Here is a 56,351-nt window from a genome sequence, read left to right as displayed (position 1 = left end):
TGCGGACCTCGGAGCGCATTTCGAGGATCTTGTCGCGTGAAGGGCGCTGTGGTTTGGGCGCGGCGGGTTTGGCGGCCCCTTTGGAGCGCGGCTTTTCCGGCTTGAGCAGCAGCGCGCGATAGGCGTCGAGATCGTCCTCATAGGGTTTCACCGTGCCATCCGAGACCAGCCAGAGCCGGTCCGCGACCATCGACAGAAGATGCATGTCGTGGCTCACGAGGATAACCGCGCCGGAATATTCCGTCAGCGCCTCGACGAGGGCCTCGCGGCTTTCGATGTCGAGGTGGTTGGTCGGTTCGTCGAGGATCAGCAGATGCGGCGCGTCGAGCGTGGCCAAGAGCAGCGAAAGGCGCGCCTTCTGCCCGCCCGAGAGGCGGCCCACCTCGGTTTCGGCCTGGGCGGCCTGAAGCCCGAAACCCGCAAGAAGCGCGCGCAGTTTCGACGGCGGCGTGTCGGGGCGTTCGCGTTGCAGGTGCTGGAGCGGGGTTTCGTCGAGATGCAGCTCGTCGACCTGATGCTGCGCGAAATAGCCGATGCGCAGCTTGGACGACCGGCTCACATGGCCCTCCATGAGCGGCAGGCGGTCCGAGAGCAGCTTGGAGAGCGTGGATTTGCCCTGACCGTTGCGGCCCAGAAGCGCGATGCGGTCGTCCTGATCGATGCGCAGGTCGAGATGGTGCAGAACGCGGGTCTCGCCATAGCCGGTCACACCGCCTTCCATCGAGATGATCGGCGGGGAGAGCGCGTCGGGCTGGGGGAAGGTGAACTTGCGGCGCGCGGCCTCTTCGGGCGCGGCCACCATGTCCATGCGTTCGATCATCTTGAGACGGGCCTGCGCCTGCTTGGCCTTGGAGGCCTTGGCGCGGAACCGGTCGACAAAGCTTTGCAGATGGTCGCGGCGGGCCTGTTGCTTCTTGGCGATGGCCGTGGCCTGCGCGCGGCGTTCGGCGCGCTGGCGGGCGAACTGGTCGTAAGGGCCCTGGTAATAGGTCAGCTTGCGGTCTTCGAGGTGCAGGATGCCGCCCACGGCGCGGTTGAGAAGACCGCGGTCGTGGCTGATGATGACCACCGTGTGGGGATATTTCGCCAGATAGCTTTCCAGCCAGAGCGCGCCTTCGAGGTCGAGATAGTTGGTCGGCTCGTCGAGCAGCAGCAGGTCTGGCTGGGCAAACAGCACGCCCGCCAGCGCGACACGCATGCGCCAGCCCCCGGAATAGGCCGAGCAGGGCTTTTGCTGATCCGCGTCGTCAAAGCCCAGACCCTTGAGGATGGAGGCCGCGCGCGCCTCGGCGGACCAGGCGTCGATATCGGCGAGCCGGGTCTGGATCTCGGCGATGCGGGTGGGGTCGGCCGCGCTCTCCGCTTCGGCCATCAGGCTGGCGCGTTCGGTATCCGCGGCGAGCACGGTGTCGATGAGCGACACCTCGGTGGAGGGCGCTTCCTGAGCCACGCCGCCGACCTTGGCGCGCGACGGCAGCTCGATCTCGCCATTATCGAGGGTCAATTCGCCCCGGATCAGGCGAAAGAGCGTGGTCTTGCCCGCGCCATTGGGCCCGACGAGGCCGACCTTGTGGCCGTCGGGAATGGTGGCGGAGGCGTCCTCGAAAAGCGGGCGGCCTTCGACGGAATAGGCGATGCGGTCAATCTTTAACATGGGCGCGCTCTAGCAGAGGGGAACGGGCCATGCTAGCGCAACTGCACCATGACCCGCACTCCGCCACATCTTGTCACGCTGATCCTGCTGACTGCCCTTACGGTGATCAGTCTGAACATGTTTCTGCCCGCGCTTCCGGCGATGCGGGCGGCGTTTGGCGTGAGCGAGGCGGTGATGGGGATCGCGATCTCGGGCTACATGGTCTGCGCGGCGGTGTTGCAGCTTGTGGTGGGCCCGCTGTCGGACCGGGTCGGGCGGCGTCCGGTGCTGCTCGGGGCCTTGGGGCTCTACGTGGCGGCGTCGCTGGTCTGCGTGGTCACGCAGGACATCACGGTGTTTCTGGCCGCGCGCATGGTGCAGGCGATTGCGGTGGGCGGCGGCGTGCTGGCCAGCGCGGTGGTGCGCGACCTCTATGACGGGCCGGACGCGGCGGCCAAGCTGAGCACCATCGCGGCGGCGATGGCGGTTGCGCCCATGCTGGCCCCGGCCTTGGGCGGGATCGTGGATGCCACGCTTGGCTGGCGCGCGGTATTTGCCGTTTACGCGGGTTTGGGCGGCGTGCTTCTGGCGCTCGTTTTCTGGGACCTGGGCGAGACGCGGGCACGGGCGCCTGCGGGCGGGCTTGCCCCTTATGTCGCGTTGCTGCGCGGGCGGATCTTCTGGGCGCATGCGGCGACGATGACCTTTTCGGTCGGCGCGTTTTACATCTTTCTGACCGGCGCGCCCTTTGTGGCCGAGGCGCAGTTCGGCTTGCGATCCGACCAGATTGGATTCGGGCTGGGCTCGATCACGGCGGGCTTCATGATGGGGGCGACCATCTCGGCGCGCGGCGTGGCGCGCCTTGGGCAGGTGCGGTTGATCTTTGCCGGACGGGCGTTGGCGATGACGGGCCTGACGGCGGGGCTTGTGGTCTTTGCCTCCGGCGCGGGCAGCGTGTGGCTCTTTTTCGGCGCCACGATCTGCGTTGGCATCGGCAACGGGCTGACGATCTCCAACGCCTATGCCGGGGCGCTGGCGCAGCGGCCCGATCTGGCAGGCACGGCGGCGGGCGTGGCCGGGGCGTTGATGCTGATCGGCGGGGCGGGCCTGACGGCGCTGGCGCTGGCGGTGCTGGCCCGGGTGCCCTCGCCGCTGGCGCTGCTGATGCTGATGATCGGCAGCGTCCTGCTGTCGGTGATCGCGGCGCTGGCGGCATGGGGCTGGACCCGCGCGCAAGGGCCTGAAATGGCTCTTTCCAACGCCCCAGACCCATGATAGGCGGGCCGCAAAATTTGACCCGGCCAGAGCGTTGTCTTTGGCCCATCCACAGGAGTGAGACCCATGGCCCTTGAGCGCACGTTCTCGATCATCAAGCCCGACGCCACGAAGCGCAACCTGACTGGCAAGATCAACGCCAAGTTCGAGGAGGCCGGGCTGCGCATCGTCGCACAAAAGCGCATCCACCTGACCAAGGCGCAGGCAGGCGAGTTCTACAAGGTGCACGCAGAGCGCCCGTTCTATGACGAGCTGTGCGAATTCATGGCGTCCGCGCCGGTTGTCGTGCAGGTGCTTGAAGGCGAAGGCGCCATCGCGAAGAACCGCGAAGTCATGGGCGCAACCAACCCGGCCGACGCGGCTCCGGGCACGATCCGCGCAGAGTTCGCCGAGTCCGTTGGCGAAAACTCCGTGCATGGCTCCGACGCGCCGGAGACCGCAGCAGAAGAGATCGCATATTTCTTTTCCGGTCTGGAACTGGTCGGCTAAGCCGCAAAAGCGGTGCAGACGTGAGAAAGGCGCCCCGATGAGGGCGCCTTTTTTTCGTTCAGTTCTGGTGCTGTGTCATACCCTATGCTGCGTCATACGCGAAAGCGCGCGTGTGCGGTGCTGCTCACTCCGCCGGGGCGGCGGAGAATGCGTGCGGGCGCGGCGGCAAGCGCGGGTCGGGCCGTCCTTCGAGATGGGTGCGCAGCAAGACCGCGTTGCGCAGGTTTGCCTTGTAGCCGACGTCGAACACGTCGCCGAGCAACGGGATCAAACCAATCACCCAGTCCACCCCGATGTTGAAGCCCATTCGGCCCAGTAGCCGCTTCGGAGCGCCCGCATCATGGGCGAGCTTGACGATATACAGCGAGGGCGCCACGGCGAGCGTGTCGCCGACCCCCGGCACGAGGCCGAGGATGGTATCGAAGCCGAAGGTGATGCGCGTTCCGGGGATACGGAACGCATTGTCCATGCGCTGCGCGATCCAGTCGGCGCGATCGGCGATCCGCGCGTCGTCATCGGTCAGCGGTTTGGCTGGCGGTGGCGCGGTTCGAGCGGGGCGTCGGGTGCGGGGCATGGCTGTGCTCCTTCTTTCCGGATGGGGCGGCGTTGGGTGACGGGTTACGCGGTGCGCGGCCCGGTCCGGGCGATGATCCAGACGGCATGCACGATGCCGGGGATATAGCCGAGGATGGTCAGCAGGATGTTGATCCAGAAATGTTTGCCGATGCCCACCTGCAGGAAGACGCCGAGCGGGGGAAGAATGATGCTGAGGATGATGCGGATCAGGTCCATGGTGATCTCCTTCGTGGGTTGGTTGACTTGGACAGACAACAGCCGACATCGCGAGGAGTTCCGTGAAATATGCCGGTCGTGAGGCGGCGCCCTTGTTTATTTCGAAGCCAATGGTTTGGAGTCGCTTGAGAAATTACGGTTTCAAAGAAATCTTTACGGCGCTCCGGGAAGGCCTGGATATCAGCGCTTGCGCGGGGTGATCCCGGTGTCCCGCAGAAAGCGCGCAAGCTCACCAGGCAGTCCGTCGCCACCGGTCGAAGGGGCTGCCGCGCGGGTTTTCAGCGCATCGAAGGTCTTGCGCAGAGCCTCTTTCTCGGCGCCCTTGCAATCGTTCCAGGGTCTGCCCTGCAGTGCCATGACGAGCGCGTAATAGCCGATGAAATGCGGTCTTGCGCCATTTTCGAGCAGGCGGGCATAGGCCGCGTCCGCACCGAGCGCGCGCAGGCTCGGCGCGTCCGGGATGCCCGCCGCGGCAAAGGCGTTTTCCATGGCGGGGCCAAGACCGCGGATGCTCGATACCGGTTCCGGCTTTTCGTGCGGTTGGTCGTCCGGGCGATGCGGTGGGCTTTCGGTCATGGCTGTCAGGCAGCGCAGGCGTGCCGGGCGGCAAAGGCGCAGAGCGTGTCGATCGCGTCGGAGAGCCGCGAATCCTCGACCGTGAGGGCCACGCGCAGATGACCGGCGGCGGAGGTGCCGAAGCTTTCCCCCGGCATGACGGCGATGTGATGGGCATCGAGCAGCGCCTCGGCAAAGGCGCGTCCGGAGAGCCCTGTCGCGCGGATGTCGAGCATCAGATACATCGCGCCCTGAGCGGGAATGGCCGTCACGATGCTCTGGCGGGAGAGGCGGTCGAGCACGAGGTCGCGCCGCCGCCGGAACGGCGCCGCGACACGGGTTTCGAGCGCGGTGTCGTCGGTCAGGGCAAAAAGCGCCGCATCCTGGATGTAGCCGGGCACGCCGTAGGTGGTTGCGGTGGCAAGGTCGATCAGCGCTGCGATGGCCGGTTCGGGCGCAACGATCCAGCCGATGCGGGACCCGGTCATGGCGTGGCTCTTGGACATGGATCCGATGACCATGGTGCGCGCGGCCATGCCGGGCAGGGCGCGTGGGCTGAGATGGGTGCCGCTCCAGACCTGTGTGTCATAGACCTCGTCCGAGATCAGCCACAGGTCATGCTCGACGCAGACGGATGCAAGCCCGCGCAAGGTCTCTTCGGGATAGACCGCGCCCGTGGGGTTGTTGGGGGTGTTGATGAGCAGGCTCTTTGCGCCGGTTTCGCGGGCGAGGCGGGCCACCGTCGCCGGGTCGGGCAGGAAGCCGGTGGCGGCGCGGGTCGAGACCGGACGGGCGATGGCGGAGGCGGCGCGGATGGTGCCGGGGTAGGTGGCGTAGAACGGGTCGATGAACAGCGCGGTGTCGCCCGGTGCGCAGGCCGCCATATGGGCGGAAAAGAGCGCCGACTGCCCGCCCGGTGTCACGAGCACGTTGTCGCGACCGGTGGCGACGCCGGTGCGGTCCTGGACGCGCGCGGCGATGGCGTCGCGCAGCGCATCGACGCCCGGCACCATGGCATACCCGGTATGGCCGCCGCGCGCGGCGGCATCGAGCGCGTCGAGGATACGCGCATCGGTGCTGATGTCATGCTCGCCGATGGTCAGCTCGGTCACGGGTTGGCCGGAAGCGACCAAGGCGCGGGCGCGGTAGAACACCTCCCACCCGTCGGAGCCGCCGTCATTCATGCCTGTGAGGCGGGAAGAGAGACCGGGCATCGCGTTGATTCCCCTCAGAATGTGCCAAGTACCCCGGCAGGACGCCGGTCGGACTGTCTTGCCAGAGCCCGCCGCGTGCGGCAAGCGCAACGCGCGGTCGGGGTAAGCAATCGTTAGGATTTACTAAGGGTTTCAGATGCTTGCGCGCGGAGCCCCCTTTGACTGAAAGACGCCAGGTGGGTATTTTCTGACGTGCTGGACGAACTGGGCTTTTGACGTGACGGGAACAGGCAACCTTCCTCGATCGTCGATTTCGTTCGCTGTCTCGGAGGGGTGAAGACCAACGAGGCAAGAAAGGTATCGAGCAATGACCACTGCCCACTGCCCAGACACATGAAGACACGGTTCTGATCACGGCGAAGACCGAGGCGGACCGCATGACGCAAAACCGCGAGGAAATCGCGGAAGAGCTTGCTTATCTGCGACGGTTTCTCGTGGATTTGCGCGAACGGCTCGAGACAGGGGAGACCGACACGCCAGCCGGAGGGGGCAAATTGGCCGCGGAGATCCGCTATTGGATCAAGGCGGCGCGCGATGCGGAGAAAGACCTTGATGAGCTCAGACGCCAGGACTGCGGGATCAGCGATCTCTACGGATTGGACCTCGACGCGGCACGCCATGCGATCGGGTGCCGCATGGCTCGCCTCCGCCCCTGTTGCGGTGCAGGAGAGCTTTCTGAATGACCTGTCCAACGGGGAGCGCCTTGCGCTCCCCTACCTTTTTGAATTCTGGGCCCATGACCACCAGCTTCCGCCCGAAGGCGACTGGCGCTCATGGGTCATCCTCGGGGGACGCGGCGCGGGCAAGACGCGCGCGGGCTCCGAATGGGTGCGAAGCATGGTCGAAGGGGCGCGGCCGCTCGATCCGGGACCGTGCAAGCGGCTCGCGCTGATCGGCGAAACCTTTGACCAGGTGCGCGAGGTGATGATCTATGGCGACAGCGGCATCCTGGCCTGTTCGCCGCCCGACCGCCGCCCGAAATGGAACCAGTCACGGCGTTGTCTGATCTGGCCCAACGGCGCGGAGGCGATGGCGTTTTCCGCCCATGACCCCGAAAGCCTGCGTGGCCCGCAATTCGATGCGGCATGGGTCGACGAGCTGGCAAAGTGGCCGAAGGCGCGCGCGACCTGGGACATGCTGCAATTTGGCTTGCGTCTGGGCGACCATCCGCGGGTCTGTGTCACAACCACCCCCAAGAATATCGATGTGCTCAAGGAATTGCTCGAGCTGCCCTCGACGGTGGTCACCCGCGCGGCGACGGAGGCGAATGCCGCCTATCTCGCGGCCAATTTCCTCACGGAGGTGCGGGCGCGCTATGCCGGCACCAAGCTCGGGATGCAGGAGCTTGACGGTATCCTGCTAGAGGATGTGGATGGCGCGCTCTGGACGCGCGACATGCTGGACGGGTGCCGGGCGGGCCGGGTGCCGGACCTGACGCGGATCGTGGTGGCGGTGGACCCGCCGGCGGGCGGCAAGTCGAGCTCGGACGAATGCGGGATCGTGGTCGTGGGTGTGGTGCAGAACGGCCCGCCGCAGGAATGGCGCGCCATCGTGCTGGAAGACGCCACGGTGCAAGGCGTGTCGCCCACCGGTTGGGCGGAAGCGGCGGCGGATGCCTATCACCGCTGGGAGGCGGACCGGGTCGTGGCGGAGGTGAACCAGGGCGGCGACATGGTGGAGAGCGTTCTGCGCCAGGTCGATCCGCTTTTGCCGGTGCGCAAGGTCCATGCAACGCGCGGGAAGGCCGCGCGGGCCGAGCCGGTTGCGGCGCTTTACGAGCAGGGGCGGGTTTCGCACAGCGCAGGGCTTGACGCGCTCGAAGCGCAGATGTGCCTGATGACGCAGGGCGGCTTTGCGGGTGCGGACAGCCCCGACCGCGTCGACGCGCTTGTCTGGGCGCTGACCGATTCCATGCTCGAACCGATGAGCGGCTGGCAGTTGCCTAAACTGCGAACGCTGGTGTGAAGCGACGTTAATACCTCAATTATAGATTGTTTTCACGGATGAGGGGCAGCCCCTCACAATCCTGAACACAGACAGATCCCGGACGGGCCGGCGAAGCGGCAACACCGGACGGGCAGATAGGAGCATGCGCGATGGTTTTCGATTTTCTGCGGCGGACCGAGACGGAAGGCGCGAGCGCTCCCGAGGCCAAGGCGTCGGCCACGGGACCGGTGATCGCGCATATGTCCGCAGGCCGCGTGGCGTGGTCTCCGCGCGATACGGTGACGCTGACCAAGCAGGCATTTACCGGCAATCCGGTGGGGTTTCGGGCGGTCAAGCTGATTGCCGAATCCGCGGCGGCGCTGCCGATCGTGCTTCAGGACAGCACCACGCGCTACAGCGAGCATCCGCTGCTGTCGCTGCTCACCGCGCCCAACCCGGGCCAGGGCCGGGCGGAGCTTTTCGAGGCGCTGATCGGGCAGATGCTTCTGTCCGGGGACGGCTATCTTGAAGCGGTTGCGGGCGAGGCCGGTGTGCCTTTCGAGCTGCATGTTTTGCGGTCGGACCGCATGCGGGTTGTGCCCGGCGCGGATGGCTGGCCGGTGGCGTATGAATACGCGGTGGGTGGCAAGAAGCACCGCTTTGCCGTGACGGGCCCGGTGTCTCCGATCTGTCACATCCGCGCGTTTCATCCGCAGGACGACCATTACGGGCTGTCGCCCTTGCAGGCGGCCGCGCAGGCGGTGGACGTGCATAACAGCGCCTCGCATTGGTCCAAGGGGTTGCTCGACAATGCGGCGCGCCCGTCAGGCTCGATCGTCTGGAAAGGGGTCGAGGGGCAGGGCAATCTGAGCCCGGAGCAATATGACCGCCTCGTCGCGGAAATGGCGTCGCAGCACCAGGGCGCGCGCAATGCGGGCCGGCCGATGTTGCTCGAAGGCGGGCTCGACTGGAAGCCGATGGGCTTCTCGCCCTCGGACATGGAGTTCCAGCAGACCAAGGAAGCGGCGGCGCGGGAGATCGCGGTGGCCTTCGGGGTGCCGCCGATGCTGCTCGGGATCACGGGCGAGGCGACCTATGCCAATTATGCCGAGGCGCACCGGGCGTTTTACCGGCTCACGGTTTTGCCCCTGGCCAGCAAGGTCTGTGCAGCGGTTGGGCGGTGGCTTGCGGGCTATACCGGCGAGACCGTCGCATTGTCGCCGGATCTCGACAAGATCCCGGCCCTCGCCTCCGAGCGTGACCAGCAATGGGCCCGGGTTGCGGGCGCGGATTTCCTCACGCAGGCCGAAAAGCGGCAGATGCTGGGCCTGCCCGCCCTGGAGGTGCAGGACGGTGAATAGTCCACGCCGATTGACGGAGGCCTTTGCCTGTGCGCCCGCGCTGAAGCTGGAAGCACATGAGCGGGTCAGCAAGCTTCAGATCGAGGCGCTTCACGAGCGTTTCGAGCGGCTGGAAATGCTGGTGGAACGGCTCGAGCGGCGGTTGTGGCTGACGCTTTACGGGGTGGCGGGCGTCATCCTTGCGCAGGCCTTCCAGAGCATCATGGGCGCGGTGCCCTTGCCTTGAGCCGGTCGCCGGGACGGCGGCGCGGCGGGTGAATGGACGGGCGCGGCATCGCGCGCGGCCGGGAAAGATCAACACGAAGGAAGAGGCCATGGACCTGGAACACAAATTTTGCCGGTTCGACAGCGACGTGACGGTTGTCGAGGGCACGCGGATCGAAGGCTATGCCAGCCTTTTCGGCGCCTGCGATCAGGGTGGCGACGTGGTGGCACCGGGCGCCTATGCGCGCTCGCTCAAGGCGCTGATCGCCGATGGTCGTGCGGTCAAGATGCTCTGGCAGCACGACCCGGCCCAACCGATCGGCATCTGGGACGAGGTGCGCGAGGATGAGCGTGGCCTCTATGTGAAGGGCCGGCTTCTCGAAAGCGTGGCGCGGGGCCGCGAGGCCGCTGCCCTGATCGAGGCGGGCGCGATCGATGGGCTTTCCATCGGTTACCGGACGGTGAAGGCCACGAAGAATGACAAGGGCCAGCGGCTCTTGGCGGAACTGGAGCTTTGGGAGGTGTCGCTTGTGACCTTCCCGATGCTTCCCAGTGCACGGGTGTCGGCGAAGGGTGAAGAGCCTGCGGCCGATCCTCTGTGCGAGTTGGCGCAAGTCCTTGAGGACGCGCGTCATAACCTGGCGGGCGGCTGACGCGCGCCACTCAAACTCAAGGACCATCGATGATGAACGATGCCGAGATCAAGTCTCGGGCCGGGGAAGACGTGTCTCCGGCCACCCGAGTGAGTGCCGCGATGGCGGGACTGATCGGGGATTTCAAGGCCTTGCAGGCCGACCTTCAAGATAAGCTTTCAAAACAGGAAGAGCGACTGACCATGCTTGATCACAAGACCGCCCTCGCGGGCCGCCCTGCGCTTTCGACCCATGCCGAGGTTGACGCACCCCATCAGAAGGCGTTTGACGCCTACCTGCGCAACGGCGATGACGACGCGCTGCGCGGCCTGGAGCTGGAAGGCAAGGCCATGTCCACGGCGGTGAATTCCGACGGTGGCTATCTGGTCGATCCGCAGACAGCCGAATACATCAAGTCGACGCTCGACTCGACCGCCACGATCCGCTCCATTGCAACCGTGGTCAACGTCGAAGCCGGCAGCTTCGATGTGCTGGTCGATCAGAACGACACCGGCGCCGGCTGGGCCAATGAAAGCTCGCCCACCGCCGAATCCGGCACGCCGACGCTCGACCGCATTTCCATTCCGCTCTTTGAGTTGAATGCGATGCCGAAGGTGTCCCAGCGCCTGCTCGACGACAGCGCATTCGACGTCGAAGGCTGGCTCGCCGGTCGCATTGCCGACAAGTTCGCCCGCGCTGAGGCCATGGCGTTTGTCTCCGGCGATGGCAATGACAAGCCGACGGGCTTTCTCAACAAGCCGATGGTCGAGAACCAGGTCTGGAGCTGGGGCAATCTCGGTTATGTCTCCACCGGCGTGGCCGATGATATCGGCAATGGCGATGAGCTGATGACGCTGGTCTATTCGCTTGACGCGCAATACCGCCAGAACGCGAGTTTCGTGATGAACTCGCGCACCGCGGGCGCGCTTCGCCGCCTCAAGGACGCCGATGGTCGCCATCTTTGGTCTGACGGGTTTGCCGCGGCGGAGCCTGCACGGCTGCTCGGGTATCCGGTGGTGATCGCAGAGGACATGCCCGACATCGCGGCGGACACCTTCCCGGTTGCCTTTGGCGACTTCCGCGCCGGCTACACCATCGCCGAGCGTCCGGACCTGCGGGTGCTGCGCGACCCGTTCAGCGCCAAGCCGAACGTGCTGTTCTATGCCACCAAGCGCGTGGGCGGTGACGTGAGCGATTTTGCGGCCATCAAGCTGCTGCGCTGCGCGGTCTGACCGACCTGAAACGATCGGGTGGCGCCCTCGCGGGTGCCATCCCATCGGGGCGCGCGCTTTTCGTGAGGGACAGATTTGGCCCGTCGGCCAGCACTCACCCCTCCGCTACAGCGACGGGACAAGCGCGCGCCCACCTTTGCCCGAGACGGAACGCTTTGGGTAGGAATTCGGAGTAAGAACATGATCCTCGTTGAAGAAACGCAAGTGCCCGATGTGGTGCTCCCGGTCGTCCAATTACGCACCCATCTTCGTCTTGGCACGGGGTTTGCCGAGGACGATGTTCAGGATGCCGTCCTGAGCTCTTTCCTGCGCGCAGCTCTCGCCGCGATTGAAGCGCGCACCAGCAAATCCCTGATCCGACGGGCGTTCCTGCTGACGCTGACGCAATGGCGGGACGCAAGCGGCATGGTGCTGCCCATTGCGCCGGTCACGGGCATCACCGGGATTACGCTCATCGACAAGTTTGGTGCCGCCCAGAATGTCGACCCGTCCGGTTTTGCGCTGCGTGTCGATGCCCAGTCGCCCCGGCTGGTGCCAACCGGGTCGTTCCTGCCGCCGGTGCCGGAGCTCGGGTCTGCGGAAGTGCGGTTCGAGGCGGGCTATGCCCAGGACTTTCAGGAACTGCCGTCGGACCTTGCTCAGGCGGTTCTGATGCTTGCGGCACATTACTACGAATATCGTGACGAGACCGCGCTGAGCCAGGGATGCATGCCATTTGGCGTCACCAGCCTGATCGCGCGCTATCGTCCGGTGCGGCTCGGGATGACGTCATGACGCGGGTGGTTCTCAACCGGCGTCTGGCGCTGGAAACCCGTTTGCGCAGTTCCGATGGCGCCGGCGGTTTCGAAGAGACGTGGTCGCAGCTTGGGGAGTTGTGGGCACAGGTGAAGCCGCGATCCGGGCGCTATGCAAACGCGACCGATGGTGCCCTGTCCGTGACCGGATTTCGCATCACCGTCCGTGCGGCCCCGGTCGGCCAGACCAACCGTCCCGAACCCGGACAGCGGTTCCGCATGGGAAGCCGGTATTTCCGCATTGAAGCGGTGACAGAGCATGAGCCGACCGGCCTCTACCTGCAATGCCAGTGTGAAGAGGAGATGTTCGCATGAGCTATGCTCTTTCCGCGCCGCTCCAGACTGCCGTGTTCGAGCGTCTGCTGGCTGATGCGGCCGTAACCGATCTCGTGGGCACCAACATATTCGACGCGCTGCCGACAGGCCGTATGCCGACGATTTATATCGCGCTTGGGCCGGAGACGGTCCGCGATGCGGGCGAAGTTGCCGGGGATGGCTCCTGGCATGATTTCACCGTCTCGGTGGTGACCGAAACGGCGAGTTTCAAGGCGGTCAAGGCCGCGGCGGGGGCAGTCAGCGACGCGCTGGATCACGCCGACCTGACCCTGGGGCGCGGCCGTCTTGTGGGGTTGTGGTTTCGGAAGGCGCGGGCGCGGCGCGCAGCAAATGGCGCCCGGCGGATCGATCTCACCTTTCGCGCGCGCATCGACGACATCTGAAACACCTAGGAAAACGGAGAAAGACCATGACTGCACAGAATGGCAAGGATCTTCTGATCAAGGTCGACCTCGATGGCACTGGCCAGTTCGAAACCATGGCGGGCCTGCGGGCGACGCGGGTGAGCTTCAATGCCGAACAGGTCGATGTGACCTCGCTTGAAAGCCACGGCGGCTGGCGCGAGTTGCTGGTTGGCGCAGGCGTCAAATCCGCGAATATCTCTGGCTCGGGCGTGTTCAAGGACAGCAGCACCGACGAGCGGGCGCGGCAGATCTTCTTTGACGGCGACACGCCCGGTTTCCAGGTGATTGTGCCCGATTTCGGCACCATCGAGGGCGCATTTCAGGTCAGCTCGATCGAATACGCGGGTTCGCATAATGGCGAGGCGACCTATGAGATTGCTCTGGCAAGTGCCGGACCGCTGCAATTCACCGCGGCCCCGGCAAGCTGATGACCAATCCGTGGCGGGGAGAGGTGGCGCTTGTGCTCGACGGCGAGCCGCATCGCATGCGGCTCACGCTCGGCGCGCTGGCGGAACTGGAAGCGCAGCTTGAGAGTGGCTCGCTTGTCGATCTCGTCCAGCGGTTCGAAACCGGTGGATTTACCACCCGGGATGTGCTGGCGCTGATCGTGGCGGGTCTGCGGGGCGGTGGCTGGCAGGGCACGGCGAAGGACCTGCTTTCGGCAGAGATCGAGGGTGGCCCGCTGACCGCCGCAAAAGCGGCGGCGGAGTTGATCGCACGGGCGTTCATGCTGCCGGAGGTGACAGATGGCGCAGGGGTTTGACTGGCCGGTTCTGATGCGCGCGGGGCTCCGCGGCCTCGGTCTGCGCCCGGCGGAATTCTGGGCTCTGACGCCCGCGGAATTGCAGTTGATGCTCGGTCAGGACAGCGGCGCGGCCCCAATGGCGCGCAGCCGGCTTGACGCGCTGATGGCGGCCTTTCCAGACACATGTGAAGGAGCAGATCCATGAGTGATCTCGACGGAATTGACGATCTCGAAGTGCAGATCGAAGCGCTGGAAACGGCGATGGGGGGCGCCGTTGGCATGGCGGCGCAGTTCGACGCGGAACTCAAGCGCATCCATCAGAGTTTTTCCGCGGCCGGGCAGGGGGCTGCACGATTGCAGACCACGCTGTCGTCGGGCCTCGGGCGCGCTATCGACGGTGTTGTGCTGGACGGCATGAAGCTTTCGGACGCGCTGGGCGAGGTTGCCAAATCGATGATCAACGCGGCCTATCGCGCCGCCGTCAAACCCGTGACCGACCACGTTGGAGGGCTGATTGCCGGGAGTATCGGCTCTGTGTTCGGCGGCCTTTCGCCGTTTGCGGATGGCGGCTCGTTCAGCCAGGGGCGGGTGATGCCCTTTGCCAATGGCGGCGTTGTGACCGGGCCGGTCACGTTCCCGATGCGGGGCGGCACTGGGCTGATGGGCGAGGCGGGACCGGAGGCGATCATGCCTTTGACCCGCGGAGCGGATGGCAAGCTTGGTGTCCGGGCTCAAGGCGGCAGCGGCTCTGGCGTCTCCATTGTCATGAATATTCAGACACCTGATGCGCGCAGCTTTGAGCGCTCGCAGAGCCAGATCGCGGCGCAGATGAGCCGTGCACTCAGCATTGGAAGTCGCAACCGGTAAGGCCCGGTTTTTCGGAATACGAGGAGGATAGCGCCATGGCGTTCCACGAAGTGAGATTTCCCACTGATCTGAGTTTTGGCGCGCTGGGCGGGCCGGAACGGCGGACGGATGTGGTCGAGCTGACAAGCGGATATGAGGAGCGCAACACGCCATGGTCGCATTCCCGTCGCCGCTATGACGCGGGGCTGGGGTTGCGTTCGCTCGACGATGTGGCGGCGGTCATCGCGTTTTTCGAAGCCCGCCGGGCACAGCTGCATGGGTTTCGCTGGAAAGACTGGGCCGACTACAAGTCCTGTGCGCCCTCGCAGGAGATTGGACCGCTCGACCAAGAAATCGGCATCGGAGATGGGGTTGCCACGCATTTCGCGTTGTCGAAGACCTACGCGTCCGGAGAGGGCAGCTACACGCGCACTATCGCCAAACCGGTGGCGGGCCGGGTGATAGTTGCCGTGGACGGCGTGACGCAAACCCATGATGTCAATTTCAATGTCGATACGACCAGCGGCGTCGTCGGTTTTGTCTCCGCGCCGGAAGCGGGTGCCATCGTCACAGCCGGTTTCGAATTTGACGTGCCTGTGCGGTTTGACACCGACCGGATCACGGTTTCGGTTGCCACGTTCAATGGAGGGCAGGTGCCTGATGTTCCGGTTCTGGAGGTGCGGGTCTGATGGTTGGTGCAGAGGCGCTTCACGCCCATCTGGAAAGCGGAACCGGGACGGTGGCACGCTGCTGGTCGGTCACGCGCCGCGATGGGGTGCGGTTTGGATTCACCGATCATGATTGTGATCTGGCATTCGACGGGATCGTCTTTCGGGCGGAAACAGGCATGACGGCAAAGGCCTTGCAGCAAGCGACCGGGCTGTCGGTGGACAACAGCGAGGCCATGGGCGCGCTCAGCGATGCCGCGATCCGGGAGGATGACATTGCTGCTGGCCGCTTCGATGGCGCCGACGTCGTCGCCTGGCTGGTGAACTGGCAGAATGTCGGAGCACGCAAGATCCTGTTTCGCGGCACGATCGGCGAGATCCGCCGGGGGGCCGGGGCTTTCAATGCTGAACTGCGCGGGCTAACCGAGAAGCTGAACCGGCCCGTGGGCCGCGTGTTTCAGAAGCCTTGTAGCGCCGTGCTCGGTGATCGGAATTGCGGCTTTGATTTGGAGACTTCGGGTTTTCGTCACGAGGCCGAACTTGTGTCGCAAGTTGACGGGCGTGTGTTCGATCCGGGCCCGTTGGAGGGTTTTGGCGCGGGATGGTTCGAACGCGGGCGGATCGAGGTCATGAGCGGGAATGCTGCTGGGCTCTCTGCCGCGATCAAGCATGACCGGGCGGGGCCCACAGGTGCACGCGTGATCGAGGTTTGGGAACCGCTCCGGCTTGTCCCGTTACCCGGCGACATTGTTCGGTTGACCGCGGGTTGTGACAAACGCTTCACAACGTGCCGCGAGAAATTTGACAATGTTTTGCAGTTTCAGGGCTTTCCGGACATTCCGGAGGAGGACTGGCTCGCGACGCATCCCACCGAGGCAAAGCGCAAGGACGGAGGGAGCCGGCGATGAGCCGTGTCGTGAATGTAGCGCGATCCTGGATTGGCACCCCATATGTGCACCAGGCTTCGGTGCGCGGCGCTGGTTGCGATTGCCTCGGCTTGTTGCGCGGTGTTTGGCGGGACATGATCGGGCAGGAGCCTGAACCGGTGCCAGCCTACACGATGGACTGGTCCGAGCCACAAGGCGACGAACGCCTGTGGCGCGCAGCACTGATGCATCTGTCGCCGAAAGCCGTGCGCAGTTCCGAAGCGGGCGACGTCTTGCTGTTCCGGATGCGCGAAGGATCGGTGGCCAAGCATGTTGGCATCCAGTCCCGAACGGGGCGCAGCCCGGCGTTCATCCATGCCTACAGCGGCCACGGTGTTGTCGAAAGCCCGCTCAGCGGGCCATGGGCGCGGCGTATAGTGGCGCGCTTTTCCCTCCCATTGGAGAACAAGTGATGGCTACTATCCTTCTTTCAGCTGCGGGCGCGGCCATTGGCGGCTCCATTGGGGGCTCCGTGATGGGATTGTCCATGACGGCCGTCGGGCGCTTTATCGGCGCGTCGCTGGGGCGATCACTTGATCAACGTCTGATGGGACAGGGATCGGATGCGATCGAGATTGGCAAAATGGACCGATTCCGGCTCACCGGTGTCGGCGAAGGAGTTGCCATCGCTCAGGTATACGGACGCATGCGGGTCGGCGGTCACGTCATCTGGGCGACCGAGTTCCGCGAAAAGGTGAAGACCAAGAGTGGCGGCGGCAAGGGTGCGCCGCAGCAGCCGGACGTTAAGAAATACAGCTATTCCGTGAGCCTTGCCCTTGCGCTTTGCGAAGGCGAGATCACGGGCGTCAACCGGATCTGGGCCGATGGAGCGGAATTGCCGGTATCCGATCTGACCATGCGCGTCTATCGCGGCACGCAGGACCAACTCCCCGATCCCAAGATCGAGGCGGTTGAAGGACCCGGAACCGTGCCTGCGTATCGTGGGACAGCCTATGTGGTCATCGAGGACCTGCAATTGTCCCGCTTTGGTAATCGCGTACCGCAATTCAGCTTTGAGGTGACACGTCCGGAGACGCAGGATGACGCGGACGTGCCGAATGCCGTCGGTGGTGTGGCGATGATCCCAGGAACAGGGGAATACGCGCTCGCGACCAAGCCGGTCTACATGAAATATATGGCCGCTGCGGATGATCTGTTCGGGATCGGCGAGGGGGGCAAGGCTGTTGCCAATGTAAACTCTCCCTCAGAGCAGCCCGATTTCCTGACTTCGCTCGGCCAGCTCGAAGACGAGCTGCCCAATTGCGGCGCGGCATCGCTGATAGTCAGCTGGTTCGGAAATGATCTGCGTGCCGGACAGTGCGAGATCCGCCCAATGGTGGAGCAGTCTGATTATGATGCGCCCAAAATGCCCTGGACCGTCTGCGGGTTGGAACGTGCAGAGGCATTGACGGTGCCCAAGGAGAATGACCGTCCGGTCTATGGCGGCACGCCGACCGATCAATCGGTGATCCAGGCAATCCGGCGGATGTCCGATGATGGACTGGCGGTTCTCTACTACCCGTTCATCCTCATGGATCAGATGGCTGGCAATGATCTGATCGACCCGTTTACCGGGCAGATCGGTCAACCGGCCTTGCCTTGGCGCGGGCGCATTATAACCAGTCTGGCCCCCGGTGTCCCCGGATCCACGGACGGCACCGCGGCGGCTGACGTGGAGGTTGCGGCATTCTTCGGAACCGCGTCGGCGGACGATTTTGCCATCGGCGACGCTGCGGTGACCTATAGCGGGCCGGATGAGTGGAGTTATTCACGGTTCATCCTGCATCAGGCGGCACTCTGCGCTGTTGCGGGCGGGGTGGACTCTTTTTGCATCGGATCGGAGATGCGTGGTTTGACACAGATCCGGGGCGATATCGGGTTCCCGGCGGTGGATGCGTTGCGCGCTCTCGCAGCGGAGTGCCGGGCTTTGCTCGGGCCAGCGGTGAAGATCGGTTATGCGGCGGATTGGTCGGAGTATTTCGGTTATCAGCCTCAGGATGGCTCCGGTGATCTCTTTTTCCATCTCGATCCGCTCTGGGCCGACGACAACATCGATTTTATCGGCATCGACAATTACATGCCCCTGTCGGACTGGCGCGACGGCGATGCACATCTCGATGCATCGGCCGGGTCGATTTACGATCTCGATTACCTGACCCAGAACGTGGCGGGCGGTGAAGGCTATGATTGGTATTATGCCAGCCAAGCCGATCGTGACGCACAAAACCGGACGCCCATTACCGATGGGGCCTATGGTGAGCCATGGGTTTATCGCTACAAGGATATCCGCAACTGGTGGGAAAACCCGCATCATGAGCGGATTGGTGGGGTGCGCCAGAGCCAGCCGACCGCTTGGCTCCCGCGCTCGAAGCCGGTGTGGTTTACCGAGCTGGGATGTGCCGCGATCGACAAGGGCACCAACCAGCCCAACAAGTTTCTCGATCCGAAATCTTCAGAGTCGACAGAGCCGCATTACTCGAATGGGCTGCGAGACGAACTTATACAGCGGCAGTATTTGCGTGCGATGTATGGCTTCTGGAACGAGCCAGAGAACAACCCCGCTTCGGATGTTTATGATGGCGCGATGATCGATATGGATCGGGCATTCGTCTGGGCATGGGATGCCCGCCCCTATCCGTGGTTCCCGGGCAATGAAGGGCTTTGGTCCGATGGGCCGAATTACCGGCGTGGGCATTGGCTGAACGGTCGCGCCTCAGCGCGGACGCTGGCTTCCGTGGTGACAGAGATCTGCCACCGTGTGGGGTTGACCGAAATCGACACGCGCGCGCTGCACGGAATCGTGCGAGGCTATGTCGTGCCAACCGTTTCCGACGCACGGCGCGCGTTGCAACCGTTGATGCTTGCCTACGCCTTCGACGCCATCGAGCGGGACGGGCAACTGGTGTTCCGGATGCGCAAGGGACAGCAAGCGACGACCTTGGACATCGATACGCTCGCCAGAAGCGAGGAATTCGACGGGTCGGTGATGGAAACACGCGCGGGCGAGGCCGAGATGGCTGGCCGGGTGCGCGTGAGCTTTGCGCTGGCAGATGCCGATCACCAGGTGGCCGCCGAGGAGACCGTCTTGCCGGACGATGCCACACATGCGGTTGCAGAGACCGATCTCAGTCTTCTGATGACACGTGCGGAAGGCCGCCAAACCGCGGAGCGGTGGCTGGCCGAAGCTCGGATCGCGCGGGATTCCGTGCGCTTCTCATTGCCGCTGTCGCGCCTGTCGCTCGGGGCCGGCGATATCGTGCGTGTGCCGTCCGGCTCGGGAACGGGAGAGACTTTGGCGCGTATCGACCGGGTCGAGGTTACAGACCGGCAGATCATCGACGCCGTGCGGATTGAGCCGGAGCTTTTTGAGCCCGCGCCCTATCCGGAGGAAGCGCCCCCTCTACGGCCTTTCACACCCGCGGTTCCAGTGACGCCGATGTTCATGGACTTGCCGCTGATGCGCGGTGACGAGGTCGAGCATGCGCCTCATCTGGCATTGGATGCGAACCCGTGGCCCGGCAGCGTCGCGGTCTATGCCTCCGCGCAGGATGCAGATTACGCGCTCGATTTTGTTCAGCCGGCCCGTTCCGTCATGGGCGTCACGCAATCGGCCTTGCCAGCCGGACCAATCGGGGTGGTTGATCGCGGTCCTGCGCTCGATATTCGTCTTTCGTCGGGATTGCTGCACTCTGTCACGGATGCGCAGCTTCTAGGCGGAGCGAACCTCATGGCAATTGGCGATGGATCGCCCGACAATTGGGAGCTCTTCCAGTTCCGGGATGCCGAGCTCATTTCGGAGGGCTACTGGCGTTTGAGCCACCGCCTGCGCGGTCAGGCAGGCAGCGATGCCGTGATGCCCGAGAGCTGGCCAGCAGGGTCTTATGTGGTCCTTATGGACGGGACAGCCGAGCAGATCGACCTTGCCGCGACGCAGCGGCGTGTGGATCGGCATTTTCGCATTGGTCCGGCGCAGCGACCGATCGATGACGAGAGTTACCGTTATCTCGTGCGCAACTTTGCGGGCAACGGCTTGCGGCCCTATCGTCCGGCGCATCTGCGCGTTGCCGATGATGCAGGCGACCTTCTGGTGCGCTGGGTGCGGCGGACGCGAATAGACGGAGATGATTGGAGCGGGTACGAAGTCCCCTTGGGCGAAGACCGTGAAAGCTACCTCGTTCAAGTGGCGCAAGGGGATACGATCATCCGCGAGATCGCGGTTCAGGAACCCGTGTGGCGTTATTCCGCAGCGCAACGCGCCGAGGACGCCATCAACGGATCTTTCGATATCCGCGTCGCGCAGATTTCCGGAAAATTCGGGCCGGGACCACAAGCGGTTGCGACGCTTTCTTCATGAGGCGGGTTCTTCCGGACGATGTCGCAATGCTTGCGCGCGCGCTTCTGGCCGCTCCGGAAAGCGCGCGGCGGCCCCTTGCCGCGAAGATCCTGACGGATGCGATTTGCGCCGATGCCTATCGGCGCACAACCGGCAAGGCGCATCCGGAATGGGGCTGCGGCACCTTGATGGCCGCAACGCTTGCTCATCCTGTGGTCGATGAACCCTGTTGGGATGATGTGGCTTTTATCGATTGCCTGATGATCGTGCTGTCGATGTTGCGAGCGATGAACGCAGCGCCTCGCGACGAAATTGACAGGGGGGATGCCGTCTTCGAGCCGGGCCATCCCTGTGCGGATGTCGCGTGTTGTCGCGGCCTTGCGCAGCGGCGAGGGACAGAGACCGGACTCTGAAGGGCCCGTTGGCCGGTGCGGGCAGGGACAATCAGCGCGACATGCGCCGATCAGGCCAATCAGCCCTCCGGCTTGACGCACGCTTGAACGGGAACCTTGCCGCGCCTTTCAAACATTTCAACAGTTTACTGGCGGCAGAACTGTCTCGATACGCCGCTGCGATACGGTCGCGTCATGGGCGAGCAAAGCAGAGGGATTTGCACCGCAACCCGCGCGTGGATGCAGCGGCGATCGACGTGGCTCGCGCTTCCGAGGGGCGCTCGCGCCCGATGGAGTGCTGGCCGCAATACCGGGCGCACAACCTGTATTGCCGCATGTCGCTATCGCATTCGGTATGCGGCTTGTCTTGAACCAGCGCCGCGTTTTGTCCCCCGAGCGTGGCCATCCAATTTGCTTATTCCCCTCATCACGGAATTGCGTTTCAGTCCGAACGGCTTATCTGCTATGCAGGGCCTTTCAAAGGAGACCGGATATGGCAGAGAGACGCGCAAAACTGGCCGAGGTGGATCCGGTCTGGAAACGGATCGTGGTCGAAGCGGAGGCCGCTGTCCGGGACGAGCCCCTGTTGGGAGGCATGGTGCATTATTCCGTTTTGCACTATCCAACCCTTGAGCAGGCTCTGGCGTATCGCATTGCGCTCAAGCTCAGCAACGGCGAAATGTCGGACCAGATCCTGCGCGAAATCTGCGATGAGGCATACGCGGCCGACCAAGGGCTGGCGCAAGCGGCGCGTGCCGATATCATGGCCACCTTCGAGCGCGATCCTGCCTGTCATCGGTTCCTCCAACCTCTGTTGTTTTTCAAAGGCTTCCAGGCGGTCCAGGCCTACAGGGTCGCGAATTGGCTGTGGCGCGAAGGGCGCAAGGACATGGCGTATTTCTTCCAGATGCGCTGCTCCGAAGCCTTCGGGATCGACATTCATCCGGCAGCGCGCATCGGACGCGGGATCATGATTGACCACGCGCATTCCATCGTGATCGGGGAAACGGCGGTGGTGGGCGACAATGTCTCGATGCTGCATTCCGTGACGCTGGGCGGCACCGGCAAGGAAGAGGAAGATCGCCACCCCAAGATTGGAGACGGGGTTCTGATCGGAGCCGGTGCGAAGGTTCTTGGAAATATCGAGGTGGGACACTGCTCGCGGATCGCGGCAGGATCCGTCGTGCTGCAGCCTGTGCCCCCGTGCAAGACGGTGGCCGGCGTGCCGGCCCGCATTGTGGGCGAAGCAGGATGCTCGCAGCCGTCGGTTTCCATGGATCAGTTGCTGAGCGAACAGATCTGACACCGGGGCCGGGCAACCAACACCGGTTCTGACGGCGCCTCGACCAGCGATCGATCCGGCTTTCGCCAAAAGATCACAGCGTGTCCGTGACCGGGCGCGCTGTTTTTATTCGTGGGCAGGGATCTGCTGGGCGTCGGGTCACGCCATCAGCGCCAGCGGCGCCTCCAGCCCGTCAACAATGGCACCGAGCAACTCCGCACCCAAAGCGCCGTCGATGACGCGGTGATCGACGGAAAGCGACAGGGTCATGACGGTTGCCGTGGCAACCGCGCCATCCTCGGAAACAACCGGCTTTTTTACGCCGGCGCCGACAGCCAGGATGGCCCCGTGGGGCGGGTTGATCACCGCATCGAAACTTTCGATCCCGAACATACCGAGGTTGGAAATGGCAAAACTGCCCCCCTGGTATTCCTCGGGCATGAGCTTGCGATCCCGCGCACGCGCGGCGAGATCCTTCATCTCTGCGGAGAGCGCGGAGAGCGATTTCGTTTCGGCATCCTTGATCACCGGCGTAAAAAGCCCGCCTTCTACCGCGACGGCCACTGCGACGTCGGACTGGGCCAGTTGCAGGATGCGATCTTCTGCCCAGACCGCGTTGGCCGCGGGAACTCTTTGTAATGCGCTGGCGCAGGCCTTGATCACAAAGTCATTGACGCTGAGTTTGAGACCGCGCGGGGCCAGTTGGCTGTTGATCTCTGCACGCAACGCCAGCAGTGCGTCCAGTTTGACGCTGCGGCGCAGGTAGAAATGCGGGATGGTCTGCTTGGCCTCGCTCAGGCGTGCGGCGATGGTCCGGCGCATCCCGTCGAGGGCGATTTCCTGATGAGGACGGTCAGCATAGGCCCGTGCGACCGCACCGGATTGGCTCGATTTGGCCGGAGCCGGGGGCGGAGCGGCGGCCGCCGGGGAGGGCGCCGCAGTCTCGACACGGTTTTTGCTTGCATCGATCTGAGCGCCGCCATCGAGGGCGGCCTCTACATCTGACTTCACGATCCGTCCGCGTGGACCGCTTCCAGCCAGGCCCGCGAGGTCCAGCCCCGTCTCGGCGGCGAGGCGTCGCGCAAGCGGAGAGGCAAAAACGCGCGTTCCGTCCTGGGATGTGACCGCTGCAAGACCGGCCGCCTGTGGGGGGGCGGGAACTGCGGGGGTATCTGCCGGTATGGCGCGTGGCGGGGCCTCGGACTGAGGCGAGGCGGCGGTTTCGAGCGCGGACGTGTCTTCGCCCTCATCCAGCAGGAGGGCTATCGGGGTGTTGACCGTGACACCGGCGGTGCCTTCGGCGATCAGAAGCCTGCCGACAACCCCGTCATCGACGGCTTCGAACTCCATCGTTGCCTTGTCGGTTTCGATTTCCGCAAGCACGTCACCGGAGGTGACCGTGTCGCCCTCCTTGACCAACCATTTGGCAAGCGTCCCATCTTCCATCGTCGGAGAAAGCGCGGGCATGAGAATTTCTGTCGGCATCGGAGCAGCTCCGTTTTGCGTCTTCGCGTCTGGAAAGGAGGAACGCGGGGGCCAGCCCCCGCACCCCCGGGATATTTTCAGCCCAAAGAAGGGCCAGGTCTTGGTTCGATCAGGCTGATGATATCATAAGGGGCGGGCGGAGTGCGCCCTTCGGACAGGGTTGCGACGGCGCGGATGAGCGCCTTGCGGTGCGCGGCAACCCATTCATAGGCCTCCTGATGCGAGGGGCGTTCGCCCGGTCGCAGCCCACCCATAAGGCATTCCGGCACCCATGCGCGCCCATGGTCGGTCTGGACGCGGTAGGCTTCCATGGCGCTGTCGCGGCCCTGCACCTCGACCCGTGTCATCAGCGGTAACAGATCGCGCGGGCCGCATCGGCCACTTGGTCGGCGGTGACAAGCGCGTGTTTTTCGAGATTGGCGGCATAGGGCATTGGCACGTCCTTGCCGGTGAGGGTGATCACCGGTGCATCGAGCCAGTCGAAGGCGTTTTGCATGATCACGGACGAGATGTGATTGCCGATGCTCGCAACGGGCCAGCCTTCTTCGACCGTGACGCAGCGATTGGTCTTTCGCACCGAGGCAAGGATCGCGCCGGTGTCCATGGGGCGCAGCGTCCGCAGGTCCAGCACCTCGGCCTCGATACCCTGCTCGGCCAGCATGTCCGCCGCCTTGAGCGTATGGGTCATGCCAATGCCAAAGCTCACCAGAGTCACATCCGTGCCTTCGCGCCACAGGCGGGCCTTGCCGAAGGGAACAGAATAATCCGGGTCATCCGGCACGTCGAAGCTTTGCCCGTACAGGATCTCGTTTTCGAGAAAGATCACCGGATTGGGGTCGCGGATCGCGGTCTTCAGCAAGCCTTTGGCGTCGGACGCCGAATAGGGCATGGCGACTTTCAGCCCGGGGATATGGCTGTACCAGGCGGCGTAATCCTGGCTGTGCTGGGCGGCCACGCGCGCAGCGGCGCCGTTGGGGCCGCGAAAGACGATCGGGCACCCCATCTGCCCACCGGACATATACAGCGTCTTGGCTGCTGAATTGATGATCTGGTCAATGGCCTGCATCGCGAAATTGAAGGTCATGAACTCCACGATGGGTTTCAGGCCACCAAAGGCCGCGCCGACCCCGATCCCGGCAAAACCGTGTTCCGTGATCGGGGTGTCGATCACCCGTTTGGCGCCAAATTCGTCGAGCAGGCCCTGGCTGATCTTGTAGGCGCCTTGGTATTCGCCCACTTCTTCGCCCATCAGGAACACATCCGCATCTCTGCGCATTTCCTCGGCCATGGCATCCTTGAGCGCCTCGCGCACGGTCTGGCTCTTGAGCGTCGCGTCCGGTGCCCAGCCCGGACCACCCGCGGCCTCTACCGTCGCAGCAGACAGGTCGTCGGATGTCTCGGGACGTGGTTCCTCAACCGGCGGCGCGGGGGCGGCCGCTTGCGCAGGCGGCAGCGGGGCCGCGTCTGCAGCGCTTTCGCCTTCGGCGAGGAGGAGGGCGATTGGTGTGTTCACCGCAACGGAGGCCGCTCCTTCGGGCACAAGGATTGGTCCCATGATGCCGTCATCGACCGCTTCGAATTCCATCGTGGCCTTGTCTGTTTCGATTTCGGCAAGGATGTCACCGGAAGACACGGTGTCGCCTTCCTTGACCAGCCATTTGGCAAGCGTGCCTTCCTCCATCGTCGGTGACAGAGCGGGCATCAGGATTTCGGTGGCCATGCGTGGTGCCTCCGCGTTTGGTTGATGGGCAGTGCGATGGCGTGCGCCGGGGGGGTGGCAGCGCGCTCCCGGTCACGCCGGTGCATAGATATCCGTCCAGAGCTCTTCGAGCGCGGGCTCGGGGCTTTCGCGGGCAAAATCGGCGGATCTGGAGACAATCTCCTTGATCTCGCGGTCGATGGCCTTGAGGTCGTCCTCGCTGGCATGCCCGCCCTGAAGCAGCAATTCGCGCACATGGTCGATGGGGTCGCGCTCTGAACGCATTTTCTGAACCTCCTCGCGCGTGCGGTATTTCGCGGGATCCGACATGGAGTGCCCGCGATAGCGGTACGTCTTGACCTCCAGGATATAGGGGCCGTCCTTGCGGGCATGGGCCACGGCCTTGTCGCCCGCCTCCTTGACGGCGAGCACGTCCATCCCGTCCACGACCTCGCCGGGAATACCGAAGGCCTGTCCCCGGGTATAGAGATCGGGCGTCGAGGTCGAACGCTGCTGCGCGGTTCCCATGGCGTATTGGTTGTTTTCAATCACGAAAATCACCGGGAGTTTCCAGAGCGCGGCCATGTTGAAGGTTTCGTAAACCTGTCCCTGATTGGCCGCGCCGTCCCCGAAATAGGTGAATGTCACGCGGCCATTGTCGCGATACTTGTCCGCAAAGGCGAGCCCCGCGCCAAGCGGCACCTGGGCCGCGACGATGCCATGCCCGCCGTAGAAATGCTTTTCGCGGCTGAACATATGCATCGAACCGCCCTTGCCCTTGGAATAGCCGCCACTTCGCCCGGTGAGTTCGGCCATGACGCCATCGGGGTTCATGCCACAGGCGAGCATGTGGCCGTGGTCGCGATAGGAGGTGATGCGCTTGTCACCTTCTTCTGCGGCGGCTTCGAGCCCGACAACCACGGCTTCCTGACCAATGTAAAGGTGGCAAAAACCACCGATCAGCCCCATCCCGTAGAGTTGCCCGGCCTTTTCTTCGAAGCGGCGGATCAACAGCATGTCGCGATACCACGACGTGAGCGTTTCCGGTGCCATATTTGGTTTGGCAGCGGATTTTTCGGACGTTTTCGCAGCAGTTTTGCGCGCGGCCATGGGCGACCCTCCTTGCGGGATGGGAGAGGTAGTTGAGTATTAAACTACTATATCACCGGACAGTAGCGACTGGGGGAGCACCGGGCAAGGGGATGCTTTCGCCGCGCTGCAGAGGAGGTGGGTTGACCGATCCGCAACGCGCCGGGTGCGGTGCATCAAACGGGGTCCTGACGCGCTTTCGCGCCGCGAAGAGGCGTTTACAGGGGAAGGGACCTTTGCGATGGTCTTTCGTAAAAACAGGGTCTTACGCTTGATACTGGCGCGCAGCCTGTCGATGTCAGGGTTTCAGAACAAGCTCGTCGCTGCGGATGAGGCCCAGCACGTCCCGCGCTTGCTGATCCAGCAAATCGAGGTCAAGAAACCCGTCGGAAAGTCGCTTGGTGAGGTTTTCCAACCGCACCACTTCGGCATTGAGCGCAGCCAGCTCAAGCGCGAGCCGATCCCCCTCGACGACGATTTCCGCGCGGCGGAAGAGACCATAGTCGCCCTGAACGGCCGCGAATATGAAATACGCAGCGAGGGTCAGGCTGATCGCGAAAAACACGAGAACGCCCAACGCGGGGCGCGCTTTGAATGCGGTCATGGTGGTGGCCTCGTTGCCTGCGATTGCTCAATGGGGTTTGGCGGCTCTCTGTCGGACCCGTCCTGTTTGGCGCATCATGGCACGGGCTGTGCGCAAAGGGAATCCCCCCTGCGCACTCGCGCTCTGTTCAGCGAATCATTTTTGCATCGCTTTGTGTGCCGCGCACGCAGGCACGGCTGCGCAAAGCCGCGCTCTGATTGGCGATTGCCTTGCTGGACATCGCCGCCCGCCGGGAAGAAGGGGCGGGCTTAACCGAGCGCTGCAACACCCGGCAGGGTCTTGCCTTCCATCCATTCGAGGAACGCGCCGCCGGCGGTGGAGATATAGGAGAAATCGTTTGCCGCGCCGGCCTTGTTCAGAGCCGCGACCGTATCGCCACCACCGGCGACGGAGACAAGCAGACCATTTGCGCTGCGTTCGGCGGCAAACCGGGCGGCGGCGTTTGTCGCGCGGTCGAAAGGTTCGATCTCGAAGGCGCCGAGAGGCCCGTTCCAGATCAAGGTCTTTGCCGCGCGGATCGCCTCGGTGATCGCCTCGACCGCCTCGGGTCCGGCGTCGAGGATCATTGCATCGGCGGGGCAGGCCTCTGCCGCGACCGTCTGGTTTTCCGCGTTGGCGGCGAATTCGCGGGCCACGACCACGTCCTTGGGCAACAGGATCGTGCAGCCGGCCTCCCGCGCCTTGACCACGATTTCGGCGGCTGTGCCGGTCATTTCATGCTCGCAGAGCGACTTGCCGACGTCGAGCCCCTGCGCGGCTAGGAAAGTGTTTGCCATCCCGCCGCCGATCACGAGCGTATCGACCTTGGCGACGAGGTTGCCCAGCAGGTCGAGCTTGGTGGAGACCTTGGCGCCACCGACCACGGCGACAACCGGGCGCTCGGGGCTGCCGAGTGCGGCTTCGAGCGCGCTGAGTTCCGCTTGCATCAAGCGACCTGCGCAGGCAGGCAACAAACGCGCCAGCGCCTCGGTGGACGCATGAGCGCGGTGCGCCGCAGAAAACGCATCGTTGCAATAGATATCACCAAGCTTGGCCATTTCGGCAGCGAGCGCGGCGTCGTTCTTTTCTTCGCCGGGGTGGAAGCGGGTGTTCTCCAGCAAAGCCACGGAGCCGTCTGCAAGCCCGTCAACAACGGTTGCGGCGGCCTCTCCAATGCAGTCGGCGGCGAAAACCACCGGTGTGCCGATGACCGTTTCGATCGCGGGGATCAGCGGTTGAAGACTCATGTCCTCGAGCCGTTCGCCTTTCGGACGGCCGAAATGTGCAAGCAAGACCGGTTTGCCGCCGCGTGAGAGGATGTCCTGCACCGTGGCGGCGATCCGTTCGATGCGGGTGGTGTCGGTCACCTCGCCATCCTTGATCGGCACGTTGATGTCGACGCGGGTGAGCACGCGCTTGCCCTTGAGGTCCATGTCGTCGAGCGTCTTCCAGGTCATCGCCAGTGTCTCCCGTTCCGGTCGGCTTTCAATTCCTTGCTTTGGCGCGTTGTGTGCATCGCGCGCCGCCGCGCGTCAACGAATAAGCGCGCCGCCGCGCGTCAACGAATAAGCGCGCCGCCGCGCGTCAACGAATAAGCGCGCCGCCGCGCGTCAACGCATAAGCGCGTCGCGTCGGGGGTGAGACAGGCACACCGCTTCATTGTGGAGAAAGACGCACTGCCTCGGCATGAAGACAGCGCACCGCCAATTTGCGTTGACGGGGCAGGGGCGGCGCATCGGAACCGACGCGGCGCGCGGCGGTTCCCCGGCCGGCGCGTCATGCGCGCCGCCAAAGCCCGCCGCGATCCTGTCCCAAGCTCTCACGCGCCCCAAGGAGCCAGACGTGTCACGCAAATCGCCGCCATGCGCGACCCAAGCCTTCCCGCATTCGTGCAAGCCGCGTTTTCCCGGTCGCGTGCACGCCGACTTGTGGCGGCCCGCCCCGCGCGTTAGGTCTGTCGCGAACGACTATGGAGGCAGACATGTCTGACTATAAAGATCCGGAAAACACCATTCTCATGGAGCTCAAGGGCGGCACGGTCGCAATCGAGCTTTTGCCTGACGTGGCACCGCAACATGCCGAGCGCATGAAAACCCTCGCGCGCGCCGGGGCCTATGACGGCGTCGTGTTTCACCGCGTGATCGACGGCTTCATGGCCCAGACCGGCGATGTCGAGCACGGCAACGCAAACGCAGATGGGTTCAACCTGCGCCGTGCGGGCACCGGTGGTTCCGACATGCCGGACCTCCCGGCGGAATTCTCCAAGCTGCCGCATGACCGCGGCACCCTGGGGGCAGCGCGGTCGCAGAACCCCAATTCGGCAAACAGCCAGTTCTTCATCAATTTCAGCGACAACAATTTCCTGAACGGCCAGTATACCGTTTATGGCCGCGTGATTTCCGGCATGGAGCATGTGGACGCGATCACCCGCGGCGAGCCACCTGCGAGCCCCGACCAGATGATCTCTGTGAAGGTGGCCTCCGATGCATAAGCTGGCGCTTGCACTTTGCGTGGCTTCGGCGCCGGCCTGGGCGACCGGGCTGGAAATCGAGGTCGGTGGCCCTGAGGCCAATGGCACGATCGTTGTCGATCTCTTCGAGGATGTGGCGCCCAAGCACGTCGCGCAGATCACCGCGCTCGCAGAGGCCGGCGCTTATGACGGTGTTGTGTTCCACCGCGTGATCGAGGGCTTCATGGCCCAGACCGGGGACGTGCAGTTCGGCGACAGCAGTGCCGACGGGTTCGACATGCGCATGGCCGGACGCGGCGGGTCGGAGCTTGGCAATATCGAAGCGGAGTTCTCCGACCGCAGCTTTGATCGCGGCGTGCTTGGCATGGCGCGTTCACAAAGCCCGAATTCCGCCAATTCGCAATTCTTCATCATGTTTGCTCCTGCGCCGCACCTGAACGGCCAATACACCGTGATCGGTGAGGTCACCGCCGGAATGGACGTGGTCGACGCGATCAAGCGCGGAGCCGGTCGCAACGGCGCCGTGATGGGCGAGCCGGACCGCATGGTGTCGGTCAGTGTGACGGAGTAAGCCCGCGCGCGGCACATCAAGACCCGGACGCGGCGGCTGCAAGGCCGCCGTTTTCGCTTTGGAACGGCGATCCGCATTACGGAGCAGGCGATGCTGTCTTATCAACATGGCTATCACGCCGGCAATCCGGCGGACGTGCACAAACATGCCCTGCTGGCGGCGATGCTCGAATACCTCACGCGCAAGGACAAGCCGTTGAGCTATATCGAAACGCATGCCGGTCGCGCGCTTTATGACCTGAGCGGCGCGCAGGCGCGCAAGACCGGCGAAGCCGTGGCCGGGATCACCCGCCTGCAAGAGCGCTTCGCGCCGGATCATCCCTATCTTGCGGCGCTGGCAACTGTCCGGGCCGCCCATGGCGAAACGAGCTATCCAGGCTCGCCCGCCATAGCACGGGCGCTGCTGCGCGCCGGTGACAGGCTCCATCTCGCGGAGCTGCATCCACAGGAATACGACGCGTTGCGCGCCGCGATGAAGGGGCAGGGAGCCAGGGTCTATCACCGCGACGGGTTCGATCTGGCACAAAGCCTCTGCCCGCCCGATCCCCGGCGTGGCCTTTTGCTCATCGACCCCAGCTGGGAAATCAAGACGGATTACACGCGCATCCCGCGCTTCATTGCGCAGGTCGCCCGCAAATGGCCGGTTGGCATCATTGCGCTGTGGTATCCCATTCTCAAATCGGGCGATCACGTCCCGATGATCGCCGATCTGCACGCGCAATGCGACGGCTTGATGGTGCATGAGGTCCGGTTTCCCCCGGTGCGGCCGGGGCATCGCATGGTGGGCTCCGGCATGGCCATCGTGAACCCGCCTTACGGGTTGGACGAGGCTGCGCGGACACTCTCGGCAATTTTTGACCGGCGGCTGTGACCTGCAGGCCCGCTTTATGGGCGTATCCCCGCCACCGGCGGGCAAAGCGCTTGGCATGGTTTACAAATCAACGCTACGGTTTCGGCAACATTCAGCCATCTCATCGGAGTTTCTTCATGCGTCGCCTCTGTACAGCCCTTGTCATTTCCCTGGGCCTTGCCGCGCCGGCCTTTGCCGCGCAATGCATCACCAGCAAGGGGGCCTTCAACGGTTACAAGCAAAACTTCGCCCGGGATGCGCAATCGGCGGGCGTCGGACAAAGAGGGATGCAGGCGCTCCAGAACGCCCAGCTTTCCGGCATCACTTGGCGGTTCGAGAGCAACCCGTCGAGCCAGACAGGAACGCTCTATCGCAATCCGGAGGAATTCATCGCCAAGCGCGCAGGCAGCGCGTCGTCTTTCATCTCGACCGCCAAGAACCGCGTTTCGCGCAACGGTAATCTGTTCGCCTCGCTAGAGCGTTCCTACGGGGTGCCCGCGGGAATCCTCGCCACGATCTGGGGTCTGGAGACAAGTTGGGGGGGCTATCTTGGCAAGACTCGGATCGTCGACGGCGCGGTGACGCTGGCTTCCTATTGCCGCCGCCACCCGCGTTTCGAACGCGATGCCATCGCCGCCTTGCAGCTTGTGGATCGCGGTGTGATTTCGGGGTCGACACAGGGCGGCCCCTCCGGTGAGCTTGGCCATATGCAATTCCTTGCCGGCAACTGGGTGCGCTACGGCGTGGATGCGACAGGCGACGGCCGGGCGGATCCTTATAACGCGGTGGACGCGCTGGCCTCTGCGGCGAACATGCTGCGGCAGGCCGGGTGGCGCGCCGGGCAGCCCTACGGCGAAGGCACCGCGAATTATCGCGCGCTTCAGTCCTGGAACGACAGTGGCAACTACCTGCGCGCAATCGTTTGGGCGGCACAGCGCATCGACAACTGATCCCAGCGGTTGAAATCACCGCTTCCGGGCGCGGTGATCGGGGTCTGCGGGCCCTGCGGTCGTTCCGAACACACCGGACCAGAGCCTTTACCGGGCGCGGTGATCCGTGTCAGCGCGCCGGTTTCCATGTCTGGCGCGCTGCAATCCATGCCGGTTCAACCGTCACAGGTGCCCTCTTTCTGCGCCGTGCAGCCTGCTGCGGGCGGGCCGGGAATGCCGTTCCTGCCGCGCAATCGCGCGCAAACCGTCCCGATCCCGGCACGTGGCGGTCTGAATTCGATCACATTTTACAGATATGCCATGGGGACCGTCCTTCGTTTGCCCCCGTGTCTGTTTGTTGGAGTGTGAAGTGATGCAACAGAGTGAAATGCCCTTTGCCCGATTGATCTTCCCGGATGGCGACCCCCTGATGCTGGACCCCTGTCTCGATGGTGCCGAAGCGGTCATAGCGCGCGTATCGCACCCGGTTGTCCCGCACAGGCTTGCCAGCAAGGCGGCCGTTCTGGGCCGGTCGATGGGCGTTCGGTTCCGACCTGAACCTCACGGCCTTTATGGCCCCTCCATGCACGTCGAAATCCTGTGTCGACATCCCGATGCATCTTTGTTGGCCCCGGGCGGTCCCGCGCAGGCGCTGCTGGCAGAGGTGGTTGGCACCGTCATGGAGATGACGCGTTGTGACCTTGTCGAATGGGAAAGCGCGGGCAATCTTCTTTCAGCCAGAGATTTCGCGACATGGTGTGCCTCTGAGGGTATTGCCAGCACCGGGCCGGCTGCTGCTCTTGGCGATGGGACCATCGAGACCCGGGCTCATCCCGGTCTGGTCCGCCGCATGGTTTCCGGACTGCGGACGCTTGGTGGGTTTGGCAGACGGCTTGTCGCGGCGCTGTCGCGTGGACGTGCGCCGCTGGTCGCCACGGCGCCGGTGATCGCCTTGACCGTTGCGCTGTCGATGTCGAGCAACGCGCAGGACATAACGGCGCTGCTTTTTCCTTGAGGATCCTGCCCGGGGTGTCCGGAGCGCGCTGTGATCTCCGGACCGGCCGAAGGCCTGTTATGCCGTGATCCGTGTCGACTGTAGCGCCTCTATCCGCGCGCGTGTCAGCACATAGGTATGGATGGAGAACACCACCGCGCGTGTGACAGGCAGGCGGACAATCCCCTGACGTTCTGTCCGAAAGAACGGCGCCCTGTCCGGATCTTCCGCCGTGCCGATCTGAGCTTGCTCGGGCTGCGGTTGATACAGGCTTGCATCGTCGTGCCAGAGACCGTTGTAGCGCCAAAGCGGTCTGCCCGGTTGCACCCCGTCAAACAGCCGTTGCACCCGCTTGGCCACATCCGCGCCATATCTTGCGACCGGGTCATGGATCGACACAAGCGCGCGTCCGGCTTTTTCCCGCAATCTCCAGCGTGAGGGAAAACACAGCACTGCCGCGCGCAGCCGGTGCTCCGTCTCACCCGCTTCGCGGATCATCAGCACGAGGTCCTCCTGCACAAGCAGGCCAAGCGCGCGCATCGGGTCGCTCCTGTCAGGGGTCAGCCTGATCCCGTCTGGCCGAATGACCGCATCGCCCTCACGCAGAAACCCTTGGGGCAATGCCCCGATCACGGTGTCAAAAAGCTCCTCGGCCGCGGGCCGCACGGCCTCGTCGAGATAGAGCACATCGCGTGGGCGTTCCGCGATGAGACGTGCGCGTTCCTGCATCTGCGCGCCATAGGCGTCATCGACCTGCAACCAGTGCTGCGGATCCATCGGCTGGATGCCGGGCAGGGCGCGCTCGGTCAGCGCATCATAGGGCAGGGATTCTTGCAGGATCATCCGTGGGCCTTGTGGAACAGTGCAGTGCCACGGTGGTAGCCTCCGGGTCTGCGTTCTGGCAAGGGCGGTCGTCGGCGATTTGGCGGCGCGCGTTGAAAACGACCATGCGCTTGCGGTTTCGGTGTCGCAAACCGGCGCGCCGCCCATTTATCGGGCGCGCAGGCTGGGCATGCACTCCACTCTTGCGGAAAGGACACCGACGCATGAACCTCCATCATCGAGACAATCGCAAGATCGATCCGACCCGCGGTGCCATGACAGGGGACAACACGCCGAACGATGCCAATCGCATCGAGATCGGACCGACCCGGCTCGCCCTCGCGGAATGGGCCGAGGCAGGGTTGGATCTGCCCGATCTTCAGGCGATGCGGCAGTATCGCTGGCGCAGGTTGGTCGATCATATCAATGCCCGCGACTATGGCGGGCTTCTGGTGTTCGATCCGCTGAACATCCGCTACGCCACGGACAGCACCAACATGCAGCTTTGGAACACGCATAACCCGTTCCGGGCGCTGCTGGTCTGCGCGGACGGGCACATGATCCTGTGGGATTACAAGAACGCGCCTTTCCTGAGCAGCTTCAACCCCTTGGTGCGCGAGGTGCGCTCCGGTGCCGACCTGTTCTACTTCGATCGTGGGGACCAGATCGGCAAGGCGGCGGATGTGTTTGCCAACGAGGTGCGGCTGGCGCTGGCCGAGCATGCGCCCGGGCTTTCCCGCCTCGCGGTAGACAAGGTCATGATCCACGGTCTGCGCGCGCTTGAAGCGCAGGGCCTGACCGTGATGCCCGGCGAGGAATTGACCGAGAAGGCCCGCGCGGTGAAAGGCCCCGACGAGATCAAGGCGATGCGCTGTGCGGTGCATGCCTGCGAAACCGCCATGTCAGAGATGGAGCGCTTTGCCCGTGATGAAGTGCCGGGCGGAGAGGTCAGCGAGGACGACATCTGGGCGGTTCTGCATGCGGAGAACATCCGCCGCGGCGGTGAATGGATCGAGACGCGGCTTCTGACATCGGGGCCGCGGACCAACCCATGGTTTCAGGAATGCGGCCCGCGCATTGTTCAGAACAACGAAATCGTGGCTTTTGACACGGATCTGGTCGGCAGTTACGGCATTTGCGTCGATATTTCGCGAACGTGGTGGATTGGCGATGCACCGGCGCGCGACGACATGATCGACGCGATGCGTCACGGCCATGAACACATCATGACCAATATGGCGATGCTCAAACCGGGTGTGATGATCCCGGAACTGACGGCAGGGACCCATGTTCTGCGCCCGGAATTTCAGGCACAGAAATACGGCTGCCTCATGCACGGGGTCGGGCTTTGTGATGAATGGCCGCTGGTGGCCTATCCCGACAAGGCCGTCGAAGGGGCGTTTGACTATCCGCTCGAACCGGGCATGACCCTGTGCGTCGAGGCGCTGGTGGGCACCGTTGGCGGGGATTTTTCCATCAAGCTGGAGGATCAGGTCGTGATCACCGAGGACGGGTTCGAATTGCTGACCCACTATCCTTACGATTCGCGTCTGATGGGCGAGGTGTAAGGCGCAGCGCACAATCTCCGAAAGGTCCGCCAACGGGCGGGGGCGTATGGCTGCATGGTCCGAGCGTAGGGTGGTCGGGTGATTTGCCAAGACGGCGGGCGTTGAAGATCGCAACACATTCAGACTGTTGTGTGGCGCGCGACCCGTTCCGTGCCGCCTATGCTGCCAGCTCCGGCCGTGAGCGCGCGGTTGTAACACCGATCACCCGGACGATAGCGCGCTCTCACCAATCCGTGACGTTTCGGTCACATAGCTTGCAGGATGGCTGTCGGCTGCGCACTGTTTAGCCCAGACACGAACACACTCGCGCCCTCCGAACGGACTGACCGCCCCTCCGGCCCGCGCTTGCCCCTCAGGAGACCGACGCCATGCCGACTGAAAGACTGAGCTTTACCGGATCGACCGGCGTGCCGCTGGCTGCGCGGCTCGATATGCCCGAAGGCCCGCATCTGGCCACGGCGCTCTTTGCGCATTGCTTCACCTGTTCCAAGGATATCCCTGCCGCCCGTCGGATCGCCGCGCGGCTCGCGGCGATGGGCATCGCGGTATTGCGCTTTGATTTCACCGGTCTGGGTCACTCCAAGGGCGAGTTCTGCAACACCACCTTCACCTCCAACGTGGCTGATCTTGCGGCCGCGTCCGCCTATCTCGAAGCGCGCGGCATGGCCCCGGACCTGCTGATCGGGCATTCGCTTGGCGGGGCGGCGGTTCTCAAGGTTGCGCCGCAGGTTGCGTCCGCCAAGGCGGTGGTCACGCTGGGGGCGCCCTTTGATCCCGGTCACGTCACCCACAATTTTGCCGGGGCGCTGGAGACGATTCGCGCGGAAGGCAAGGCGACGGTCGATCTTGGCGGGCGGCCCTTCACGATCACACGCGCTTTCGTGGAGGATGTGGAGGGCGCCTCGCTGGCACAATCCATTGCCACCATGCGCAAAGCGCTTCTTGTCCTGCATGCGCCGCGCGACGCGGTGGTCGATATCTCTAACGCAACCGGCATTTTCTCGGCGGCGAAACACCCCAAGAGCTTTGTGACGCTCGATGAGGCGGATCACCTGATCACCCGTCCCGAAGACGCCGAATATGCCGCCGAAGTGATCGCAGCATGGGCCGGCCGCTACCTCACGTTGACGCCGCCCGCACCGCCCATCGGGGCGCCCGAAGGCGTGACGCGCGTGAGCGAGGCTGACCCGTCCGGCTTTCTTCAGGATGTCCAGAACGGCCCGTATCACCATGCCCTTGCGGACGAGCCGGAAGCCTATGGCGGGACCAATCGCGGCATGTCGCCCTATGGCTTTGTCGCCGCCGGTCTGGGGGCCTGCACCTCGATGACCCTGCGCATGTATGCCCGCCAGAAGGGATGGCCGCTGGCTCATGTTTCCGTGGACGTCACCCATGACAAGGTGCATGCGCAGGATGCACAGACCGCCCATGACACGCGGGTCGATCGTTTCGTGCGCCGGATCATCCTTGAGGGCAGGCTATCAGAGGCGCAGCGCAGCCGTTTGCTTGAGATTGCGGACAAGTGTCCGGTCCACAAAACGCTGGAGCAAGGCGCGCTGATCGAGACGCGGCTTGTTGGCGCGGATGAGCTTGCCGAACCGGTGCGCTGACCGGCGGATCCGCTCCGGGTCTATCCTTCACCCGGACCAAGTGCGCCGCACCGTTTGCGATCAGCGGGTCATCGGGTCCATGAGCACCCGCTCCTCGGGGCCGGTGACGCTGGTGTAAAAGCAACTGCGCCGGTTGGTGTGACAGGCCGGACCGGTTTGCGAGACCCGCGCCAAGAGGCAGTCGCGGTCGCAATCGACGCGAAGATCCACCAGTTTCTGGGTGTGGCCGGAGCTTTCCCCCTTGATCCAGAAGGCCTGCTGGGATCGGGACCAGTAGGTGACCCGCCCGGTCTCGAGTGTGCGGGCCACCGCTTCGGCGTTCATCCACGCCATCATGAGCACCTCGCCGCTCTCGGAATCCTGCGCAATACAGGGGATCAGGCCGCGGTCATCATAGACCAAAGTCGCAGGATCGAAGGGCATGGGAGAAAAAACCTTTTTCGTGGGCCGAACGCCCCCTATGTACAGAGCGGAAGTGATAAATCAAACCGTCCGCTCCGGAGGGCCCATGTCGACCGATACCGATCTCATCAAGCTCTATTCCGGCCGGATTCTCGAACTCGCGGCGGATTTGCCCCACACAGAGCGTCTGGAGGCCCCCGACGCAACGGTCAAGAAGCGCTCGCCGCTTTGTGGGTCCACGGTCACGGTCGATATCGCGGTGTCGGACGGGGTGGTGACTGGCTACGGACAGGACGTGAAGGCCTGCGCGCTGGGGCAGGCGGCGGCGTCCGTGGTGGGGTCGGCGATCATCGGGCGGACTCAGCCGGAAATCGTTGCCGCCCGCGATGCGCTCAAGGCAATGTTGAAAGCCGATGGCCCGACGCCTGCGGCGCCGTTTGACGGGCTCGAGGTGCTGCGCCCGGCAGCAGCCTACAAGAACCGTCATGCGTCGATCCTGCTGTCGCTCGACGCCGCTTGCGAGGCAATGGAACAGGTCCAGCAATCGCAGAGCGCCTAGCACGGGCCAGAACCATCCTCGCAATCCTCATGCGACCATTCTGCCCGGTCAGCCTTAACCGGTTATTTGTGCTGTTCGGCTACGCTTTCGTCAGGTTTGACGAAAGGAGAACGCATGCGTCACGAACGTGGCCTGCCTGAAGGGAACAGTTCTGGCATTCTGGCCGAGCTGACGGATGGCGCAACCGGTTTGGGGCGGGCAACCGTGGAAATCGGCGCTTTCCTCGCCGATCTCGACCAGCAATGCCGCGCTCAGACCACGGATCTCGAGGCCGTCCAGACCGCTGTTGACGCGCTTGGGCATGCAACAAGCGGCATGGGGCAGGCCATGGCCCAAATGCGGACCCACGCGGAAGAGGCGCTTGGCGGGGTGCAGCATTCCTCGGAGGTGATCGCCCGGTCTGCGGGAGCGTCGCAGGATATCGCGCAATGGGTGCGGTCCGTGCATGGCGATGGCGAAGCGGTGGAAGGGTTTCTGCGTGCGGTGCAGCAATCGAACGCCCAGATCGCCGATATCGCGTCACAGGTCACGATCCTTGCCGTAAATGCCAAGATCGAGGCCGCGCGGGCCGGGCAGGCGGGCAAGGGTTTTGGCATCGTCGCCGATTCGGTTAATGAACTGAGCATGAAGACGGCACAGGCCGCCGGGCAAATCACCGAGACAGTCAAGCAGTTGACCGACTGGATGCGCGGCTTGCACCGCGGCGCAGAGGCCAATGTGCGGGGCGCACAGGCGGTGCTTGACGGCGCGGCGCAAACCGACGCGGCGCTGCGCCGGATCGAGACGCAGGTCGAGGCGCTGAGCGAGGAGGCGACCCGGGTCGAGGCGGAAACATCCCGTGCGACCGCTTGCATGGAGCAGGTGCGTCCGGCGGTGCAGTCCATCGCCACATCCGTCAGCGGGGTTGCCGTCGGGGTCGAACAGGCCAATCGTCGTTGCGAGAGGCTGGTAGACACCTCCGAAGGGCTGCTGCAACAGGCGGTGGCGCTTGGTGGCAACGGAGCGGATGCGCCGATGATCACACGCGTTCAGGATATCGCCGGCCAGATCGCGGAGGCGTTCGAGTCGGCTGTGGCGTCGGGCCGGATCACATTGAACGCCCTTTTTGACACCCGCTACGTGCCCATCCCCGGCACCGATCCGGTGCAGGTTCGCACGGCCTTTACCGATCTCACCGACGCGCTGTTGCCGGCGATCCAGGAGCCAGCGGCTGCGAGCGATCGCGGCGTGGTTTTCTGTGCCGCCGTAGACAGGAACGGCTATCTTCCAACGCACAACCGGAAGTTCTCGCAACCGCAATCGGACGATCCGGTGTGGAACGCAGCCAACTGCCGAAACCGGCGAATTTTCGATGATCGTGTCGGGCTCAAGGCCGGGCGCAACCAACGTCCCTTCCTGCTTCAGGTTTATCGTCGCGATATGGGCGGCGGGGCCTTTGTGATGATGAAGGATCTCTCCGCACCCATCCATGTTCAAGGGCGGCATTGGGGTGGCGTCCGGCTGGCCTACAAGATTTGAGCGGTGCTGCGGGCGCAGAGGCCGGCGGTGCAAGACCGGAGCGTTGGTTCTTCTTGTGACGGAGGAATGACGCGACAGGGATACACATGCAAGGGCGGCATTGGGGTGGCGTCCGGCTGGCCTACAAGATTTGAGCGGTGCTGCGGGCGTAGAGGCCGTCGGTGCAAGACCGGAGCGCTGGCGCTTCTTGTGACGCAGGAATGACGCCACAGGCACGGAGCGGCAATGGCGCCAATGCGGCCCCGGCAAGCTGCCGGTGCAGATCCGTCGCCGGCGTTGACAAGCCATCACGAGCGCGTGGCCCCCCTGTGCAGACGTGTGCTTCTCGGGCATGATCAGGCGCAAGGAGGATCCGATCATGCGCATCAAGGCGGCCATCATGGCCATCACACTGGGTCTGGCGAGCATGGCGAGCGCGAGCCCGGAATTCTGGAGCCGGGAATGGCCAGAGACGAATTTCGAAAAAACCTCGATCAAGAACTGGGTGGAGATCCTTTCGGGCGGGCCGCCCAAGGATGGCATCCCGGCCATTGACGATCCGCAATTCGTGGAGATCGACCAAAAGAGCGGGATCGGCGGGATGGAACCGGTCATCACCGTCAAGATCGGGGACGCCCGTGCGCGCGCCTATCCCATCCGCTATCTCACGTGGCATGAGATCGTGAACGACACCGTGGGCGGTGTGCCGGTTGCGGTCACGTTCTGCCCGCTGTGCAATTCGGCGCTCACCTTCGACCGGCGGGCAGCCGGTCGGGTGCTGAGTTTCGGTGTCTCGGGCAAGCTGCGCAATTCGGACATGATCATGTATGACCGCGAAACCCAAAGCTGGTGGCAGCAAGCCATCGGAGAAGCCATCGTGGGCGAGTTGACCGGAACCGAGCTGACGCTGATGGCGAGCTGGATGGAAAGCTGGGATCAGTTCAAGGCGGCGCACCCGGACGGGCTCGTGATGGCAGAGCCGCCGTGGAACCGATCTTATGGTCGCAATCCCTATCGCAATTACGACAGTTCCCAACGGCCATTCCTCTATTCCGGGGAGTTGCCGCCACATGACATCCCCGCGCTGATGCGCGTCGTGCGGGTCGAGGATCGCGCCTGGCCGATGGACCGGCTGGCCCGGGAGGGCACGATCAGCGAAGCCGGCGTGACCGTCTCCTGGCGGCCCGGTCAGGCCTCTGCGCTGGACGATGGCACCATTGCGCGCGGACGGGATGTCGGTTCGGTGCGCGTGCGGAACGCGCAGGGGCGCGACGTGCCGCATGACGTGATGTTCGCCTTTGCCTTCCACGCCTTCTGGCCGGACGGCACCTGGATGATCGGACGCTAGGTTCAGCCGACGCAGGCGGCCGCGCGGATCGCATGCTTCGAAGCGGCCGGGGTCCCAATCGGGGTCCCGGCCGTTTGCGTGAGATGCCGTGCGCTCAGCCGTCCAGCCGGACCAGCGCGTGGCGCTTCTTGCCCGCAGACAGCTTGACCGGTTCCGCGAGTGCAGCTGCGTCGAGCATCAGCCCGGCATCCGTGAGCGGCGTGTCGTTCAGGCGTGCGCCGTTCTCCGCAATAAGGCGCTTGGCCTCCTTGCCGGATTTGGCAAGCCCCGAGCGCACGATCACCTGGACGATGGAAATACCCCCGGCGATCTCGTCCGCGCTCAGGGAGAGCGTCGGGAGGTCGTCGCCCACGCCACCGCGTTCGAAGACTTCGCGCGCTGTCGCCTCTGCCGCGGCGGCCGCATCCGCCCCGTGGCACAGTGTCGTGACCGCATTGGCCAGGGTGACCTTGGCTTCGTTGATCTCCGAGCCGGACAACGCCCCGAGCCGATCGCATTCCGCAACGTCGATCTCGGTATAAAGCTTGAGGAACCGACCGACATCCGCATCCGTGGTGTTGCGCCAGAATTGCCAGAACTCGTAGGGCGCGCGCATCTCGGCATTCAGCCAGACCGCACCATCGGCCGACTTGCCCATCTTCTTGCCGTCCGAGGTGGTCAGTAGCGGCGAGGTCAGCCCGAAGATTTCCTGATCGGCAATGCGGCGTGTGAGGTCGATCCCGTTGACAATATTGCCCCATTGATCCGAGCCACCCATCTGCAAGAGGCAACCGTAGCGGCGATTGAGCTCAAGGAAATCGTAGGCTTGCAGGATCATGTAGTTGAATTCGAGAAAGCTCAGGGATTGCTCACGGTCCAGTCGCGATTTCACCGACTCAAAGCTGAGCATGCGGTTCACGGAGAAATGCCGCCCGACATCGCGCAGGAAGTCGAGGTAGTTCAGACCGTCCAGCCATTCGGCATTGTTGAGCATCAAGGCGCCATCCGCGCTGTCGTCGTAGCGGATGTATTTCGCGAAAACCTGTTTGATGCCGGCGATGTTGTCGTCGATCTGTGCGGGCGTCAGAAGCGGGCGTTCATCGGCGCGAAAGCTGGGATCGCCCACCTTGGTGGTGCCGCCGCCCATCAGGGTGATCGGCTTGTGGCCGGTTTTCTGCAACCAGCGCAGCATCATGATCTGGATCAGCGATCCGACATGCAACGACTTCGCCGTGGCGTCAAAGCCGATATAGGCGGGCACCACCCCTTTGGTCAAAGCCTCGTCAAGGCCCTGATAATCGGTGCAATCGGCCAGAAAGCCACGTTCGATCATCACGCGCATGAAGTCCGATTTGGGATGGTAGGTCATCGCTTTGCCTTCCTATAGTGCGGGCAACGGCATAGACCGAAGCGGGCGAAAGGAAAAGGCCCGCATGACGGTGACAAAGAGGGTTTGGCGGTGAAAGACAGGCTCAGGGACAAAGGCAGCCCGCTTTGGGTGGCCGGCACCATGTCCGGGACGTCCTTGGACGGCGTGGACGTTGCGATGATCCAGACCGACGGGCATCGTATTCTCGGGTTCGGCGAAAGCGGATACCGCGCCTATTCGGATGCGGAACGCAGGACGTTGCGCGCGGCGCTGGGCCGCTGGCCGGGAGACGATCTCGACGCGGCGCTGGAGGTTGTGACGCGCGCCCATTGCGAGGCGCTCGCACCGTTTGGCGCGGCAGACCTCGTGGGGTTTCATGGCCAGACCCTCGCCCACGAACCGCACGGGCGCGGCACGCATCAGCTTGGCGCGGGCGAAGCGCTGGCTGCGGCGCTCGGGCGACCGGTGGTTTGGGATTTCAGATCCGCCGATGTCGCGCTGGGCGGGCAGGGCGCCCCACTTGCGCCATTCTACCATTTTGCCTGCGCCAAGTGGATCGACGCTCGGGCGCCGATCGCGTTCCTCAATCTCGGCGGAGTGGGCAACCTGACATGGGTGGATCCCCGATGCGCGGCTCCGGAAGCGGACGGGGCTTTGCTGGCGTTTGACACCGGGCCGGCCAACGCGCCGCTGGACGATCTCGTGTTCGAACGGCGGGGGTTGCGGTTTGATGACGGTGGTGCGCTTGCGGCCGAGGGGCGTGTGGAGGACGGCGCGCTGGAGCTGTTCCTGGAGGAAGGGTATTTCGCGAAGATCCCACCCAAATCCCTTGATCGCGATGACTTTTCGCTGATGTTCGATCTTGTGCGGGAATTGAACGATGCCGATGCTGCCGCCACCATGACCGCGATGGCCGCCGCCGCCGTGATGCGCGGGATGGAGCATTGTCCGTCCATGCCCGAACGGCTTCTGGTCACGGGCGGCGGGCGGCACAACCCGGTCATGATGAACATGCTCGCCGCGGCCATCGATTGCCCGGTCGCGCCGGTGGAGAGCGTGGGACTCGATGGAGACATGCTGGAAGCGCAAGCCTTCGGCTATCTCGCGGTGCGCGTGGCGCGCGGGCTCCCGACCTCTGCGCCGGGGACAACCGGGGTGGCCGCCCCGGTGTCGGGAGGGCAGATCAGCCGGCCAGACTAGGCCAGCGCGGCTCTGCGACCGATCAGGACCAGCGCGCTTCGAGCTTTTCGAGCGCGGCGATGCGTTCCTCTGTCTTTGGATGCGACAAGAGCCACGCAGGGGCGGCGCCGGCGCGCGACTGCGTGAGGGCCTCAAGCTTGCGAAAGAGCGATTTCTGCGGTTCGATCCCGAGGCCCATCTTGACCATGAGAGCGGCTGCGTATTCGTCGGCCTCGTATTCATCCTGGCGAGACAGCCGCGCAGACAGCAGCGTCATCGCCGCGTTGGCGATGAGGGGGCCCACCCCCGGCAAGAAGCGTGACAGGACCATCGCAAGCGCGGTGCGCACCGCATTCTGACCGGAGAAGTCGATCATCCGGCGCCGCGAATGTCCCAAGGCCACATGGCCAAGCTCATGCGCGATCACGCTCGCCATTTCCTCGGCGCTGACTTCGCCTGCGCGGTATTTGGAATAGAACCCGCGCGTGATGAAGATGCGCCCATCCGGGGCGGCCAGCCCGTTGACCGGCTCGATTTCATAGAGATGCACCTTGATGCGCTCCAGATCGAGCGCCTTGGCCATCTTGTCTGTCAGCGCCTTGAGCCTTGCATCGGCCAGCTCTGTCGAGCGCATGTCGAGTTCACGCGCAGTGCGCCAGGCAGAGACGCGATACATCGCAAGCCCGTAGAGCAGCGCAAGAAGGATCGGCAGAAATTTCAACATGCCCTGAATATGGGCTTTTCCAAAAGCGATGGAAGGGTGGGTATGGGGTTATCACAAAAAATCGCGCGCGACCCTGAAGGCCGCGCGCGGTGTTTCGAGTGAGACGCTCCGAACCGGAGCGCGCTCTGCGTTTACTGGGTCACGCCGAGGTTGTTGCCGTTGCCGAGCTGGGTGGCGCTCAGAACGTTGTTGTTGCCGTTCTGGAGCGCGGCCATCTGGTTGGTGTCGCCTGTTACAGCGGCATCGATGGCGTTGCCGTTTCCGAGCTGGCTTGTCGCAAAGAGGTTGCCGTTGCCAGTGAAGGACGCGTCGAACAGGTTGTTGTCGCCGGTCTGGATGATCTGACCCGCATTGAGCGAGATCGTCAACGCATCACCGGTGAAGGCGCTCATGCCATCGCCATTGTTGTCACCGACGATGTCGAGCAGCACGCCATAGACACCGGAATTGTTGCCGGTCTGCTGGATGTCGGCATAGTTGGCCTGACCATCGATCAACACATCCGCAAGGTTGGTGCCGTCCTGGGTGATGCCGAGCGCGTTGTCATTCGACCCGGCGGTGATGTCGACATCCGCGACGTTCATGGTGCCAAGCTGGTTGATGCCCACATCGTTGCGGTCGCCGGCGATGGTGACCATGTTCACCATGTTCAACGTGCCGTCCTGCTTGATCGCGGTCTCATTGTCATTGCCGATAATCGCAACGATACCGGTGGTGTTGCTGGTGCCGGTCTGGTCGATGCCGAAGAGGTTGTTGTTCCCCTGCGCGTCATACTCGGCGGCGTTGCTGTCGCCGACCTGGATCACGCTGGCAACCTGTGCGCCAACGCCGGCGGCAAAGGTTCCGGCGGTGAAGTCGATGTAGTCGATGTAGTCCGGTGGAGTACCGTTGGGATTGTTTACGTTGGTCCCGTTGGCGATGCCGTTTTGCGAGACGACCGCCGTGTTGCCACCGAGCACGGCGCCAGTAGAATCCTGGGAAATCACGTTGATGGTATTTCCCGACCCGGCCTGTGTGGCGGTTGCGGAGTTATCGTCGCCCAGCTGCGATACGCCGACGAGGACCTGCTTTTCGCCGCTCTGGTCGACGGTCATGGCGTTGCCTTCGCCGTTCTGGGCAAGGCCGTTCTGCACCATGTTCAGGTTCGAATTCAGGAAGATCGTCCCGGCGTTACGCCTGATGGTTCCCCCGATCCGGTTGCGGCTATAGCCGGAGGTTTTATCGGAGACGTCCTGATCCACCATGATCGTGTTTGCGTCAACGCCCGTGTTTGTCTGGCGCACGGCGCTGAGGATGTTGCCGAACCCGTCGAGCGGTCCGCTGCCGGAATACAAGCTGGCAGAATAGCCCGCATCGCTGCTGGTCTGCACGACGGTAAGGCTGTTGACGCCGCCGCTCACGCTGGTCTGCTGGACCGTGTTCAGGATGTTGGTGTCGGAGCTTTGCGTCACGTCCATGACGTTGTTGTCGCCGATCTGGTCGATCTCGTTCTGGTTTCCGCCGTTCTTGACGCCAATGAAGTTGTCATTGCCGCTCTGGACGATGTCGAGATCGTTGTTGTCGCCTGTCTGCTCCATGTCATGCGTTGTGGAACCGGCCTGGTTGACGTCGCCTGACTGTGTGATCAGCGCGTCGTTGTCGTTTCCGCTCTGGGACAGGTAGGACGCATTGTTGTTGGCAGCAGCCATGCTCGCCAACGACAAGGTTAAGGCTGTTGTTGCAATCAGTGTGATAGTTGATTTCATGATGACTTCCATTGTTACCCGTTATCTGCGCACGAAAAATACGCGCGCATTGTCACGTCAAACACGTCGAACGAGCTGTCAAAATCAGCCGCGATCAACGCATCACTTATCTGGTCTGTTATTCCGCTCGGATTCCAATTCCCCCCGAAACCGGTAACGACGCGTGAACGAGTGTTCGGCATTCGCACAGCGTCGCGCAACTGGAAAACTCGAATAAAATTGCGAACAATTCGTTTCGATAAAGATTTCAGACAATTAGAAATTACAGAAATCGCTAGGTCAGGGATTAGACCCTCAACGAAGAAAGGAGTCGTATGATTTTCGCACATCTTAAAGTTGAATTAGCGAATCGCTTATTCTGCATGTGGGAATTGAGTCCGAAATCCTGTGCAGCAAAGCCCACGCAATTACGCGCGAAACGCGCACCGAATGGATCATCGAAAGGCGCCGGATACCGGCGCTTGCGAATGATGGCGTCCCGCGCGGTCCCGTCGCCACAGGAATTAATGGGAATTAAGGCATGCGTGACGTTTGCGGGCACGACCGGGGGCCGGTCGTATCCGGCGTTCAGGCGAAAGCCTCGGCAAGCGCGCCTTCATAGGCAAGGCGAAGCTCACCAAGCGATGCCTGGGAATGACCAAGCTGCACCGCCGTGCCGCCGAACCGGCCGATGGTCTGGAGCCGGACACCCGCCTGACCGGCGGCGATCATCAGCGCCTCGGCCGCATCGAAGCCGGCCGCGATGATATAGCGTGCCTGATCCTCGCCGAAGAGCGTGGGCGTATCGCCGGCGTCGATCTGCACCCCGATCCCGGAGGCGTGGGCCATCTCGAAGGCCGCAAGCGCCAAACCGCCATCCGCCAGGTCACTGCATGCAGCGATCCAGTCACGGTTCTCGCGGATGAACGTGCCGTTCCGGCGCTCGGCTTCAAGATCGACGGCGGGGGCGTCGCCGTCCTCGCGGTTGAACACTTCCGCAAGCAAGGCGGATTGCCCCAGATGCCCGGTGGTCTCCCCCACCAGAAGCAGCAGATCGCCCTCGCGGGCGCGTCCGAGGATCGGGGTTTCATCGGCGGCGATCAGCCCGACGGCGCCAATTGTCGGCGTGGGCAGAATTCCGGTGCCGTCGGTCTCGTTGTAAAGCGACACGTTGCCGGAGACGATCGGCATGTCGAGCGCCGAACAGGCCGCTCCGATGCCCTGGATCGCGCCGACGAACTGTCCCATGATTGCGGGTTTTTCCGGGTTGCCGAAATTGAGATTGTCCGTGGTCGCCAGCGGCAAGGCCCCGACGGCGGAGAGGTTGCGATACGCTTCCGCGACCGCCTGCTTGCCGCCTTCCACCGGGTTGGCGCGCACGTAGCGCGGCGTCACGTCGGAGGTGAAGGCAAGCATCTTGTCGGTGCCATGCACCCGGATCACGCCGGCGCCAAATCCGGGCGTGGCCACCGTGTCGGCCATGACCTGGCTGTCATATTGCTCGTAAACCCACGTGCGCGCGCCATAATTCACACTCGACAGCAGCGCCTTGAGACCGTCCACCGGGTCGATCTCGGGCACGTCCCCAAGCGGTTCTGCGGGCGGGGTCGGCTCCCACGGGCGGTCATATTCCGGCGCGCTGCCGGACAGCTTTGTCAGCGGCATGTCGGCCTTGACCTCGCCGTGATGCATGATGAGGAACCGGTCCTCCGCGATGGTCTCGCCGACAATGGCAAAATCGAGGTCCCATTTGTCAAAGACCGCCTTGGCTTCGGCCTCCTTGGCGGGGTCGAGCACCATGAGCATGCGCTCCTGGCTTTCGGACAGCATCATCTCGTAGGCGGTCATGTTCTCTTCGCGCGTGGGAACCTTTTCAAGGTCCAGCCGCACGCCAAGACCGCCCTTGTCGCCCATCTCCACCGCCGAACATGTCAGGCCGGCGGCCCCCATGTCCTGAATGGAGATCACCGCGCCGGTCTGCATCAGTTCGAGGCAGGCCTCCATGAGCCGCTTTTCGGTGAAGGGGTCGCCGACCTGAACGGTCGGACGCTTCTCCTCGATGGTTTCGTCGAACTCCGCGCTGGCCATGGTCGCGCCGCCGACTCCGTCGCGCCCGGTCTTGGCCCCCAGATAGACGACAGGGCGCCCGACGCCCGACGCCGCTGAGTAAAAGATCTTGTCCGCATCAGCGAGGCCAGCGGCAAAGGCATTCACGAGGCAATTGCCGTCATAGGCGGTATGGAACCGCAATTCGCCGCCCACGGTCGGCACGCCAAAGGCGTTGCCGTAACCGCCGACGCCTTCGACAACGCCATGCACCAACGCGCGGGTCCGCGGATGATCGGGGCGCCCGAAGCTCAGCGCGTTCATCGCGGCCACCGGGCGCGCGCCCATGGTGAACACGTCGCGCAGGATGCCGCCCACGCCCGTGGCAGCCCCCTGATAGGGCTCGATATAGGACGGGTGGTTGTGGCTCTCCATCTTGAACACCACGGCCTGACCGTCGCCGATATCGACCACGCCGGCATTCTCACCGGGACCGCAAATCACCTGCGGACCGTCGGTCGGCAGGGTGCGCAGCCATTTCTTGGAGGATTTGTAGGAGCAATGCTCGTTCCACATGGCCGAAAAGATGCCCAGTTCCGTGAAACTCGGCTCCCGCCCGAGGATGTTGAGGATCTCGGCGTATTCATCGGGCTTGATGCCATGGGCCTCGATCAGGTCTTCGGTGATGGCGGGCTCGGTCATGTCTTGGCTCCCTCGGGGCGATTGCGACGGTCTTTACTGTAGCCTGTGACGGGGAGCAACGGCGCGGCGCGCGGCGGAGGGAAAAATGCATTGACCGGCCCGCCGAAAGCGGTTCCCCTGCGTGAGGCAGATGGGCAATTCGACAATAGGGGCGCGGATGCAGATCATGGAAAACCCGTGGCGGGGAACGGGCCTGTCGATGCCGGACGTGCCGCTCCCGAGCCGGGACGCCGCCGCGCCGGCAGCCCTTCTGGCACGATGCCCGGCACATGCGGTCACGGTTTTGCATGACAGGCCGGACCTTGCGGCGCGCATCGGGGTGAGCACGGTGCATGTCAAGGATGAGCGCGCGCGCATGGGGCTTGGCAGCTTCAAGGCGCTTGGCGCGGCCTATGTCATTGCCCATGAAGCCGAACAGGCGGGCGGTGCCCATGATACCGCGCTTGCCGGGCGCACCTATGTCACCGCGAGCGCGGGCAATCACGGCCTTTCGGTTGCCGCCGGGGCGCAGATTTTCGGGGCGCGCGCCGTGGTTTACCTGTCACAGACCGTGCCGGAGAGCTTTGCGGCGCGGCTCCGCGCCAAGGGCGCGCAAGTCGTGCGGGAGGGCGCGCAGTACGAGGCCAGCATGCAGGCCGCTGAGCGCGCCGCGCAAACCCATGGTTGGACATTGCTGTCCGATAGCTCGTGGGAGGGCTACCACGCGCTGCCGCATCGGCTGATGGAGGGCTATCTTCAGCTTGCCGCCGAGGTGACCGATGCCATGTCGGCACCGACCCATGTGCTGTTGCAGGCCGGGGTGGGCGGCATGGCGGCAGCGGTGGCCACGCATCTGCGCGCGGTTTGGGGGGACGCAGTGCGGATCATCGTTGTGGAGCCGACCGCCGCGCCGGCGCTCTTTGCCGCCATCGATGCGGGCGCCTTGGTGGACACGGAAGGTCCGGTGTCGGAGATGGGCCGGCTCGATTGCAAGACGGCGTCTCAGATCGCGCTGGCGGGGCTGGCTCGGGATGCCGATGCGTTCGCGTTGATCACGGAGGACGAGGCCGCCGCGGCGTTGCCTGTGCTGGCGGCGGCGGGGCTTGGCTCCACCCCGTCGGGTGCGGCGGGCTTTGCTGCCGCGCTCTACAATCCGGGCGCGCTTGGTCTTTCCGAAGACGCGCGCGTGCTGGTGATCCTCAGCGAAGAGGCCGCTTCGTGACGCGCCGCCACAGCGGCTCGCCCGCGATACACGGCGGGCGGGCGTGATGGCCGGGGATTTCGCACCCGAAGAGTTCCGGGCGCGTGTGGCGCGCGCACAGAGGCGCATGGCCGAGCACGGGCTGGCTGCGATCCTGCTCACCACGGAGCCCGAGATCCGCTATGTCACCGGGTTCCTCACCCGGTTCTGGGAAAGCCCGTCGCGCCCGTGGTTCGTTGTGATCCCCGCGGCTGGCGATCCGATTGCGGTGATTCCGGCCATTGGCGCGCCGCTGATGGCGCGCGGCTGGATCAGCGACATCCGCGCATGGGACGCCCCGCAGCCCGGAGATGACGGGGTCTCGTTATTGGTGGAGACGCTGCGGTCGGTGGCCGGGGGCGGGCGGATCGGGATGCCCATGGGCCCGGAGTCGCAGCTGCGCATGCCATTGGTCGATTTCCGCCGGGTGGAAGCCGCGATCGCGCCCGCAACCGTGGTCCCCGATGCGGGCATCATGGCAGGGCTGCGCGCGGTCAAGTCAGCGGCGGAGATAGCCCGTATCGAAACCGCCTGTGCCATCGGCGGGCGCGCCTTTGCCCGTGTTGGCGAGATCGCGCGGCCCGGGCGCAGCCTTGCCGCGGTGTTCCGGGATTTCCAGCGGCTCTGCCTTGAGGAAGGGGCGGATGACGTGCGCTATCTCGCGGGAGGCGCCGGGCCTCTGGGCTATGACGACGTGATATCACCGGCGACCGACGCTCCGCTTGTGGACGGGGACGTGCTGATGCTCGACACCGGGCTGACCCACGGCGGGTATTTCTGTGATTATGACCGCAACTTTGCCATGGGCAGGCCGGACCGGCGTGTCCAAAGCGCCTGGCATCGACTGATCGAGGCCTCCGACGCCGGACTTGCGGCGGCGCGACCGGGTGCGCGGGCCTGTGATCTTTGGTCTGCGATGAATGCCATCTGCGGGACGACCGGCGGACGGCTTGGTCACGGGCTTGGCATGCAATTGACGGAGGGGCTTTCACTGATTGCCGCCGACGAGACCGTTCTGGAGCCGGGCATGGTGCTGACGCTTGAGCCTGCGGTCGCTGTTGCGGAGGGCGCCTCGCTCGTTCATGAGGAAAACATCGTGATCACGGAAACCGGCGCACGGCTGCTGTCTCCGGCCGCCTCGCGCGACTTGCCGAGGCTCTGATGGGGGCGCTGTCTTACACCCTCGCTCCGCCCTTGGGGCACAGGGCCAATCTCGGGCTGGTGGTGTTGCGCTCCGATGAGACCCTCGAAGCCGATTTCCGCCGCGTGCTGCCCGCCGAGGGCGTCGCGCTTTATGTGACCCGCATTCCGTCTTCCACGGAGGTCAGCAGCGAGACCCTCGCTGCCATGGAACAGCATATCTCCGGGGCCGCGGGGCTCTTGCCGCCGCGGGTGGCCTTTGACTGCATCGGGTATGGCTGCACCTCCGCGTCGGCCCTGATCGGCACCGAGCAGGTGGCCACGCTTGTGCGCACCGGCCGGATGACCCGCGCAGTGACCGACCCGCTTTCCGCGCTGGTCGCGGCGTGTCGGGCATTGGGCCTGCGCCGCCTCGGGCTGGTGACGCCCTATGTGGCCACGGTGTCCGAAGGGCTGCGGGGGGCATTGAAAGGGCAGGGCATCGCGACCCCGGTTCTGGCCAGCTTCGAGGAGGCGGAGGAAACCCGCGTCGCGCGGATTGACGCGCCATCTCTGGCCGGCGCGGTGCGCCATGTGGCCGGGCAAGGCGGTGTCGACGCGGTCTTCTTGTCCTGCACCAATCTGCGCACGTTTGACGTGATCGCCCCGCTTGAAGCAGAACTCGGACTGCCCGTGCTCTCCTCCAATCAGGTTCTGATCTGGCATATGTTCGAAACCGCCGGGATAGCAGAGCGGCGGAGCGATCTCGGGGCGCTCTGGACGAGGTATGGTCTCGGCGCGGAGGTTTCACCTCACGGTTGTGATTCCCTGTAACGTGCTGCAATGCAGCGTGTGCCGCCGACCCTGTTGCGGCAGCAGGGCAGAGTGCGTGGCAAGGCGCCCGGCAAAACGACGTGTCAGACGGCCCGCGCCGCAGGCACGGGTTAAGTCCACGTCACAGCGCAAAAAAAAGGCCGAGCAAAAGCTCGGCCGAAGTCCAACAGGGAGGTATGCCAGTGATGCACCGTTAGGCACGTCAGCGACATATGCCAAATATGTCATCAAGATTGAGTCGTTCAAGACAAATCATACCGCGCCCGCAGCATTCCCGGTATGCGTGATATGCATACCACAGGGCTGCACCGCTGGTGACAGGCTCGAAATCCAAAGGTTGGGACGGGGGAGGGAAGCTTCAGTCAGCACCCATGGCGCGGCGTTGGCGACGGTGGGCAATGATCTCCTGTTCGACGAAATCGCGAAAGGCCGCGATCCTTTTAGAGTGGCGCAATTCTTCGGGATAGGCAAGGAAAACAGGCACTTCGTTTGACTCAACATCCGGGAGAACACGCTGCACGTTTGGAAAATCCTCAAGGATGTAATCCGGCAGCACCCCGATCCCAAGATTGGAGATCACCGCCTGAAGCACGCCGAAATAATTGTTCACGGTCAGTGTCTGATCGATGTCGAAGGTCATCAGTTCCTGGACCAGTTGCATACCGGCCGTGACCTGCGCCGAGCGAGGATTCTGGGAGATCAACCGATGATTGCGGATATCCGCGACATCCTTGGGCTCGCCCCGTTCGGCTAGATAGGCCGGGGAGGCATAGAGGCGCATGCGGATCGACATCAGCCGCTTGCGGATCAGATCGGCCTGGCTTGGCTCTTTCATGCGGATGGCCACATCGGCCTCTCGCATCGGCAGGTCCAGCAGCCGTTCCTCGAGCATCAGGTCGATGTTGAGATCGGGATAGATCTCGTAGAGCTTCGTCAGGCGCGGAGCCAGCCACAAGGCGCCAAACCCGTAAGTGGTGGTGACGCGCAACTCGCCAAACACTTCCTCTTCGCTGTCCCGGATGCGCGCGGTGGCGGCGTCGATGCGCTTGATCATCGACTTTGTCGCATCGAAGAGCAGTTCCCCCTGCTCGGTGAGAATCAGCCCACGCGCATGGCGGTGGAACAGGATCGTGTTGAGGCTCTCCTCAAGGCCACGGATCTGTCGCGATACCGCTGATTGCGACAGGTGCAGCGCATCACCGGCATGGGTGAGACTGCCTGCATCGGCAACGGCGTGAAATATTCTTAGCTTGTCCCAGTCCATGCTCATCCGGTCCTGTCTCACGCAACATCTTAAACGACATATCTTTTCGGCGTTACATCCAGTTTGCACAACTGTGTGAATGTTCCGCAAAAAACACTATCAAGGTCAACAATTATGACCTACTATTCTGCTAGACTGCAAGGATCATTTGCGCGGGGAGGGCGTCCATGAGCAAGCCGCAGATTTCACTGAACGACCGGTTCGACCTGTCGAAAGACACGGTGCTGCTCAACGGGACGCAGGCGCTGGTGCGGCTGATGCTGATCCAGAAAGCGCGTGACACTGTCGAAGGGCGCAACACAGCGGGTTTTGTCACCGGCTATCGCGGCTCTCCGTTGGGGGCTGTCGACTTGCAGATGGCGCGGGCGGAAAAGTTCCTGCGTGCGTCTGACGTCACGTTCCGAGAGGGGCTGAACGAGGATCTCGCCGCCACGGCGCTCTGGGGTGCCCAGCAAGCCGAGCTGCGCGGCGAAGGACGGTTCGACGGGGTTTTCGGGCTCTGGTATGGCAAGGGGCCGGGCGTGGATCGCTCCGGTGACGTGATGCGCCATGCCAATATGGCCGGCACGTCGCCGCATGGCGGTGTCATCATGGCAATGGGCGACGACCATACCGGCGAAAGTTCGACCGTTCTGCACCAATCCGAATGGGCGATGGTCGATGCCTACATACCTGTCGTCTCTCCGGCCGGGGTGCAGGAGATCCTGGATTACGGCGTGTATGCCTATGGTTTGTCTCGGTTTTCCGGGCTTTGGGTCGGATTGAAGACGATGAAGGACACGGTCGAGGCGACCGCCGTGGTCGACGGGCGTCCGGACCGCATGACGCTTGTCACGCCCGAGTTCGAGATGCCCGAGGGAGGGCTGAACATTCGCCTGATCGATACGCCGCATGCGCAGGAAACGCGCATGATCGACCACAAGCGTTATGCCGCCGAAGCCTTCAGCCACGCCAACCGGATGGACAAGCGGATGCATGGCAAGCCCGGTGCGCGCATCGGTTTTGTGGCGGCGGGCAAGAACTGGCTCGACCTGCTGCATGCGATGTCATTGCTGGGGCTCGACGCGGAGACGTGCGAGCGGGTCGGGGTTACGACCTACAAGGTTGGCCAGACCTTCCCGCTCGACATGAAAGGATTCACCGCATGGGCCGAAGGGCTCGACCTCATCGTGGTGGTGGAGGAAAAGCGCAAGCTGATCGAAGTGCAGATCAAGGAGGCGATCTTTGACGATCGGCACGGTCGGCGCGTCTATGGCTGGTACAAGGGCGGATCGGGCGGCCTGCACCGCGAAGAGCTTTTCCCGACGCGCGGTGCGCTGGACCCAATCCTGATTGCTGAAAAACTGGGCGGGATCCTCATTGAAGAGGGCTGCGGCACGGATCGGCTCAAGGCCGGTCTGGCGCAGATTGCCGAAGCGACCCGTGCCGACAATGCCGAGGAGATTGCCGCGCGCACGCCGTATTTCTGCTCCGGTTGTCCGCACAACACATCCACCAAGGTGCCGGAGGGCAGCCGGGCCTATGCCGGGATCGGCTGTCACTACATGGCGCAATGGATGGACCGCGAGACGACCGGCTTTACACATATGGGCGGCGAAGGCGCGAACTGGATCGGGGAGTCGCTTTTTTCGACGCGGGACCACGTGTTCCAGAATATCGGCGATGGCACCTATAACCACTCCGGGGTGCAGGCGATCCGTGCGGCCATCGCGGCGGGCACGAAGATGACCTACAAGATCCTCTTCAATGATGCCGTGGCCATGACGGGCGGCCAGAAGAACGAGGGCGGCCTGACACCGCAGCGCATCGTGGCGGAGATGCGCGCGATGGGGGCGGCGCATGTCTTCCTCGTCTATGACGAGAAGGAAGACGTGGATTTTGCGGCCATCCCGAAAGAGGTCGAAACCTTCGAGCGCGCCGAGCTTGATGCGGTTCAAAAGCGCTGCACGCAGATCGACGGGGTCTCGGTCATTGTCTATGTCCAGACCTGCGCGGCGGAGAAGCGGCGTCGCCGCAAGCGGGGCCAGTTTCCGGACCCGGACAAGCGGGTGTTCATCAACACGGATGTCTGTGAAGGCTGTGGCGATTGCGGTGTGCAGTCCAATTGCGTGTCCATCGTGCCGGTCGAGACCGAACTTGGCCGCAAACGTGCGATCGACCAATCCAGTTGCAACAAGGATTTTTCCTGCCTCAAGGGGTTCTGCCCGTCTTTCGTGACATTGGAAGGTGCCGTGCCGAAAAAGGCCGCGACGGCCTCCCTTGAACTGCCGGACCTGCCGATGCCCGCGCTGCCGGCGATCGCGGGGACACATAACGTGGTCATTACCGGCGTTGGCGGCACCGGTGTGGTGACGATCGGCGCGGTGCTGGCACAGGCCGCCCAGATCGACGGCAAAGGGGCCGCGATGATGGAAATGGCCGGGCTCGCCCAGAAGGGCGGCGCGGTGCATATCCACCTGCGGCTGGCTGAAAAGCCATCTGATATCAGCGCGGTACGCGTGGCGACCGGTGAGGCGGACGCGCTGATCGGCGGGGATCTCGTGGTGTCTGCCGGTGCCAAGACGCTGGGCCTGATGACCACCGGACGGACGAAGGCCGTGGTCAACAGCCATGAAATCATCACCGGCGCCTTTACCCGCGATACCGAGTTTGCCCTGCCAACCGATCGTTTGCGGCTCGCGCTTGAGGCACGGCTGCAGGATCGGTTGGATCTGTTCGATGCCTCCGAGCTGGCGCGGGTGACGCTGGGCGACTCGATCTTTTCCAACATGATGATCCTCGGGGCGACATGGCAGCGCGGTGCGTTGCCGCTGACCCTCGAGGCGATCCAGTCCGCGATTGCGCTGAACGGAGCGGCGGTGGAGAAAAACCAGCGCGCCTTCGAGATCGGCCGCTGGGCGGTGCTTTATCCGCAAGACGCCGCGGCACTGGTCGCGCCGAACGTCATCGCCATGCCAAAAAGTCTCGAGGAGTCAATTGCATACCGGGCGGAGCACCTGGTGAAGTACCAGTCCCGCCGGCTCGCCAGGCGCTACCGCGCGCTTGTGGACAGCGTCTCCGACCCGAGGCTTCGCGCCGCCGTTGCGAAGGGATATCACAAGCTGCTGGCCTACAAGGACGAATACGAGGTTGCCCGGCTGCATCTTGAAACGCGGGCCAAGGCGTCAGCGGCGTTCGAGGGCGATTTCAAGATGACCTTTCACCTTGCGCCACCGATCCTGTCCAGGCCCGGCCCGGATGGTCGCCCGGCCAAGAAGGGGTTCGGTGAGGGAATGGTGAGGAATTTCAAGATCCTGGCTCGGCTCAAGGCGCTTCGGGGAACGTGGTTTGACCCGTTCGGGCGCACCGAGGAACGGCGGATGGAACGCGCTTTGATCCGCCAATACGAAGCGGATATGGCGGCGTGGCTGCCCCGCGCGGACACGGTGGATGCGGATGCCCTTGTGGCGCTGGCGGCATTGCCGCTCGAAATCCGCGGATTTGGGCCCGTCAAGGCTGCAAATGAGGCCAAGGCCGCCAAGCGGCGCGAAGAGATCCTCTCCGTCTTACGTGCAGGAAAGACCGGTCTCGCCAAGGCAGCGGAATAGCGGCGCGCGGGGCGGGACGCCCGCGCCTTTGGTGCATGCATAATCCATGCACATGACATGCACATTGCATGCGCATGACTTGTGGGTTTTG

54 protein-coding genes (1 of these 54 running past the window's edge) are annotated in these 56,351 nt (G+C 63.8%); 36 read left to right on the top strand and 18 right to left on the bottom strand.

Going from position 1 to position 56,351, the window contains the following annotated elements; genetic code table 11:
• Positions 1-1,654, bottom strand: the 5' portion of a protein-coding gene (locus J1C49_RS12540) for an ABC-F family ATP-binding cassette domain-containing protein (protein WP_227446175.1). It extends 206 nt beyond the left edge of the window; 1,654 of the gene's 1,860 nt are visible here — the first part of the coding sequence; its start codon is at positions 1,652-1,654; the stop codon falls past the left edge of the window.
• 48 nt (positions 1,655-1,702) lie between these two features.
• On the opposite strand from J1C49_RS12540, the gene J1C49_RS12535 reads away from it, so the two are divergent.
• The gene (locus J1C49_RS12535) at positions 1,703-2,908 is read left to right on the top strand and encodes a Bcr/CflA family efflux MFS transporter (RefSeq protein ID WP_227446174.1); all 1,206 of its coding nucleotides are present in this window, start codon (positions 1,703-1,705) and stop codon (positions 2,906-2,908) included.
• Positions 2,909-2,974: 66 nt separating this feature from the next.
• Complete coding sequence (ndk, locus tag J1C49_RS12530; protein ID WP_227446173.1) at positions 2,975-3,397, top strand: nucleoside-diphosphate kinase; 423 nt, start codon at positions 2,975-2,977, stop codon at positions 3,395-3,397.
• Between the two features lie 124 nt (positions 3,398-3,521).
• Here the strand turns inward: ndk and J1C49_RS12525 are convergent, their stop codons facing one another.
• From J1C49_RS12525 to J1C49_RS12510, 4 genes are all read right to left on the bottom strand, one after another.
• Positions 3,522-3,971 (bottom strand): DUF4112 domain-containing protein, encoded by a 450-nt coding sequence (locus tag J1C49_RS12525; RefSeq protein ID WP_227446172.1) that lies wholly within the window; start codon positions 3,969-3,971, stop codon positions 3,522-3,524.
• A gap of 44 nt (positions 3,972-4,015) precedes the next feature.
• Complete coding sequence (locus tag J1C49_RS12520; protein WP_227446171.1) at positions 4,016-4,189, bottom strand: YqaE/Pmp3 family membrane protein; 174 nt, start codon at positions 4,187-4,189, stop codon at positions 4,016-4,018.
• A 180-nt stretch (positions 4,190-4,369) separates the two neighbouring features.
• Entirely contained in the window at positions 4,370-4,765 is a 396-nt protein-coding gene (locus J1C49_RS12515) for a TfoX/Sxy family protein (protein WP_227446170.1), read from the bottom strand.
• 5 nt (positions 4,766-4,770) lie between these two features.
• The gene (locus J1C49_RS12510; protein ID WP_227446169.1) at positions 4,771-5,958 is read right to left on the bottom strand and encodes a pyridoxal phosphate-dependent aminotransferase; all 1,188 of its coding nucleotides are present in this window, start codon (positions 5,956-5,958) and stop codon (positions 4,771-4,773) included.
• Between the two features lie 377 nt (positions 5,959-6,335).
• Between J1C49_RS12510 and J1C49_RS12505 the strand changes: the two genes are divergently transcribed.
• The 19 genes from J1C49_RS12505 to cysE all read left to right on the top strand — a co-directional run bounded on the left by J1C49_RS12505 (position 6,336) and on the right by cysE (position 22,060).
• Positions 6,336-6,641, top strand: coding sequence for a hypothetical protein (locus tag J1C49_RS12505; protein WP_227446168.1), 306 nt, complete (start codon positions 6,336-6,338; stop codon positions 6,639-6,641).
• Positions 6,577-7,923 (top strand): DNA-packaging protein, encoded by a 1,347-nt coding sequence (locus J1C49_RS12500; RefSeq protein WP_227446167.1) that lies wholly within the window; start codon positions 6,577-6,579, stop codon positions 7,921-7,923. The genes J1C49_RS12505 and J1C49_RS12500 overlap by 65 nt, the downstream gene beginning before the upstream one ends.
• A gap of 131 nt (positions 7,924-8,054) precedes the next feature.
• Positions 8,055-9,245 (top strand): phage portal protein, encoded by a 1,191-nt coding sequence (locus tag J1C49_RS12495; RefSeq protein ID WP_227446166.1) that lies wholly within the window; start codon positions 8,055-8,057, stop codon positions 9,243-9,245.
• The gene (locus tag J1C49_RS12490) at positions 9,238-9,471 is read left to right on the top strand and encodes a hypothetical protein (protein WP_227446165.1); all 234 of its coding nucleotides are present in this window, start codon (positions 9,238-9,240) and stop codon (positions 9,469-9,471) included. Before J1C49_RS12495 ends, J1C49_RS12490 begins: the two co-directional genes overlap by 8 nt.
• An 88-nt stretch (positions 9,472-9,559) precedes the next feature.
• Entirely contained in the window at positions 9,560-10,102 is a 543-nt protein-coding gene (locus J1C49_RS12485) for an HK97 family phage prohead protease (protein ID WP_227446164.1), read from the top strand.
• A gap of 32 nt (positions 10,103-10,134) precedes the next feature.
• A complete protein-coding gene (locus J1C49_RS12480) occupies positions 10,135-11,313 on the top strand; it encodes a phage major capsid protein (RefSeq protein ID WP_227446163.1) in 1,179 nt (392 codons plus the stop codon).
• 180 nt (positions 11,314-11,493) lie between these two features.
• Positions 11,494-12,087, top strand: coding sequence for a head-tail connector protein (locus J1C49_RS12475; protein ID WP_227446162.1), 594 nt, complete (start codon positions 11,494-11,496; stop codon positions 12,085-12,087).
• Positions 12,084-12,422 (top strand): head-tail adaptor protein, encoded by a 339-nt coding sequence (locus tag J1C49_RS12470; protein ID WP_227446161.1) that lies wholly within the window; start codon positions 12,084-12,086, stop codon positions 12,420-12,422. The genes J1C49_RS12475 and J1C49_RS12470 overlap by 4 nt, the downstream gene beginning before the upstream one ends.
• A complete protein-coding gene (locus J1C49_RS12465; RefSeq protein WP_227446160.1) occupies positions 12,419-12,826 on the top strand; it encodes a DUF3168 domain-containing protein in 408 nt (135 codons plus the stop codon). The genes J1C49_RS12470 and J1C49_RS12465 overlap by 4 nt, the downstream gene beginning before the upstream one ends.
• 26 nt (positions 12,827-12,852) lie before the next feature.
• Positions 12,853-13,275 (top strand): phage major tail protein, TP901-1 family, encoded by a 423-nt coding sequence (locus J1C49_RS12460; protein ID WP_227446159.1) that lies wholly within the window; start codon positions 12,853-12,855, stop codon positions 13,273-13,275.
• Positions 13,275-13,610, top strand: coding sequence for a gene transfer agent family protein (locus tag J1C49_RS12455; RefSeq protein WP_227446158.1), 336 nt, complete (start codon positions 13,275-13,277; stop codon positions 13,608-13,610). The genes J1C49_RS12460 and J1C49_RS12455 overlap by 1 nt, the downstream gene beginning before the upstream one ends.
• Positions 13,594-13,797, top strand: a complete 204-nt coding sequence (locus tag J1C49_RS12450; protein ID WP_227446157.1) for a rcc01693 family protein — start codon at positions 13,594-13,596, stop codon at positions 13,795-13,797. Before J1C49_RS12455 ends, J1C49_RS12450 begins: the two co-directional genes overlap by 17 nt.
• On the top strand, positions 13,794-14,459 hold the full coding sequence (locus J1C49_RS12445) for a phage tail tape measure protein (protein ID WP_227446156.1): 666 nt from the start codon (positions 13,794-13,796) through the stop codon (positions 14,457-14,459). The genes J1C49_RS12450 and J1C49_RS12445 overlap by 4 nt, the downstream gene beginning before the upstream one ends.
• Positions 14,460-14,494: 35 nt before the next feature.
• Complete coding sequence (locus J1C49_RS12440; protein ID WP_227446155.1) at positions 14,495-15,127, top strand: DUF2460 domain-containing protein; 633 nt, start codon at positions 14,495-14,497, stop codon at positions 15,125-15,127.
• Complete coding sequence (locus tag J1C49_RS12435; protein WP_227446154.1) at positions 15,127-16,014, top strand: DUF2163 domain-containing protein; 888 nt, start codon at positions 15,127-15,129, stop codon at positions 16,012-16,014. The genes J1C49_RS12440 and J1C49_RS12435 overlap by 1 nt, the downstream gene beginning before the upstream one ends.
• Positions 16,011-16,445, top strand: a complete 435-nt coding sequence (locus J1C49_RS12430) for an NlpC/P60 family protein (protein WP_227446153.1) — start codon at positions 16,011-16,013, stop codon at positions 16,443-16,445. The genes J1C49_RS12435 and J1C49_RS12430 overlap by 4 nt, the downstream gene beginning before the upstream one ends.
• A complete protein-coding gene (locus J1C49_RS12425; protein WP_227446152.1) occupies positions 16,445-20,386 on the top strand; it encodes a glycoside hydrolase/phage tail family protein in 3,942 nt (1,313 codons plus the stop codon). The genes J1C49_RS12430 and J1C49_RS12425 overlap by 1 nt, the downstream gene beginning before the upstream one ends.
• Positions 20,383-20,778: a hypothetical protein gene (locus tag J1C49_RS12420; RefSeq protein WP_227446151.1), complete on the top strand. Its 396-nt coding sequence runs from the start codon at positions 20,383-20,385 to the stop codon at positions 20,776-20,778. The genes J1C49_RS12425 and J1C49_RS12420 overlap by 4 nt, the downstream gene beginning before the upstream one ends.
• Positions 20,779-21,250: 472 nt before the next feature.
• Entirely contained in the window at positions 21,251-22,060 is an 810-nt protein-coding gene (gene cysE, locus J1C49_RS12415; RefSeq protein WP_227446150.1) for a serine O-acetyltransferase, read from the top strand.
• A 138-nt stretch (positions 22,061-22,198) separates the two neighbouring features.
• Here the strand turns inward: cysE and J1C49_RS12410 are convergent, their stop codons facing one another.
• The 6 genes from J1C49_RS12410 to pgk all read right to left on the bottom strand — a co-directional run bounded on the left by J1C49_RS12410 (position 22,199) and on the right by pgk (position 28,352).
• Positions 22,199-23,524, bottom strand: a complete 1,326-nt coding sequence (locus J1C49_RS12410) for a pyruvate dehydrogenase complex dihydrolipoamide acetyltransferase (protein WP_227446149.1) — start codon at positions 23,522-23,524, stop codon at positions 22,199-22,201.
• 77 nt (positions 23,525-23,601) lie between these two features.
• A complete protein-coding gene (locus tag J1C49_RS12405) occupies positions 23,602-23,871 on the bottom strand; it encodes a hypothetical protein (protein ID WP_227446148.1) in 270 nt (89 codons plus the stop codon).
• The gene (locus J1C49_RS12400; protein ID WP_227446147.1) at positions 23,871-25,244 is read right to left on the bottom strand and encodes a pyruvate dehydrogenase complex E1 component subunit beta; all 1,374 of its coding nucleotides are present in this window, start codon (positions 25,242-25,244) and stop codon (positions 23,871-23,873) included. Before J1C49_RS12400 ends, J1C49_RS12405 begins: the two co-directional genes overlap by 1 nt.
• A gap of 72 nt (positions 25,245-25,316) precedes the next feature.
• Complete coding sequence (gene pdhA, locus J1C49_RS12395; RefSeq protein ID WP_227446146.1) at positions 25,317-26,333, bottom strand: pyruvate dehydrogenase (acetyl-transferring) E1 component subunit alpha; 1,017 nt, start codon at positions 26,331-26,333, stop codon at positions 25,317-25,319.
• 277 nt (positions 26,334-26,610) lie between these two features.
• Complete coding sequence (locus tag J1C49_RS12390) at positions 26,611-26,916, bottom strand: septum formation initiator family protein (RefSeq protein WP_227446145.1); 306 nt, start codon at positions 26,914-26,916, stop codon at positions 26,611-26,613.
• Positions 26,917-27,164: 248 nt separating this feature from the next.
• Complete coding sequence (gene pgk, locus J1C49_RS12385) at positions 27,165-28,352, bottom strand: phosphoglycerate kinase (RefSeq protein ID WP_227446144.1); 1,188 nt, start codon at positions 28,350-28,352, stop codon at positions 27,165-27,167.
• Positions 28,353-28,876: 524 nt separating this feature from the next.
• On the opposite strand from pgk, the gene J1C49_RS12380 reads away from it, so the two are divergent.
• The 5 genes from J1C49_RS12380 (at position 28,877) to J1C49_RS12360 (ending at position 32,729) form a co-directional block, all read left to right on the top strand.
• A complete protein-coding gene (locus tag J1C49_RS12380) occupies positions 28,877-29,386 on the top strand; it encodes a peptidylprolyl isomerase (protein WP_227446143.1) in 510 nt (169 codons plus the stop codon).
• Positions 29,379-29,936, top strand: a complete 558-nt coding sequence (locus J1C49_RS12375; RefSeq protein WP_227446142.1) for a peptidylprolyl isomerase — start codon at positions 29,379-29,381, stop codon at positions 29,934-29,936. The genes J1C49_RS12380 and J1C49_RS12375 overlap by 8 nt, the downstream gene beginning before the upstream one ends.
• Before the next feature lie 90 nt (positions 29,937-30,026).
• The gene (locus tag J1C49_RS12370) at positions 30,027-30,806 is read left to right on the top strand and encodes a 23S rRNA (adenine(2030)-N(6))-methyltransferase RlmJ (RefSeq protein ID WP_227446141.1); all 780 of its coding nucleotides are present in this window, start codon (positions 30,027-30,029) and stop codon (positions 30,804-30,806) included.
• Between the two features lie 116 nt (positions 30,807-30,922).
• Complete coding sequence (locus tag J1C49_RS12365; RefSeq protein ID WP_227446140.1) at positions 30,923-31,735, top strand: lytic transglycosylase domain-containing protein; 813 nt, start codon at positions 30,923-30,925, stop codon at positions 31,733-31,735.
• Positions 31,736-32,087: 352 nt separating this feature from the next.
• Entirely contained in the window at positions 32,088-32,729 is a 642-nt protein-coding gene (locus J1C49_RS12360; RefSeq protein WP_227446139.1) for a hypothetical protein, read from the top strand.
• Between the two features lie 57 nt (positions 32,730-32,786).
• Here J1C49_RS12360 and J1C49_RS12355 read toward each other — a convergent pair whose 3' ends face one another.
• A complete protein-coding gene (locus J1C49_RS12355) occupies positions 32,787-33,551 on the bottom strand; it encodes a DUF3445 domain-containing protein (protein ID WP_227446138.1) in 765 nt (254 codons plus the stop codon).
• 203 nt (positions 33,552-33,754) lie between these two features.
• Here J1C49_RS12355 and dddP point away from each other — a divergent pair, with 203 nt between their 5' ends.
• The gene (dddP, locus tag J1C49_RS12350; RefSeq protein ID WP_227446137.1) at positions 33,755-35,098 is read left to right on the top strand and encodes a dimethylsulfonioproprionate lyase DddP; all 1,344 of its coding nucleotides are present in this window, start codon (positions 33,755-33,757) and stop codon (positions 35,096-35,098) included.
• Positions 35,099-35,466: 368 nt separating this feature from the next.
• Positions 35,467-36,708, top strand: a complete 1,242-nt coding sequence (locus J1C49_RS12345; RefSeq protein ID WP_227446136.1) for a bifunctional alpha/beta hydrolase/OsmC family protein — start codon at positions 35,467-35,469, stop codon at positions 36,706-36,708.
• A gap of 60 nt (positions 36,709-36,768) precedes the next feature.
• Here the strand turns inward: J1C49_RS12345 and hisI are convergent, their stop codons facing one another.
• On the bottom strand, positions 36,769-37,131 hold the full coding sequence (hisI, locus tag J1C49_RS12340; protein ID WP_227446135.1) for a phosphoribosyl-AMP cyclohydrolase: 363 nt from the start codon (positions 37,129-37,131) through the stop codon (positions 36,769-36,771).
• 85 nt (positions 37,132-37,216) lie between these two features.
• Here hisI and J1C49_RS12335 point away from each other — a divergent pair, with 85 nt between their 5' ends.
• The 3 genes from J1C49_RS12335 (at position 37,217) to J1C49_RS12325 (ending at position 40,514) form a co-directional block, all read left to right on the top strand.
• A complete protein-coding gene (locus J1C49_RS12335) occupies positions 37,217-37,669 on the top strand; it encodes an iron-sulfur cluster assembly scaffold protein (protein WP_227446134.1) in 453 nt (150 codons plus the stop codon).
• Positions 37,670-37,783: 114 nt separating this feature from the next.
• Positions 37,784-39,187 carry a methyl-accepting chemotaxis protein gene (locus J1C49_RS12330; RefSeq protein WP_227446133.1) on the top strand — a complete coding sequence of 468 codons (1,404 nt, stop codon included), beginning with the start codon at positions 37,784-37,786 and terminating at the stop codon, positions 39,185-39,187.
• 358 nt (positions 39,188-39,545) lie between these two features.
• The gene (locus J1C49_RS12325) at positions 39,546-40,514 is read left to right on the top strand and encodes a DUF3179 domain-containing protein (RefSeq protein ID WP_227446132.1); all 969 of its coding nucleotides are present in this window, start codon (positions 39,546-39,548) and stop codon (positions 40,512-40,514) included.
• 94 nt (positions 40,515-40,608) lie between these two features.
• On the opposite strand, the gene tyrS is transcribed toward J1C49_RS12325, so the two are convergent.
• The gene (tyrS, locus tag J1C49_RS12320) at positions 40,609-41,862 is read right to left on the bottom strand and encodes a tyrosine--tRNA ligase (RefSeq protein WP_227446131.1); all 1,254 of its coding nucleotides are present in this window, start codon (positions 41,860-41,862) and stop codon (positions 40,609-40,611) included.
• Between the two features lie 90 nt (positions 41,863-41,952).
• On the opposite strand from tyrS, the gene J1C49_RS12315 reads away from it, so the two are divergent.
• The gene (locus J1C49_RS12315) at positions 41,953-43,062 is read left to right on the top strand and encodes an anhydro-N-acetylmuramic acid kinase (RefSeq protein ID WP_227446130.1); all 1,110 of its coding nucleotides are present in this window, start codon (positions 41,953-41,955) and stop codon (positions 43,060-43,062) included.
• Positions 43,063-43,084: 22 nt separating this feature from the next.
• Here the strand turns inward: J1C49_RS12315 and J1C49_RS12310 are convergent, their stop codons facing one another.
• The 3 genes from J1C49_RS12310 to purL all read right to left on the bottom strand — a co-directional run bounded on the left by J1C49_RS12310 (position 43,085) and on the right by purL (position 48,237).
• Positions 43,085-43,765: a M48 family metallopeptidase gene (locus tag J1C49_RS12310; protein WP_227446129.1), complete on the bottom strand. Its 681-nt coding sequence runs from the start codon at positions 43,763-43,765 to the stop codon at positions 43,085-43,087.
• 131 nt (positions 43,766-43,896) lie between these two features.
• Positions 43,897-45,510: a hypothetical protein gene (locus J1C49_RS12305; RefSeq protein WP_227446128.1), complete on the bottom strand. Its 1,614-nt coding sequence runs from the start codon at positions 45,508-45,510 to the stop codon at positions 43,897-43,899.
• Positions 45,511-46,077: 567 nt separating this feature from the next.
• Positions 46,078-48,237 carry a phosphoribosylformylglycinamidine synthase subunit PurL gene (purL, locus tag J1C49_RS12300; RefSeq protein ID WP_227446127.1) on the bottom strand — a complete coding sequence of 720 codons (2,160 nt, stop codon included), beginning with the start codon at positions 48,235-48,237 and terminating at the stop codon, positions 46,078-46,080.
• 157 nt (positions 48,238-48,394) lie between these two features.
• On the opposite strand from purL, the gene J1C49_RS12295 reads away from it, so the two are divergent.
• The 3 genes from J1C49_RS12295 to J1C49_RS12285 are packed head-to-tail and all read left to right on the top strand — an operon-like array spanning position 48,395 to position 51,409.
• Positions 48,395-49,438 (top strand): pyridoxal-phosphate dependent enzyme, encoded by a 1,044-nt coding sequence (locus tag J1C49_RS12295; protein ID WP_227446206.1) that lies wholly within the window; start codon positions 48,395-48,397, stop codon positions 49,436-49,438.
• Positions 49,439-49,484: 46 nt separating this feature from the next.
• Positions 49,485-50,618 carry a Xaa-Pro peptidase family protein gene (locus J1C49_RS12290; protein ID WP_227446126.1) on the top strand — a complete coding sequence of 378 codons (1,134 nt, stop codon included), beginning with the start codon at positions 49,485-49,487 and terminating at the stop codon, positions 50,616-50,618.
• Positions 50,618-51,409, top strand: a complete 792-nt coding sequence (locus J1C49_RS12285; RefSeq protein ID WP_227446125.1) for an aspartate/glutamate racemase family protein — start codon at positions 50,618-50,620, stop codon at positions 51,407-51,409. The genes J1C49_RS12290 and J1C49_RS12285 overlap by 1 nt, the downstream gene beginning before the upstream one ends.
• Positions 51,410-51,767: 358 nt before the next feature.
• Here J1C49_RS12285 and J1C49_RS12280 read toward each other — a convergent pair whose 3' ends face one another.
• Complete coding sequence (locus J1C49_RS12280) at positions 51,768-52,673, bottom strand: LysR family transcriptional regulator (protein ID WP_227446124.1); 906 nt, start codon at positions 52,671-52,673, stop codon at positions 51,768-51,770.
• A gap of 167 nt (positions 52,674-52,840) precedes the next feature.
• On the opposite strand from J1C49_RS12280, the gene J1C49_RS12275 reads away from it, so the two are divergent.
• Positions 52,841-56,260 carry an indolepyruvate ferredoxin oxidoreductase family protein gene (locus tag J1C49_RS12275; protein WP_227446123.1) on the top strand — a complete coding sequence of 1,140 codons (3,420 nt, stop codon included), beginning with the start codon at positions 52,841-52,843 and terminating at the stop codon, positions 56,258-56,260.
• Positions 56,261-56,351: the final 91 nt, after the last annotated feature.

Source organism: Cognatishimia sp. F0-27, assembly GCF_020667845.1.
Classification (GTDB): Bacteria; Pseudomonadota; Alphaproteobacteria; order Rhodobacterales; family Rhodobacteraceae; genus JAFMPQ01.
This window is presented reverse-complemented; position numbering and strand designations above follow the sequence as displayed.

Coding starts and splice junctions, on each gene's coding strand:
- J1C49_RS12535 (WP_227446174.1), top strand. CDS start 1,703: ATGACCCGCACTCCGCCACATCTTGTCACGCTGATCCTGCTGACTGCC.
- ndk (WP_227446173.1), top strand. CDS start 2,975: ATGGCCCTTGAGCGCACGTTCTCGATCATCAAGCCCGACGCCACGAAG.
- J1C49_RS12525 (WP_227446172.1), bottom strand. CDS start 3,971: ATGCCCCGCACCCGACGCCCCGCTCGAACCGCGCCACCGCCAGCCAAA.
- J1C49_RS12520 (WP_227446171.1), bottom strand. CDS start 4,189: ATGGACCTGATCCGCATCATCCTCAGCATCATTCTTCCCCCGCTCGGC.
- J1C49_RS12515 (WP_227446170.1), bottom strand. CDS start 4,765: ATGACCGAAAGCCCACCGCATCGCCCGGACGACCAACCGCACGAAAAG.
- J1C49_RS12510 (WP_227446169.1), bottom strand. CDS start 5,958: ATGCCCGGTCTCTCTTCCCGCCTCACAGGCATGAATGACGGCGGCTCC.
- J1C49_RS12505 (WP_227446168.1), top strand. CDS start 6,336: ATGACGCAAAACCGCGAGGAAATCGCGGAAGAGCTTGCTTATCTGCGA.
- J1C49_RS12500 (WP_227446167.1), top strand. CDS start 6,577: ATGCGATCGGGTGCCGCATGGCTCGCCTCCGCCCCTGTTGCGGTGCAG.
- J1C49_RS12495 (WP_227446166.1), top strand. CDS start 8,055: ATGGTTTTCGATTTTCTGCGGCGGACCGAGACGGAAGGCGCGAGCGCT.
- J1C49_RS12485 (WP_227446164.1), top strand. CDS start 9,560: ATGGACCTGGAACACAAATTTTGCCGGTTCGACAGCGACGTGACGGTT.
- J1C49_RS12480 (WP_227446163.1), top strand. CDS start 10,135: ATGAACGATGCCGAGATCAAGTCTCGGGCCGGGGAAGACGTGTCTCCG.
- J1C49_RS12475 (WP_227446162.1), top strand. CDS start 11,494: ATGATCCTCGTTGAAGAAACGCAAGTGCCCGATGTGGTGCTCCCGGTC.
- J1C49_RS12470 (WP_227446161.1), top strand. CDS start 12,084: ATGACGCGGGTGGTTCTCAACCGGCGTCTGGCGCTGGAAACCCGTTTG.
- J1C49_RS12465 (WP_227446160.1), top strand. CDS start 12,419: ATGAGCTATGCTCTTTCCGCGCCGCTCCAGACTGCCGTGTTCGAGCGT.
- J1C49_RS12460 (WP_227446159.1), top strand. CDS start 12,853: ATGACTGCACAGAATGGCAAGGATCTTCTGATCAAGGTCGACCTCGAT.
- J1C49_RS12455 (WP_227446158.1), top strand. CDS start 13,275: ATGACCAATCCGTGGCGGGGAGAGGTGGCGCTTGTGCTCGACGGCGAG.
- J1C49_RS12450 (WP_227446157.1), top strand. CDS start 13,594: ATGGCGCAGGGGTTTGACTGGCCGGTTCTGATGCGCGCGGGGCTCCGC.
- J1C49_RS12445 (WP_227446156.1), top strand. CDS start 13,794: ATGAGTGATCTCGACGGAATTGACGATCTCGAAGTGCAGATCGAAGCG.
- J1C49_RS12440 (WP_227446155.1), top strand. CDS start 14,495: ATGGCGTTCCACGAAGTGAGATTTCCCACTGATCTGAGTTTTGGCGCG.
- J1C49_RS12435 (WP_227446154.1), top strand. CDS start 15,127: ATGGTTGGTGCAGAGGCGCTTCACGCCCATCTGGAAAGCGGAACCGGG.
- J1C49_RS12430 (WP_227446153.1), top strand. CDS start 16,011: ATGAGCCGTGTCGTGAATGTAGCGCGATCCTGGATTGGCACCCCATAT.
- J1C49_RS12425 (WP_227446152.1), top strand. CDS start 16,445: ATGGCTACTATCCTTCTTTCAGCTGCGGGCGCGGCCATTGGCGGCTCC.
- J1C49_RS12420 (WP_227446151.1), top strand. CDS start 20,383: ATGAGGCGGGTTCTTCCGGACGATGTCGCAATGCTTGCGCGCGCGCTT.
- cysE (WP_227446150.1), top strand. CDS start 21,251: ATGGCAGAGAGACGCGCAAAACTGGCCGAGGTGGATCCGGTCTGGAAA.
- J1C49_RS12410 (WP_227446149.1), bottom strand. CDS start 23,524: ATGCCGACAGAAATTCTCATGCCCGCGCTTTCTCCGACGATGGAAGAT.
- J1C49_RS12405 (WP_227446148.1), bottom strand. CDS start 23,871: ATGACACGGGTCGAGGTGCAGGGCCGCGACAGCGCCATGGAAGCCTAC.
- J1C49_RS12400 (WP_227446147.1), bottom strand. CDS start 25,244: ATGGCCACCGAAATCCTGATGCCCGCTCTGTCACCGACGATGGAGGAA.
- pdhA (WP_227446146.1), bottom strand. CDS start 26,333: ATGGCCGCGCGCAAAACTGCTGCGAAAACGTCCGAAAAATCCGCTGCC.
- J1C49_RS12390 (WP_227446145.1), bottom strand. CDS start 26,916: ATGACCGCATTCAAAGCGCGCCCCGCGTTGGGCGTTCTCGTGTTTTTC.
- pgk (WP_227446144.1), bottom strand. CDS start 28,352: ATGACCTGGAAGACGCTCGACGACATGGACCTCAAGGGCAAGCGCGTG.
- J1C49_RS12380 (WP_227446143.1), top strand. CDS start 28,877: ATGTCTGACTATAAAGATCCGGAAAACACCATTCTCATGGAGCTCAAG.
- J1C49_RS12375 (WP_227446142.1), top strand. CDS start 29,379: ATGCATAAGCTGGCGCTTGCACTTTGCGTGGCTTCGGCGCCGGCCTGG.
- J1C49_RS12370 (WP_227446141.1), top strand. CDS start 30,027: ATGCTGTCTTATCAACATGGCTATCACGCCGGCAATCCGGCGGACGTG.
- J1C49_RS12365 (WP_227446140.1), top strand. CDS start 30,923: ATGCGTCGCCTCTGTACAGCCCTTGTCATTTCCCTGGGCCTTGCCGCG.
- J1C49_RS12360 (WP_227446139.1), top strand. CDS start 32,088: ATGCAACAGAGTGAAATGCCCTTTGCCCGATTGATCTTCCCGGATGGC.
- J1C49_RS12355 (WP_227446138.1), bottom strand. CDS start 33,551: ATGATCCTGCAAGAATCCCTGCCCTATGATGCGCTGACCGAGCGCGCC.
- dddP (WP_227446137.1), top strand. CDS start 33,755: ATGAACCTCCATCATCGAGACAATCGCAAGATCGATCCGACCCGCGGT.
- J1C49_RS12345 (WP_227446136.1), top strand. CDS start 35,467: ATGCCGACTGAAAGACTGAGCTTTACCGGATCGACCGGCGTGCCGCTG.
- hisI (WP_227446135.1), bottom strand. CDS start 37,131: ATGCCCTTCGATCCTGCGACTTTGGTCTATGATGACCGCGGCCTGATC.
- J1C49_RS12335 (WP_227446134.1), top strand. CDS start 37,217: ATGTCGACCGATACCGATCTCATCAAGCTCTATTCCGGCCGGATTCTC.
- J1C49_RS12330 (WP_227446133.1), top strand. CDS start 37,784: ATGCGTCACGAACGTGGCCTGCCTGAAGGGAACAGTTCTGGCATTCTG.
- J1C49_RS12325 (WP_227446132.1), top strand. CDS start 39,546: ATGCGCATCAAGGCGGCCATCATGGCCATCACACTGGGTCTGGCGAGC.
- tyrS (WP_227446131.1), bottom strand. CDS start 41,862: ATGACCTACCATCCCAAATCGGACTTCATGCGCGTGATGATCGAACGT.
- J1C49_RS12310 (WP_227446129.1), bottom strand. CDS start 43,765: ATGTTGAAATTTCTGCCGATCCTTCTTGCGCTGCTCTACGGGCTTGCG.
- J1C49_RS12305 (WP_227446128.1), bottom strand. CDS start 45,510: ATGAAATCAACTATCACACTGATTGCAACAACAGCCTTAACCTTGTCG.
- purL (WP_227446127.1), bottom strand. CDS start 48,237: ATGACCGAGCCCGCCATCACCGAAGACCTGATCGAGGCCCATGGCATC.
- J1C49_RS12295 (WP_227446206.1), top strand. CDS start 48,395: ATGCAGATCATGGAAAACCCGTGGCGGGGAACGGGCCTGTCGATGCCG.
- J1C49_RS12290 (WP_227446126.1), top strand. CDS start 49,485: ATGGCCGGGGATTTCGCACCCGAAGAGTTCCGGGCGCGTGTGGCGCGC.
- J1C49_RS12285 (WP_227446125.1), top strand. CDS start 50,618: ATGGGGGCGCTGTCTTACACCCTCGCTCCGCCCTTGGGGCACAGGGCC.
- J1C49_RS12280 (WP_227446124.1), bottom strand. CDS start 52,673: ATGGACTGGGACAAGCTAAGAATATTTCACGCCGTTGCCGATGCAGGC.
- J1C49_RS12275 (WP_227446123.1), top strand. CDS start 52,841: ATGAGCAAGCCGCAGATTTCACTGAACGACCGGTTCGACCTGTCGAAA.